Source organism: Streptomyces sp. NPDC056835, from assembly GCF_042789485.1.
Taxonomy (GTDB): Bacteria; Actinomycetota; Actinomycetes; order Streptomycetales; family Streptomycetaceae; genus Streptomyces.
Window position 1 is genome coordinate 243,102 of sequence record NZ_JBHUBB010000006.1, and the last position, 54,707, is coordinate 297,808.

A 54,707-nucleotide genomic window follows, 5' to 3' on the forward strand; every position below is an offset into this window, starting at 1 on the left:
ACAGGCTGGGCGCGGCCACGGGGCTGCGCCTGCCCGCGACGTTGGTCTTCGACTATCCGACCCCCGCGGCGCTCGCCGCGTTCGTCGGCGCCGAGTTCGCGGGCGCGCCCGTCGTCGCGGCGACCACCGGCACGGCCGTGGCCGTGACCGACGAACCGATCGCGATCGTCGGCATGAGCTGTCGCTACCCCGGTGACGTCCGCTCGCCGGAGGACCTGTGGCAGTTGGTCGCCGACGGTGCCGAGGGCATCACGCTGTTCCCGACCGAGCGCGGTTGGGACACGGACGCGCTCTACGACCCGTCGGGCGAGCGGGTCGGCAGCTCCTACACCCGCGAGGGTGGCTTCCTGCACGACGCCGACCTGTTCGACCCGGCGTTCTTCGGTATCTCGCCGCGCGAGGCGCTGGCGATGGACCCGCAGCACCGGCTGCTCCTGGAGACGTCCTGGGTGGCGTTCGAGCGGGCCGGCATCGACCCCAGGTCGTTGCGGGGGAGCGCGACCGGTGTGTTCGCGGGTGTGATGTACCACGACTACGCCTCCCAGTTGCACGGTGTGCCGAAGAGCGTCGAGGGCTATCTCGGTACGGGCAACGCGGGAAGTGTCGCGTCCGGCCGCGTGTCCTACACGTTCGGTCTTGAAGGCCCCGCGATGACCGTGGACACGGCGTGCTCGTCGTCGCTCGTCGCGCTGCACCTGGCGGCGCAGGCGCTGCGGTCGGGTGAGTGCTCGCTCGCGCTCGCGGGTGGCACCACGGTCATGTCGACGCCCTCCGCGTTCATCGACTTCAGCCGCCAGCAGGGCCTGTCGCCGGACGGTCGGTGCCGCTCGTTCTCGGACGACGCCAACGGGACCGGCTGGGGCGAGGGTGTCGGGATGCTCGTACTGGAACGGCTGTCGGACGCCCGGAGCAACGGACACCCGGTGCTCGCGGTGATCCGCGGTTCGGCGGTGAACCAGGACGGCGCGTCCAATGGCCTGACGGCTCCGAACGGTCCGTCGCAGCAGCGGGTCATCCGCCAGGCTCTGGCGAGCGCTGGTCTGGCACCGTCCGAGGTGGACGCGGTGGAGGCGCACGGCACCGGTACGACCCTGGGTGACCCGATCGAGGCTCAGGCGCTGCTCGCCACCTACGGGCGGGACCGGGCGGGCGAGCCGCTGTGGCTGGGCTCGTTGAAGTCCAACATCGGCCACACCCAGGCCGCCGCGGGTGTGGGTGGCGTCATCAAGATGGTGATGGCGATGCGGCACGGTGTGCTGCCGAAGACGCTGCACGTCGGCGAGCGCTCCCGGAACGTCGACTGGTCCGCGGGCGCCGTGGAACTGCTGACCGAGGCACGGCCGTGGCCTCTGACGGACCGGCCCCGGCGGGCGGGCGTGTCGTCCTTCGGCTTCAGCGGTACCAACGCGCACGTCATCATCGAGTCCACGTCGGACGTCGACGCGCCGCGGGCTCCCGAGGCCGCGGCGCCGCTCGGTCCGTGGCTGGTGTCCGGCCGTACCGAGAGCGCCTTGCGCGACCAGGCGGTGCGGCTGCGTGACCACCTGACCGCGCGGCCCGACCTCGACGCGGCGGACGTCGCCCGCGCGCTCGCGACTTCGCGGGCCGGCTTCGAGCACCGGCTCGCCGTCGTCGGCCGGGACTTGGCCGACCTGGTGGCCGGGCTCACCGACACCGTCGAGGGGCGGCTGTCCGGCGGGTGCGTACGAGGTGTCGCCGACGAGCACCGGGTGGGTTTCCTGTTCTCGGGTCAGGGTTCGCAGCGGCTCGGTATGGGTCGTGAACTGTCCGAGCGGTTCCCGGTGTTCGCCGAGGCGTTGGACGAGGTGCTGGGTGAGTTCGAGCCGGTGGTGCGCGAGGTGCTGTTCGGTGACGATGCCGAGGCGCTGAACCAGACCGGGGTGACGCAACCCGCGCTGTTCGCGGTCGAGGTCGCGCTGTTCCGGCTGTTGGAGGCGTGGGGTGTCCGGCCGGATGTGCTCGCCGGGCATTCGATCGGTGAGCTGGCCGCGGCCCATGTCACGGGTGTGTGGTCGTTGGCTGATGCCGCCAAGGTGGTGTCGGCGCGTGCCGGGTTGATGCAGGCGCTGCCCGAGGGCGGTGCGATGGTGGCGATCCAGGCGACCGAGTCCGAGGTCGCGTCTGAGCTTCCTGACACCGTGGGCATCGCGGCGGTCAACGGCCCGAACTCCGTGGTCATCTCCGGGGCCGCTGCCGATGTGGAGGCGGTCGCCGAGCGTTGGCGTGAGGCGGGGCGGAAGGCGACCGGGCTCCGCGTCAGCCACGCGTTCCACTCGCCGTTGATGGACCCGATGCTGGACGAGTTCCGCCGGGTGCTGGAAGGCGTGTCGTTCGAGGCGCCCACGATTCCGATCGTGTCGACGCTGACCGGTGCGCAGGCGACGGCGGGCGAGTTGGGTTCGCCGGAGTACTGGGTGCGGCATGTGCGGGAGTCGGTGCGGTTCGCCGACGCCGTGGTCGCCACGGGAGCGGACGTCCTCGTCGAGATCGGACCCGGTGGCGTGCTGTCGGCGCTGGGACAGGAGTCCCTGCCGGACGCGGCGTTCGTACCGGTGCTCCGTGGCGACCGGGCGGAGGACGGCGCCCTCATGACCGCGCTCGCCGAGTTGCACGTGCGGGGCGTACGCGTCGACTGGGCCGCCTACTTCGCTGGCGGCGGCGCACGGCGGGTGGACCTGCCGACGTACGCCTTCCAGTACCAGCGGTTCTGGCCCGACACGAGCGTGCGGCCCGCCACCGACGCGTCCGGGCTCGGGCTCGGTTCCGCCGACCACCCGCTGCTGGGCGCCGCGGTCACCCCGGCCGACGAGGACACCGTCCTGTTCACGGGCCGGCTGTCGCAGCGGACGCATCCGTGGCTGGCCGATCACGCGATCCAGGGATCGGTGCTGCTGCCCGGCACGGCGTTCCTTGAGCTGGCGGTACGTGCGGGTGACCAGGTCGGCTGTGACCTGGTGGAGGAGCTGACGTTGGAGGCGCCGCTCGTCCTGGCCGAGACCGGCGCGGTGCGGGTGCAGGTGCGGGTCGGTGTGCCGGACGAGTCCGGGCGGCGGCCGGTGACGGTGCACGCGCGGGACGATGACGGCGAGCTGTGGGTCCGGCACGCGAGCGGTGTGCTCGTGGACGGCGCCGAGAAGCCGTCGGCCGACATCGGCGTATGGCCGCCCGCCGGGGCGGAGGCGGTGGACCTGGATGGGCTCTACGACCGTATGGCAGACGGCGGTTTCGGTTACGGGCCGGTGTTCCAGGGGCTGCGGGCCGCGTGGCGTAGCGGGGACGAGGTGTTCGCCGAGGTCGCGCTGCCGGAGGACGTGCGGGCTGACGGCTTCGGTCTGCACCCGGCGTTGCTGGACGCGGCGCTGCACGCCATCGGTCTGATGGGCGACGCGGACGCTCCCGGCAGGCTGCCGTTCTCGTGGTCGGGTGCGCGGCTGCATGCTTCGGGTGCGACGGTGCTTCGGGTGCGATTGTCGCCTGCGGGGTCGGACGGCGTGTCGTTGATGGTGGCGGACGGGGCTGGTGCTCCGGTGGCCACGGTCGACTCGTTGGTGCTGCGCCCGGTGTCGGCGGGTTCGCTGGGGTCGGCGCGCAGGCATGAGTCGCTGTTCCGGCTGGACTGGGTGACCGCTTCGGCGTCGGTGACGGCGTCGGCCGGGAGTGCCGGGTCGGTGGCGGAGTTCGCGGGCTGGGCCGCGGTGCGGTCGGCGTTGGACGCGGGTGAGTCGCTGCCGGAGAACGTTGTGGTGCGGTGTGCCGGGTCGCTGGATGTGGCCGGGGTGCGCCAGGAGGTGCTGGCCGTTCTGGGGCTGGTGCAGGGCTGGCTGGCTGACGAGCGCTGTGCGGCGTCGCGGCTGGTGCTGGTGAGCCGTGGTGCCGTGGCGGTCGGTCATGAGGACGACGTGTCGGATCTGGCGGCGGCCGCGGTGTGGGGTCTGGTGCGGACGGCGCAGTCGGAGAACCCGGACCGCTTCGTCCTGGTCGACATCGATGACGAGGACGGTTGGAAGTCGGCCCTCGCGAACTCGGAACCGGAGCTGGCAGTGCGGGCCGGTGAATCGTTTGTGCCGAGGCTTGTGCGTGCGCGTCCTGTGGAGTCGGAGGGTCCGGGCTTCGGTGAGGGTCCGGTGCTGGTGACCGGTGCGAGCGGGATGCTCGGTGGGTTGGTGGCGCGGCATCTGGTGGTGCGGCACGGGGTGCGGCGCCTGGTGCTGGCGAGCAGGCGCGGCCAAGTCGGAGCGCTGTACGACGAGTTGGCCGGTCTCGGTGCGGAGGTCACGACCGTTGCCTGTGATGTGGCGAACCGGGACGCGGTGGCGGCGCTCCTGGCCGAGCACCCCGTGACCGCGGTCGTACACACCGCCGGTGTGCTGGACGACGGCACGATCGGCTCGCTGACCCCGGATCAGGTCGACACCGTGTTCCGGCCGAAGGTCGACGCGGCGTGGAACCTGCATGAGCTGACCCGCGACCTGGACCTGACGGCGTTCGTGCTGTTCTCCTCAGCCGCGGGCACGTTCGGCAATCCCGGCCAGGCCAACTACGCGGCGGCCAACGCGTATCTCGACGCGCTCGCCCAGCACCGGCGCGCCGCCGGCCTGCCCGCGACATCGCTGGCATGGGGCCTGTGGGTCGGGGACGACGGCATGGGCGCCCATATGGCCGGGACCGGTGCCGCCGGCCTGTCCGCGGAAGAGGGCCTGGAGCTGTTCGACGCGGTGGCTGTCGGGGCGGACCCGGTCGTCGTGCCGATGCGGCTCGACCTGCGGGCCATACGGGAACTCCCGGTGGTGCCGCCGGTGTTCAGCGGCCTGGTGCGGACGACGACCCGCAGGGCGGCGGAGACCGGGATCGACCCCGCCGCCGCGCTGCGGGAGCGGCTGGCGGCGCTGCCGAAGACCGAGCGGACGTCCGCCCTGGTGGACCTGGTGTGCACGCAGGTCGCCGCCGTGCTGGCGTTCCCCGGTCCCGAGGCGGTCGACGACCGGCGCGCGTTCACCGAGTTGGGCTTCGATTCGCTGACCGCCGTCGACCTGCGCAACCGGCTCAACACGGCCACCGGGCTGCGCCTGCCCGCCACCCTGATATTCGACTACCCGACCCCGCTCGATCTGGTCGGCCTCCTCGCGGAAGGGCTCGTCATCGACGAGCCCGGCGGGGTGGCGCCGCTGCTCGCCGAGCTGAGCCGTATCGAGGCGAGTCTCGCCTCGGTCGAGATCGGTGACGACGAGGACGACCGGATCGGCGCCCGCCTCTCGGCGTTGCTGACCGTATGGCGCGACAGTCGTGCCGACGCCGCCGCGCAGGCGTCCGACGATCTCGATGACGCGACGGACGACCAGGTGTTCGAACTGCTCGGCAAAGAGTTCGGCATCTCCTGACCCGCCCGACCACCCCACTTGCTCGACGTTCCCTGGAGTAGAGACGGCATGGACAACGAGGACAAGCTCCGTTACTTCCTGAAGCGGGTCACTGCTGACCTGCGCGAGACACGTCGGCGGTTGCGCGAGGTCGAGGACGGTGAGCAGGAGCCGATCGCGATCATCGGCATGAGCTGCCGCTACCCCGGCGGCGTGACCTCCCCCGAGGACCTGTGGGAGCTGGTCGCGAACGGCCGTGACGGCGTGACGGCCTTCCCCACCGACCGGGGCTGGGGCGCCGTCGAGCTGTCCGACCCCGAGGACCCCGACCGGGTGTTCCTCACCGAGGGCGGATTCCTGCACGACGCGGCCGAGTTCGACCCCGGTGTGTTCGGGATCTCGCCGCGCGAGGCGCTGGCGATGGACCCGCAGCAGCGGTTGCTGCTGGAGACGTCGTGGGAGGCGTTCGAGCGGGCCGGGATCGACGCGTCGTCGCTGCGCGGCAGCAGAACGGGCGTGTTCGCGGGTGTGATGTACCACGACTACGTGTCGCGGCTGCGGTCGGTGCCGGAGGGGCTGGACGGGTTCCTCGGCACCGGCAGCTTCGGCAGCGTCGCCTCCGGCCGCGTGTCGTACACGTTCGCGTTGGAGGGGCCCGCCGTCACGGTGGACACCGCCTGCTCGTCCTCCCTGGTCACGCTGCATCTGGCGGCCCAGGCGCTGCGGTCGGGCGAGTGCTCGCTAGCCCTCGCGGGCGGTGTCACCGTCATGGCGACCCCGAACACGTTCATCGGCTTCAGCAAGCAGCGCGGCCTCGCCGCGGACGGCCGGTGCAAGTCGTTCTCCGACAGCGCCGACGGCACCGGCTGGGGCGAGGGCGTCGGGATGGTGCTGCTGGAGCGGCTGTCCGACGCCCGGCGCAACGGCCACCGGGTGCTGGCGGTCGTACGCGGTTCGGCGGTCAACCAGGACGGGGCGTCGAACGGCCTCACCGCGCCCAACGGTCCGTCGCAGCAGCGCGTGATCCGGCAGGCGCTGGACAGTGCGGGACTGACCGCGGCCCAGGTCGACGCGGTCGAGGCACACGGCACCGGCACCACGCTCGGTGACCCGATCGAGGCTCAGGCACTGCTGGCCACCTACGGACAGGACCGCACCGGTGAGCCGCTGTGGCTCGGGTCGCTGAAGTCCAACATCGGCCACACCCAGGCCGCTTCGGGGGTCGCCGGAGTGATCAAGATGGTCATGGCGATGCGGCACGGTGTGCTGCCGCGGACCCTGCACGTCGGTGAGCGCTCCCGGCACGTCGACTGGTCGGCGAACGCCGTGGAACTGCTGACCGAGGCGCGGCCGTGGCCGGAGACAGGCCGGCCGCACAGGGCGGCGGTGTCGTCGTTCGGTATCAGCGGCACCAACGCCCACGTCGTCCTCGAACAGGCTCCGGCCGAGGACCCCGACGATGAGCTGGGCGAGCCCGTCGACCCCGTCCTGGCCGACGTGGTGCCGTGGGTGCTGTCCGGCAACGACCCCGCCGCGCTGCGCGAGCGCGCCGCCGCCCTCCTGTCCCACCTGGACGGTCGGGACGTTTCGGCGGCGGACATCGGCTACTCGCTCGCCGTGAGCAGGACCGCGCTGGAGCACAGGGCCGCTGTCGTCGGCGCCGACCGCGCGGAACTGCTGCGCGGGCTGGAGGCCCTGGCAGCCGGCGGCGAGGCGGCGAACCTGGTGCGCGGCACGCTGGGCACCCGCGGCAAGCTCGCGTTCCTGTTCAGCGGACAGGGCAGCCAGCGGGTGGGCATGGGCCGCGAACTGTACGGGGAGTTCCCCGTGTTCGCGCACGCGCTGGACGAGGTCTGCGCCGGCCTGGACCCGCATCTGGACCGGCCGCTGCGGGACGTGGTCTTCGCCGAGCCCGGCACCGAGGCCGCCGCCCTGCTCGACCTGACCACGTACACGCAGCCCGCGCTGTTCGCGATCGAGGTGGCGCTGTTCCGCCTCGTCACGGCATGGGGCCTCGCCCCGCAGTTCCTCGCGGGCCACTCCATCGGGGAGCTGGCGGCCGCGCACGTGTCGGGCGTGTTCTCCCTCGCCGACGCGTGCACGCTGGTCGCCGCCCGCGGCAGACTGATGGGCGCGCTGCCCGAGGGCGGGGTGATGCTGTCGCTGCGCGCGGACGAGGACACCGTCCGCCGCCTGGTCGCCGAGCACGGCGGCGCGGTGGACATCGCGGCGGTCAACGGCCCCGAGTCCACGGTGGTCGCGGGCGACGCCGACGCGGTGGCCGTGATCGACAGCGCGTGGCGCGAGCGCGGCGGGAAGACCCGGTACCTGCGGGTCAGTCACGCGTTCCACTCGCCGCACGTGGACGCCGTGCTGGAGGACTTCCGCGCCGTCGCCCGGACCATCACCTACGGGACGCCGGCGATCCCGATCGTGTCCACCCTGACCGGCGCCGTGCTGGCCCCGGCGCAGGCACGCGACCCGGAGCACTGGGTGCGCCACGTCCGCGAGGCGGTGCGGTTCCTCGACGGCGTACGGTGCCTGCGCGATCAGGGCGTCACGAACTTCCTGGAGCTGGGCCCCGACGCGGTGCTGACCGCGATGGGCCGCGACTGCGCCGACGAGGGCGCGCTGCTGGTGGCCGGGGCGCGTGCGAACCGTCCCGAGGGCGCCACGCTCACCTCGGCGGTCTCCGCACTGCATGTGCGGGGCGTCGCCCTCGACTGGCAGGCGGTGTTCGCGGGACGCGGCGCCCGGCGGACCGATCTGCCCACGTACCCCTTCCAGCGCACCAGCTTCTGGCTGGACGCGGGCGCGCACGCGTGGGATGTGGCCTCGGTGGGCCTGCGGCCCGCCGACCACCCACTGCTGGGCGCCGCCGTCACACTGGCCGACGAGGAGGGCGCCCTGCTCACCGGCAGGCTCTCCCTGCCCACCCACCCGTGGCTGGCCGACCACACCGTGGGGGGCGTGGTCCTCGTACCGGGCGCCGCGTTCGTGGAGCTGGCGATCAGAGCGGGCGATCAGGTCGGGCTCGACCATGTCGAGGAGCTGACGCTGGCCGCGCCGCTGGTCCTGCCGGAGGACGGCGCGGTGCGGCTCCAGGTGTCCATCGGGGCGCCGGACGAGTCGGGGCGCCGCGCGCTGAACGCCTACTCGCGGGCCGACGACGCACCCGACGATCAGCCGTGGACGCGGCACGCCTTCGGCACGCTCGCGGCGGGTGAGGCGGTCCCGGCCACCGATGGGGGCGCCTGGCCGCCCGCGGGGGCCGAACCGATCGACATCGAGGGCCGTTACGACGACCTCGCCGCGTCGGGACTCGGCTACGGGCCCGCGTTCCGCGGCCTGCGCGCGGCGTGGCGGCGGGGTGACGAGGTGTTCGTCCAGGTGGAACTGCCCGACGGGGACACCGCGGGCTCCTTCGGGCTGCACCCCGCGCTGCTCGACTCCGCGCTGCACGCCATCGGACTCGGCGGCTTCGTCGCCGACGCGGAGCGGCTGCACCTCCCGTACTCCTGGCGCGGGGTGCGGCTGCACAGCAGCGGCGCGTCCGCGCTGCGGGGGCGGCTGTCCCCGGCGGGCGCCTCGGGCGTCGCGATCGCGCTGACCGACGGCACGGGCGCCCCCGTCGCCTCGGTCGAGGCACTGTCACTGCGGCCCCTGTCGGCGGACGGACTGGGCGGCGACCGGCTGGACTCGCTGTTCCGGGTCGACTGGATGCCCGTACGGCCCGCCGCCTCGGCCTCGGCCCGCTGGGCGGTCCTGGGGGCCGGGCTCGGTCGGACGGAGACCTCCGAGCCGGCCCGCGCGTACCCGGACCTGGCCGCGCTGGCGGAGGATGAGGTGCCGGACCTCGTGTTCGCCCCCGTACCCTCGGCCGACGGCCCCGCCGAAGCCACGCACCGGGCGCTGGCGCTGGTGCGGACCTGGCTCTCCGACGACCGGTTGGACTCCGCGCGGCTGGTGTTCGTCACCACCGGCGCGGTCGCGGCGGGCCCCGACGAGGACGTCCCCGACCTGGCCGACGCGCCGGTGTGGGGCCTCGTGCGCGCGGCGCAGGCCGAGCACCCCGGCCGGTTCGTGCTCGCCGACGTCGACGGGTCGGCGGCCTCGCTCCGCGCGCTGCCGAGCGCCGTCGCGACCGGCGAGCCCCAACTGGCCGTGCGGGCCGGTGAATCGTTTGTGCCGAGGCTTGTGCGTGCGCGTCCTGTGGAGTCGGAGGGGCCGGGCTTCGGTGAGGGTCCGGTGTTGGTGACCGGTGCGAGCGGGATGCTCGGTGGGTTGGTGGCGCGGCATCTGGTGGTGCGGCACGGGGTGCGGCGGCTGGTGCTGGCGAGCAGGCGCGGCCAAGTCGGCGCGCTGTACGACGAGTTGAGTGGTCTCGGTGCCGAGGTTACCGCCGTCGCCTGTGATGTGGCGGAGCGGGACGCGGTGGTGGCGCTGCTGGCCGAGCACCCCGTAACGGCCGTCGTACACGCGGCGGGTGTGCTGGACGACGGTGTGATCGAATCGCTCACCCCGGAGCGGATCGACACCGTGTTCCGGCCGAAGGTCGACGCGGCGTGGAACCTGCATGAGCTGACCCGCGACCTGGACCTGACGGCGTTCGTGCTGTTCTCCTCAGCCGCGGGCACGTTCGGCAATCCCGGCCAGGCCAACTACGCGGCGGCCAACGCGTATCTCGACGCGCTCGCCCAGCACCGCCGCGCCGCCGGCCTGCCCGCGACATCGCTGGCATGGGGCCTGTGGGCGGACGCGAGCGGCATGACCGACGAACTGGCCGCGACCGACCGCGGCCGCCTCTCGCGCGCCGGTGTCGCCGCGCTGTCCGCCGAGGAGGGGCTGCGGCTGTTCGACGCCGCCATCGCGCTGCCGTCGGCCGTGGCCGTGCCCATGCGGCTGGACCTGGCGCCGCTGCGGGCGCGCCCCGAGGCCGTCCCCGCACTGCTGCGCGCGCTGGTGCGCACGGCGCGCCCCGAGGCCGCCAAGGCCGACGGCAGCCTGGCCGCGCGAATATCGGCGCTCCCGGAGGACGAGCGCCTGCCGCTGCTGCTCGACCTCGTGCGCACATGCGTCGCCGCCGTGCTCGGCCACGCGTCCGCCGCCGAGGTGGAACCGGAGCGGGCGTTCGGCGAACTCGGATTCGACTCGCTCACGGCGGTCGAGCTGCGCAACCGGCTCGACGCGGCCACCGGCCTGCGCCTGCCCGCGACGCTGGTCTTCGACTACCCGACGCCCCTGGTGCTCGCGGGCCATCTGCGCTCCACGCTGCTCGGCGGCGACGAGGCGCGGACGGCCACCGCCCGCACGACCGTCGCCGAGGACGAGCCGATCGCGATCGTCGGCATGAGCTGTCGCTACCCCGGTGGGGTGAGCTCGCCGGAGGACCTGTGGCGGCTGGTCGCCGAGGGCCGTGACGCGGTGTCCGACTTCCCGGACGACCGGGGCTGGGACGTGGAGACGCTTTACGACCCGGACCCCGAGCACACCGGCACCAGCAGCGTCCGACGGGGCGGCTTCCTCTACGACGCCGCCGAGTTCGACCCGGCGTTCTTCGGCATGTCGCCGCGCGAGGCACTGGCGGTCGACCCGCAGCAGCGGCTGCTGCTGGAGACGTCGTGGGAGGCGCTGGAACGGGCCGGGATCGAGCCGAAGTCGTTGCGGGGCAGCGCGACCGGTGTGTTCGCGGGAGTGATGTACAACGACTACGCCGCCCGGCTCCGGCGTGCTCCGGAGGGTTTCGAGGGCCAGCTCGGATTCGGCAGCTCGGGTAGTGTCGCGTCCGGCCGGGTGTCCTACGTGCTCGGTCTCGAAGGCCCCGCGATGACCGTGGACACGGCGTGCTCGTCGTCGCTCGTCGCGCTGCACCTGGCGGCTCAGGCGCTGCGCTCCGGTGAGTGCTCGCTGGCGCTCGCGGGTGGTGTGACGGTGATGTCCAGCCCGGCGGCCTTCGTGGAGTTCAGCAGGCAGCGTGGCCTGGCCCCGGACGGCCGCTGCAAGGCGTTCTCCGCCGACGCGGACGGCACCGGCTGGGGTGAGGGCGTCGGCATGCTGGTGGTGGAGCGGCTGTCGGACGCGCGCCGCAACGGGCACCAGGTGCTTGCGGTGGTGCGGGGTTCGGCGATCAACCAGGACGGCGCGTCGAACGGTCTCACCGCGCCGAACGGGCCTTCCCAGCAGCGGGTCATCCGCCAGGCGTTGGCGAGCGCGGGCCTGGCACCGTCCGAGGTGGACGCGGTGGAGGCGCACGGTACCGGTACGACGCTGGGTGACCCGATCGAGGCGCAGGCGCTGCTGGCCACCTACGGGCAGGACCGCAACGGCGAGCCGCTGTGGCTCGGGTCGCTGAAGTCGAACGTCGGCCACACCCAGGCCGCGGCCGGTGTCGCGGGTGTGATCAAGATGGTGATGGCGATGCGGCACGGCGTGCTGCCGCGGACGCTGCACGTCTCCGAACGCTCCCCGCATGTGGACTGGTCAGCGGGCGCGGTCGACGTGCTGACGGAGGCCCGGCCCTGGACGGTGATGGGCCGGCCGCGTCGGGCGGGCGTGTCGTCGTTCGGTGTGAGCGGGACGAACGCGCACACCATCATCGAGCAGGCGCCGGAAGCCGAAGAGTCCGCTCCCGCCGTGGCGTCCGCGCCGGTCGACGGCGTCGTGCCGTGGGTGCTGTCCGCGCGGAGTGCGGAGGCGTTACGGGATCAGGCGATCCGGCTGCGGGCGCACGTCGCGGGTGAGCCGGGGGCCGGAATGGTGGATGTCGGCCACTCGTTGGCGACGACGCGGTCGTCATTCGACCACCGGGCCGTTGTCATCGGCGACGATCGCGACGCACTGCTGGGCGGGCTCACCGCTCTGGCCGAGGGGCGGCCCTTCTCCGGCCTGGTCACAGGGTCCGTCGCCGTGGGTGGTGTGGGTTTCCTGTTCTCGGGTCAGGGTTCGCAGCGGCTCGGTATGGGCCGTGAACTGGCCTCCCGATTCGCGGTGTTCGCCGAGGCGTTGGACGAGGTGCTGGGTGAGTTCGACCCGGCGGTACGCGAGGTGCTGTTCGGTGACGATGCCGATGCCCTGAACGAGACCGGGGTGACGCAGCCGGCGTTGTTCGCGGTCGAGGTCGCGCTGTTCCGGCTGCTGGAGTCGTGGGGTGTCTGGCCCGACATGCTGGCGGGGCACTCCATCGGTGAGCTGGCCGCGGCCTACGTCACGGGCGTGTGGTCATTGGCTGATGCCGCCAAGGTGGTGTCGGCGCGTGCAGGGCTGATGCAGGCGCTGCCCGAGGGCGGTGCGATGGTCGCGATCCAGGCGTCCGAGGCCGAGGTCGTGCCAGGCTTGCCCGACACCGTAGGAATTGCCGCGGTCAACGGCCCGAACTCGGTGGTCGTCTCCGGTGTTGCCGCCGACGTGGAGGTGTTGGCGGAGCTGTGGCGTGAGGGCGGGCGGAAGGTGACCGGGCTCCGCGTCAGCCACGCGTTCCACTCGCCGTTGATGGAGCCGATGCTTGACGAGTTCCGCCGGGTGCTGGAGGGCGTGTCGTTCGAGGCGCCCACGATTCCGATCGTGTCGACGCTGACCGGTGCGCGGGCGAGTGCCGAGGAGTTGGGTTCGCCGGAGTACTGGGTGCGGCATGTGCGGGAGTCGGTACGGTTCGCCGACGCCGTCGCAGCGCTGGTGGCCGAGGGTGTGGCGACGTTCGTGGAGGTCGGGCCGGGCGGGACGCTGTCCGCGCTCGGCCAGGAGTCGGCGCCCGACGCGACGTTCGTACCGGCGCTGCGCGGCGATCGTCCGGAGGAGTCCGCGCTGATCTCCGCTGTGGCGCGGCTGGGCACGCGGGGCGTGCGGGTGGACTGGACGACGCTGCTCCCCGGCGGGCGCTCGGTCCCACTCCCCACGTACGCGTTCCAGCGCAAGCGCTACTGGCTGGACGCACCTCGTGACCAGCACTTCGACGAAGCGGCCGGTGGTCTCGGCCTGGCAGGCGCGGACCACCCGCTGCTCGGCGCCGCCGTGGACCTCGCCGATGGACAGGGTCTCGTGTGCACCGGCAGATTGGGCATGGACACCCACCCATGGCTCGCCGACCACGCCGTCTCGCGGGTGACCCTCCTGCCAGGCACGGCCTTCGCGGAACTCGCGCTCGCCGCGGGCGGCAGGCTCGGCCTGGACGAGGTGGAGGAGCTGACGCTGGCCGCGCCGCTGGCGCTGCCCGAACGCGGCGGGGTGCGACTGCGGGTGACGGTCGGTGGCGACGACGGCTCCGGCCGCCGGGCGTTGAGTATCGACTCCTGCCCGGACGACCCCGGGTCGTCCGGGAGCGCCGACACCGACTGGACCCGGCACGCCACCGGCTTCCTGACCACCGGAGCCCCCGCCCACCCGGCCGCGACCACTGAGTGGCCGCCCGCCGGAGCCGAACCCGTCGACATCGACGGCCTCTACGACGGGCTGGCGGGGGCCGGGTTCGGATACGGGCCCGCCTTCCAGGGCCTCCGGGCGGCGTGGCGCGGCGAGGGCGCCGTGTACGCCGAGATCGAGTTGGACGAGGCCCAGCGCCGGGACGCCGCGTCGTTCGGGGTCCACCCGGCGCTGCTCGACGCCGCGCTGCACGCCTGCACGCTCGGCGGCCTCGTCGAGGACGCCGGCCGTCCCCGGCTGCCGTTCTCCTGGAGCGGCGTCCGGTGGCACACGACCGGTGCGACAGCGGCGCGGGTACGGCTCACGCCGGCCGGGCCCGACGCCGTCTCCCTAGAGCTGACCGACGCACAGGGACACCCCCTGGCGACGGTCGCATCCCTGGTCCTGCGGCCGATCGCCGCGGACCAATGGGGTGCGCGCCACCGCGATTCACTGTTCCGGTTGGAGTGGGTGGCCGCACAGACCCGTGCGGCCACTCCCGCTCCCTCCCGCGGTTGCGCTGTTATTGGCCCGGACGACCTGAAGGTCGGCGCGGGCCTCGCCGTGTCCGGCATGGCCGTAGAGGAATACGCCGACCTCGCGGCCCTCGCCGAGGCCGGGGTGCCGGGGCTGGTCGTCGTCCCGTGCGTCGAGGACGACTCGGGGCCGGTCTCCGCCGCCCGCACCGCCGCCCTTCGCGCGCTGCGGATGGCCCAGGGGTGGCTGGCCGACGACCGGTTCCTCGACTCCCGCCTCGTCTTCGTGACCCGCTGGGCCGTCGCTACCGGGCCGGACGAGGACGTGCCCAATGTCGCCAACGCGGCGGTGTGGGGCCTGATCCGGTCGGCGCAGTCCGAGAACCCCGACCGGTTCGCGTTGGTCGACGTGGACGTGCACGACGCGTCCTGGGCGGTGCTGCCCGCCGTCCTCGCCGGTTCCGAGCCACAGGTGGCGGTGCGCGCCGGTGACCCGCTGGTGCCGCGCATCGCACCGTCCCGGCCGTCCGCGGCGGAGCACCCGGTCGAGTTCGCACCCGGCGGCACGGTCCTGGTGACCGGCGCCACCGGCACGATAGGCGGCCTCGTCGCCCGGCACCTCGTGACCGGCCATGGCGTCCGGCACCTGCTGCTGGCCAGCCGCAGCGGCGCCGCCGCGCCCGGCGCCGACGACCTCCGCGCGGAACTCGCCGACCTCGGTGCGCACGTCACGCTCGCCGCCTGCGATGTCACCGACCCCGGTGCGCTGGCGGAACTGCTGGCCACGGTGGACTCGGACCACCCGCTGACCGGCGTGGTGCACTCGGCGGGAGTGCTGGACGACGGTGTGATCGGCTCGCTGACGCCTGAACGGATCGACCGGGTGTTCCGGCCGAAGGTCGACGCGGCCTGGCACCTGCACGAGCTGACCCGTGACCTGAAGCTGTCGGCGTTCGTGCTGTTCTCCTCGGTGGCGGGCATCCTCGGTGGCCCCGGCCAGGGCAACTACGCGGCGGCCAACACGTTCCTCGACGCGCTCGCCCACCACCGCAGGGCAGCCGGTCTGCCCGCCACGTCACTGGCGTGGGGCCTGTGGGAGACGACCGGCGCGATGACCGACGGACTGGCGGGGACCGACGTGGCGCGGATGTCCCGCGCCGGTGTCACCGGCTTGACCGAGGAGCAGGGTCTCGCGCTGTTCGACCTCGGGTGCGCGGCGGGTGACGCGGTCGTGGTGCCGATGCGGCTCGACGTCGGCGCCTTGCGCGGCGCGCCCGATGAGGTGCCCGCGCTGCTGCGCGGCCTCGTGCGCCCGCGGGCCACCAGGGCGGCGGGCGTGGCCGGCGCGGGCGGGGAGCGGTTGGCACAGCGGCTGGCCGGGCTGACGGAGGAGGAGCAGGAGCGGGAGCTGCTGCGGGTCGTACGGGACCAGGCGGCGGCCGTGCTCGGTTACGCGTCGGACGACCTCGACGTCTCCGGCTCCCTGACCCAGCTCGGCTTGGACTCCCTGACCGCGCTGGAACTGCGCAACCGGCTCGCGACCGCGACCGGGCTGCGGCTGCCCACCACCGTCGTCTTCGACCAGCCGACCGGCCCGGCGCTCGCCGGGTACCTGCGGCGCGAACTCGCTTCGGGGACCGTGGGCGCTCCTGCCGCGCCCACCGCCCTGGCGGCCGAGGACACGTTCACCGGCCTGTTCCGGCAGTCATGTGACCTCGGGCTGTACGAGGAGGGGTGGCATATGGTGACCGCGGCCGCGCGGGTGCGGCCGGTGTTCGAGTCACCGGACGAGGTGCCCGCACTGCCGTCGATCACGCTGGCGACCGGGCCGGGAACCCCGCTGCTGTGCTTCCCGCCGACGATGGCTCCCTCCGGCCCGCACTACTTCGCCCGGTTCGCCCCCGTGTTCGCGGGCGAACGGGACGTGACCGTGCTGCCTCACCCCGGGTTCGCGGCGGGGGAGGCGCTGCCCGCTACCAGGGACGCGGTCGTACGCTTCCAGGCCGAGGCCGTCAGGAGGCAGGCGGGCGACCGGCCGTTCGCGCTCCTCGGCTACTCGTCGGGCGGCTGGCTGGCCAACGCCGTCGCCGCGCTGCTCGAACAGGAGGGCCGCGCACCGGCGGCGGTGGTGCTGCTGGACACCCACATCGCGACGACCTCGTTCGAGGACCGGCTGGAGGCGGCGCTGAGGGAGCGTCTGTCCACCAGCAAGGCGTTCGAGCTGATGAACGGCGCTCAGCTGACCGGGCAGGGCGGCTACGTGCCCGTGTTCAGCGACTGGGAGCCCGAACCGGTCGAGGCGCCGACTCTGTACGTGCACGCCACCTTCCCGCCGGGGATGTCGGCCGCACTGGAGACCGAGGACGACTGGCGGCCCAAGTGGCCGCTCCCGCACGAGGACGCCGACGTCCCCGGTGACCACTTCACGATCATGGAAGACCACTCCGAGTCGACGGCGCTCGCCGTGCGGGCCTGGCTGGGCGACGGCCGGGGCGACACCACCCTCTGACCCCCTCTGAGCACGACAACGACAGCAGAACGGACGAAGAACATGACAGTTGCCGATGGCAGCGACCTCTGGCTCCGCGGATTCCACCCCGCACCGGCCGCCCCGGTCCGGCTGGTGTGCTTCCCGCACGCGGGCGGATCGGCGAGCTTCTACTTCCCCGTCTCGGCCGCGCTCGCGAACGACAGCGACGTGGTGGCCCTCCAGTACCCCGGCCGCCAGGACAGGCGGACCGAGCCGGGAGTGGACGACATCGGCGTACTGGCCGACCGGATCGCGCCCGTGGTGGCGCCGCTGTTCGACCGGCCCGTGGTGTTCTTCGGACACAGCATGGGCGCGGTCGTCGCGTTCGAGGTCGCGCGCAGACTCGCCGGTCGCGGCCACACACCCGCGATGCTGTTCGCCTCCGGCAGGCGCGCACCGTCGACGCGGCGCGTGGAGACCGTCCACCAGCGGGACGACGACGGGCTGGTGGCCGAGATGAAGGCCCTGAGCGGCACCGACGCCCAGGTACTCGGTGACGAGGAACTGCTGCGGATGGTGCTGCCCGCCATCCGCAGCGACTACCGGGCCATCGAGACGTACGGTCCCGTGGAGGCGACCGTCGACTGCCCGATCACCGCGCTGGTGGGCGACAAGGACCCGAAGGCGACGGTCGCGGAAGCCGACGTGTGGCGCGCCCACACGACAGCCGCGTTCCACCTCCAGGTGTTCCGCGGGGGCCACTTCTACCTCAGCCCGCGTGCGGCGGAGGTGATCGCGGTGGTGCGCGAGGCGCTGAGCGGCGCTGTAGCCGTCGGATAGGCAGTGGGCTGAGCGGCGCTGTAGCCGTCGGATAGGCAGTGGTGAGGGGAGGGCTGGACGCGGAGGCCGTCCAGCCCTCTCGCCGGCGCGAGCGGCGACCTCGATGAGCTGAGCGGAGGGCTGGACGAGGGATCCACGCACGCCGGGTTCCTGCTCGCTCGACGCGGGGCCGCGTCCGGCGACCTGTGCGAGCTGCGACGGATCCGACGCCGGGTACGACGCGGCAGGCAACGAGCTGGACCGGCTGCTGAACGCACCGGCCGACAGACGTCGGGACCGACCGACAGGCGGCGGGACTGAGCATCGCAGGACAGCCCAGGTGGCGGGGGGGGCGGGGCTTCAGTGGTGTGGTGTCCGGCTGCTCGCCGGGACCGAGTCCGTGCCCCAGCTGGCGAGGAGGCGCAGAGCCTCCGCCGACGCGGAGCCCGGCTCCGCGTGGTACACGCACAGGTACTGTTCGTGGTCGTCCGGGAGATGCATCGTCTCGTAGGCGAGGGTGAGGTCACCGACCAGCGGATGTCGCATCCGCTTCACGCCGTGGCCCTTCTCCTTCACGTCGTGCGTGGCCCACAGCCGCCTGAACTCCTCGCTCTTGACGGAGAGTTCACCCACGAGCGCCGACAGCTCCGGGTCCTGCGGGTGCTGGCCCGCGTACAGCCGCAGATAGCTGACCATGTCGGCCGCTTTGGAGTCCCAGTCGAGGAACAGCTCGCGGTAGTCGGGGGAGAGGAAGACCAGCCGCGCCCAGTTGCGCTCGGCGGGCGGCAGCTTGCCCCAGTCGCCGAACAACGCCGCCGCCATTCGGTTCCAGGCAAGGATCTCCGAGCGCGCCCCGCCGATGTACGCGGGCACGCCCTCCATCGACTCAAGCAGCTGCCGCAGCGCCACCCGCACCTGCTGCCGCTTGGGCGGCCGGTACTTCCTGCGCTGCTGCGTCGGCTTGGCGAGGTGGGTGAGGTGCGCGTGCTCGGTGTCGGTCAGGCGCAGGGCGCGCGCGATCGAGTCGAGCACTTCCGCCGACACATTGCGCCCGTTGCCCTGCTCCAGGCGTGTGTAGTACGCCACCGAGACCCCGGCCAGCTGGGCCAGCTCCTCGCGCCGCAGTCCCGGCACCCGCCTGTGCCGCCCGTGCGAGGGGATCTCGACGTCCTCCGGCTTGAGCCGAGCTCGCCGGGTACGCAGGAATTCGCTGAGCTCGGCCCGGCGGTCGAGGCTGTCGGGGAGGGCTGCCTGTCCGTTGTCCGCAGCGGGGGTGTCGTCCATGCCTCCCAGTATTCCCGGTCGTACGACCGGGAGCCTGCCCCTGCCAGTAGTAGGACCACTGAACGTACGCAAAGCGGTGACCTGGGTGAATACGCTGTGACGAGGCAGCCTGGAGCCATGACCACGACTGTTGCCGCATACGCCGCCCCCAGCGCCAAGGCCCCGCTGGAGCGCACCACCATCGAGCGCCGTACGGTCGGCGAGTTCGACGTTCTCATCGACATCAAATTCGCCGGTATCTGCCACTCCGACATCCACCAGGCCCGCGAGGGCTGGGGCGAGGCCATCTTCCCGATGGTGCCCGGTCACGAGATCGCCGGCGTCGTCGCCGAGGCCGGCTCCGGTGTGACGAAGTTCAAGGTCGGCGACCGGGTCGGCGTCGGCTGCATGGTCGACTCCTGCCGCGAGTGCGAGAACTGCGTGGCCGGGCAGGAGCAGCACTGCGTGCGCGGGAACGTCGGCACGTACAACGCCATCGGCCACGACGGCGAGCCCACCTACGGTGGCTACTCACAGAAGGTCGTCGTCGACGAGAACTTCACCGTCCGCATCCCGGACGGGCTGTCACTGGACGTGGCCGCGCCGCTGCTCTGCGCCGGCATCACCACGTACTCCCCGCTCAAGCACTGGGGCGCGGCCCCCGGCAAGAAGGTCGCCGTGGTCGGCCTGGGCGGCCTCGGGCACATGGCCGTCAAGATCGCGCACGCCCTTGGTGCCGAGGTCACGGTCCTCTCCCAGTCGCTGCGCAAGAAGGACGACGGCCTGAAGCTGGGCGCCGACCACTACTACGCGACCAGCGACCCGGCCACCTTCGAGAACCTGACCGGCACCTTCGACATCATCGTCTCCACGGTGTCGGCACCTCTGGACTTCGGCGCGTACCTGAGCCTGCTGAAGACGGGCGGCGCCCTGGTGAACGTGGGCGCCCCCGAGGAGCCCGTCGCCCTGAACCTGTTCGCCTTGATCGGCGGCAACAAGACCCTCGCCGGTTCGATGATCGGCGGCATCGCCGAGACCCAGGAGATGCTTGACTTCTGTGCCGAGAACGACCTCGGTGCCGAGATCGAGCTGATCGAGGCGAGCCGGATCAACGAGGCGTACGAGCGTGTACTCGACTCGGACGTGCGCTACCGCTTCGTGATCGACACGGCGACGATCTGAGCCGCGTGGCTTTACCGAGCGGGTAATCGACGCCCTCCCCGGGCTCCGGACGGGATCATCCCTATCCACCGGATCCCGAGGAGGGCTCGCCCATGACCGGCTACGTCGCAGCCGTCGCGCGTCCCACCGGGGAGTACGGGACAGCCCTTTGGCGTGAGCAGCGGGTAACTACCCTGGTTTCCTTACGGCGTGATGCCCCAGCACTCTTGGCGCGACACCATCCCTATACGCTGTCGCAGCCGAGTTTCAACGACCGAGAGGCCTGCTCATGTCTCAGCCACCGCCTGCTCAAGGCCCCCCGCCGACAGGTGTGTTCGGTCCGCCGGAGTATCCCCCCACATTTGGGAACCCTTACGGTGGTGGGTCTTCACCTGTCGGTCCACCACCACAGCATTCACCGGCAGCGCCGCCTCCGGGAAGCGGCCGGAAAAACCGGCGCCCGCTCATCATCGGGTCCGTACTTGTCGCGCTCGCCGTCATCGTCGGGGCTACCGTGCTGCTGTATCAGGGCGGAGACACACAGGACGAAGCCCAGCCCCCGTCCGGCGACAAGCCGACGGCTTCTTCGGCGCCGGGAACTGTCCAAGCGACGGAAATGTTCCGGGTGCCACCGCCCACCGTGGACGAGGGCGACATGGTGTCCGCGAAGGGGAGTTGGCTGACCGATGACCACTACGTGTCAGGTGCCCCCGACGCGCTGAAGGCCTATCACGCCGATACCGGAAAGCCCGCCTGGACAGTCCCCCTCTCAGGAAATATCTGCCAAGCCTCACGTGACGTCACCCATGACGGAAAGGTCGCTGTCGTCTTCGCGGCGGCAAAAGCGCCGCGAAGCCTGTGCACGCAGATCGCGGTTGTCGACATCACCGAGGGCAGGAAGCTGTGGCAGCGCCCCCTTCCCCAGGATGCCTACCTCGGGCTGGGACTCAGCGTCGCCATCTCGGAGGACATAGCCGCCGCCGGGTGGCCGGGCGGGTCTGCCGGCTACCGGATCAGCACCGCGAAGCGCCTGTGGGACGCGCCGCCGCGAGGCTGTGGGGGAGAGGAGCACCTTGGACGCCGGCAGCTCCTCACCATGATCGGGTGCAGCACGGCGAGCGGTCCTCAATTCCGTGTGGAACGACGCAGTCCGGAAACAGGGGAGGCGACGTGGAAGTACACACTCCCCGGAGGCATTGTCTCAGCGTGGATTGTCTCGGCGGACCCGCTCGTCTTCGCCGTGCGGACGAACGAAGAAGCCCTGGACGCCGACCGGCTCCTGACGGTTTCGTCCGACGGCACGGTGCAGGCGACGATAGACATCGGCGATGATTACGTGTCCGGCTGCGACGCGGACAACGGCGTGTGCGGTGCCATCACGACAACCGCCGATACGATCTATATCGCGAGTGACCCCCACAGCTTCTACAAGGGCAACGCGATTTCCGCCTTCGATATCCGGACGGGGAAGCGTAAGTGGACATCCGCTGCCCCGGACAAGCGCACCGTGATTCCGATCCACGCGGAAGGCGAGAGTGCTATCGCCTACATGAAGTCCAGAGGCTCGAAGGGCAGTACGGTGCTACGTCTCGATCCTGAGACCGGAAAGCAGACCACGCTCATGCAGATGCCGTTCGGCTTCGACAGGGCGGACGCGGAGTCCTCGCTGGTGAGCGATGACATGAAGAATCCGGCTCACTACCGGGACGGACTGGTGTTCTTCCATGACGGCGGGAATCATTTCAAGGACCTCGTGGGCAGCGTCATGACCCTCGGCTACCGGAGAGAGTAAGCAAGCAGCCGGCGAAAAGGGGCAGTTGACCGGTGCCATGGACTGGTCGGTCTTCGGCCGAAGGACCCGGCGTCCTGGCGAATCGAGCAGCTGTCCCACGCCGGGACGCGGTGGGCGTGAAAAGGGTATCGGTCAGGCGACCAGCAGGGCCATGTCCCAGTCGGTCGTGGTGCGGCCGTCCGCGTAGGCGTCGAGGGCGAGGGCGGTGCCGGCGGCGCCTTCCAGGAACGCGGGGACGTCGGTGCCCTGGGGGGCGCTGGTGAGGGTGGCCCGGAACCCGAACCGGTACTCGGGGCGGAAGTGGGCGAGAGTGCGGGCCGCCATGTCGTCGACGAGGTCGGTCAGACGCTTGTCGCCGATGGTCTCGTTCAGGACGGCGAGCAGGTGCATCATCCCGCCCCACCCGTGGCACACGTTGGGGTTGTCGATGCTCCAACTGTCCGGATCGGTGGTCAGGAACGGCAGCAGGGAGCGGTGGGCCAGTCCGCGCCACCCGGCGTGGTCGAGTGCGAGCCCCGCGAGCTGTACCGCGCGGGAGATCCCCGGGGCGCCGTAGCACCAGGAGGGGCGCTGGCGCGGCGGCGGGATGTCCGGCCCGGCCGCCCAGCGTTCGAGGGTCAGATGCGGAGGCCAGAGCGGCCCGCCCTCGCTCTCGTACGTCCAGTACTGGAGGAGGCCGACCAGTCGCTCGATGGCCTCGCGCTGCCCGTCGACGACCGCGCCCTGCTGCCAGGCCAGCGAGAGCAGGGCGAGCGGCCCCGCCACTCCGTGCGAGAGCCCGAGGTTCAGGTGCCCGTCGGGCATCTCGACCTCCTGCCCCAGCTTGGGCGCTGCCCATGTCCACCAGCGGGGCACTTGATGGCCCCGGTGGGTGATCTCGCCGTGCGCCATCTGTGTCAGGTAGGTGAGGACGAGCCGCAGCTCCTCCTCGCACTGCTCCCGGCGCGCCAGCAGGTAGCGGCCGATGCCGCTCATGCCGCGGACCACCTCGAACTCGCCGTTGGTCGGCGACGGGGTGTCACGGACTTCGGGAAGCGCACGGCGGACCAGGCCGCGCTGATGGTCGTCGAGCCGGCCGAGAGCGGAACGGTAGCCGCCGGTGGCGCGGTGGGCGATGAGGACGGCGAAGGCGACGGCGCCCGGGCCGGTGTAGATGCCGCCCGGGACGTGGGCGGTGGCGGCCGTGGCCCGCATCGCCCGGACGAGGTAGGCGTGCGCTCGCGCGGCGTCATCGGGGCCGGGCGTGCCGCGGCCGGTGAACGCCAGGGACACTCCCGGATAGCCACTGGAGAGGGCCAGGTCCTGCCAGAGGGGTTCGCGCAGGCTGATGTGCGAGGCGTCGCCCGGAATACGGGTGTCGGCGGCGGTGGCCTCCGGGTCGGCGAGCCGGTCGAAGACCTGCGCGGCGACGTCCCGGGCCTCGTCCGCGTAACGCGGGGCGGTCATCCGGTCTCCTCCCTGTCCTGGGCGTGGGCCAGACGGCCCAGGTGGTCGCGGGCCACACCGCGCAGTACGGCGTAGCCGGTGTCCTCGCCGGTCCTGTCGATACCGAGAAGGCGGTTGTGCTGCATGTGCAGCAGCGCCATAACGGCTTCGGCGTGCTGTTCGGTGCCGGGCGCCCGTCCCCCGTCGGACAGCAGCAGCGCACCGTATTTCCCGGTCTCCGGAGTGCTGCTCCACAGGGCCGCGAGGGGGGCGCCCAGTACGGGGGCCGCGCTCTGGGCGGTACGTCCGGGCACGATCAGCGACGTGGCCCGCTCCTGGTACTTCCGGTAGGCCGTATGGGCGGGCCCCTTGGGCAGAGCGCGGCTGATCCAGGCCGGCCAGTCCCAGTCGCCGAGTGATTCCAGCAACAGCGCGTGGTTGACGGCCGCGAGGACGGGGGCGGGCAGGGCCAGAGCGCCCCGCGCCCGCATTCCGAGCTGGGCCAGTGCCGACTGGCTGTCGACGCAGAACATCCGCTCCGCGTGGGCGAGCGCGTCGGGCCCGCCGTAGCGGTCGGTTTCGGGCCGGTAGGTGTCGAGGACCATGCCCTTGATCAGCCCTGTCTCCTGCCAGTGCCGGCTCACCGCGGCGAGCCGGGGCAAGGCCGTGGTCCGCAGGGCTTCGGCCTCGCCGTGCAGACGAAGGCGGATGTGGGGCTCGGGATCGCGGTAGCGGATGTAGTGCCAGCTGCGCAGGTTGTCCGCGACCTCGCGCACGAGCGTGGGGAGGCCGGCGTGCAGCAACTCCTCGTGCGTGTCCTGAGCCCCGTAGAACTTGGCGTAGAGCCATTCCTCACCCGGCAGGTGCTGAACGGTGTGGTTCGTGGGCCGGTGTGTGAGCACCGGGCGGCGCGGTCGGCGGGCGGTCTCGCCCTCGGTCGACCGGCGCCGGCCCGGCGGGGTGGACCGGGCGAGCGGAATGACGACTTCGGCGCCGTGTCCGCCGGACCAGCCCAGTTCGCGTCCGCCGTCCGTGAGATCCTCCATGATCGCCAGGGAGCCGCCGCCGCGGACTTCCTGGCGGAACACCTCCCGGCGCCAGGGGTCCGTGAGGTCCACCCGGTACATCCGGTCCCACCTGGCGAGGTTCACCTCGTCGGGTACGCGGTAGCGCGCCCGCCACGCCGCGACCGCCTCCTCCCACCCGGACGTGCCGTCCGCCGCCTCGCGCAGGTGCCGGTCGGGCACCCAGCGCCGGGGGAAGATCGTGACGCGGCCGTACGTCACACGGGGGAGGTAGGGCAGTCCCTCCAGCCCGCACCAGTTCCAGCCCGTCCATGTCCTGGCTCTGCCGGAGACGAGTTCCACCAGCAGCCGGGCGACCGGCGGCGCCTCCCGGTCGAGAGCGAGCATGTGCGGCACGACGGGCAGGACCTCACGCCCGTCGTCCGGCAGTGTCAGCCGTAGTCCGAAAGGACCCGGTGTGACGAGGAGCTGCCGCCAGTCCAGGGTGCCGGGCGCGCTCCGGTCGGCGTACACGCCCACCGGTATCCGGTGCGGCAGCAGGCGCGGGACCTGGGCCATGTTGAGCCCGCGCACCGTGTTCGGCCGGTACACCACCTGGGCCGGGACCGTCCCGGCGTCGCCAAGACCGGCCAGGAGCGAGGCCAGTTCGTCTTCCATCCCGACGAGTTCGGCGAACCGTCCGACGGTCGCCCCGGCGACCCAGGAACCCGGGTACGGCGGGGACAGGAGCCGGAAGTCGCCGCGGTCGATGGCCTGTTCGCTCTCGGCCAGCAGGTGGAAACACAGCTCCAGCGACCTGGGCGGAGGGAGGGTCGCGTCGGTCGTCCGGCCGGCGGCCAGCCGGTCGACGAGGCTTGGGGTGAGACGGACCTCGTCGTCACCGCTCAGCAGCGCCTCCTGCACCAGGTCGTGTGTGAGCAGACGGCGTTCCTTGGGCAGCTGCTCCGGTTCCTGGTGCCCCGTGGACTCTCCGTCGGCGCGCTCGCCGTAGCCGGGCGGGAAGCCGATGCCCCGGTGCCGGTCGACGAGTTGGCCCAGCGGGACCACGCCGCCGGTGCCGTACGCCTCCAGGAACCGGTCCCGGTACGTACGCATGTGAGTGTGGGTCTGCCAGTCCCCGGAGAGCTCCCACATGGCGGAGGCGTAGCGGGCGGCCTCTTCGGTCACCACCCGCGAGATCCGCAGGTCGGCGTCCATGCGCAGATCGACGTGGACGGGCGGCCTGGCAGCGGTGCCCTCGGGGTCGGTCAGCCGCATGAGCCCGCGCCACGCCGCGCGGCCCTCGCCGGGCTTCGCCGCGGCGTAGGCGGCCAGCGCCGCACGGATGGAACGGAGTTCCGCCCCCGCGCCTGGCACGGGGGCGATCGCCGCCGCGATGCGGTCGTACAGCGCTTCGTCCAGGTCCTGTGGGGTGATGGAGGTCAGCAGGAAGCCGTGCCGTACGAGTTGGGACAGCGCGGCGTCGACCCGGCCGGGGGTGAGGCGGGGGAACGACGCGGACGCCTGCTCCAGGAGCTCGGTGTAGCCGACGGGCCGGGTCGTCCGCTCGCACACCCAGGTCACCAGGGCCGTATCGCGGACGGAGGCTTCGCTTCCGTTGCCGGGGACGACGCGCCGCTCGCCCCGCGTTCGGCACAGGTCGTTCAGCACCACATCGACGCCGCGGCGTACCTCGGGCAGTTCGAGCCATTCGGTGACGCGCCGCGTCAGCCAGGCTGCGTCCGGCCGTACCGTCTTCTCGCCGGGGCCGGACAGTGTCACCCGCGTGGTGTCCGCCGCCCGGGCGGGTGCGACACCGGCGAAGAGCCCGAAGGGCGTCGGCCTGGTCTCGGCTCGCAGTGCGTACCGGGAGAGGGCGAGCGCTGTACGGCGCAGCCGCTTGGCCCCGAGGTCGGCCCCCGCGTCGAGCCGGTCGAGATAGCCGGCGAGGCTGCCGCTGGCGACATGCAACGCCTCGCGCAACAGCGGGTCGGCGGCGGCTTCGCGTATCCGCGCGGCCGAGTCGCCGAGGGGAGGTCCACCCGGTCGGGTCCGGGGCATCGCCGTGATCCGTACGAACAGACAGTCCTGCGGTGTGTAGTGATCATCGCGCACGTGTTCCGGCTCCCCCTTGGATCCCCTCGATCCCCTCGATCCCGAGAACTGGCACGGCCCGCGTGGGGCGGGGTACTGGCCCCGCCCCACGCGGGCGCGATGGATCGCTTACCAGCAACAGAGGTTGCAGGGCGACCCGAACGTGCTTGGCGAGGTGGCGCCACCGGATGCGAACGCGGGGCCCTCGCCCTCGGTCTCCGAAATCTGGATGTCGAGGTCCAGCTCGGCGAGGTCGGTGGTGTCTTCCAGCAGAAGGTTGGTGCTCATGAGACTCCTCCCGTTCATTGACTCGCCGACGTCGGTCGGACGCCGGCGAAACGTGCGGTCCTGTTCGAACCAGTCAGGAGCATATGCATGGCGAATGCCAAACACCACGTGCGGGCTGGCAAGTTGACCGAAACGGGCGTTCCCTCACGCCGGAACGGAGACGCTTCCCATGGCTCCACTCCCTGTGCGATGAACGGGCATCCCCGCGTGAAGGAAGTGCTTCCCGAGGTTCCGTCCCCACGGCGACTTCACGCCATGATCACAAAGGCCACAGCGCGGACCGGACATTGCGGTGTCACCTTCCCCCACCCTCACGGAACCTCACACCCGCGGCGCGACGACACACCTCCCGTGCTCACACCGAACGCGGCGAAAGCGACGAAAATCCCCTCATGGACACCACGCAGAAGGTCGCCGTCGTCACGGGAGCCTACGGCTCCTTCAACGTAACGCGCAGCGTGATCGGCGCGATGCTCTCCCGCGACGGCGGCGGGCACATCGTGAACATCTCCACCAGCCTGGTGGACAACGCGGATGCCCGGGTGACCGGGGCGCTCGCGTCCCTGACCAGGGACGCCCACGAACCTCATCAGGTCGCCGCCCACTCAGTGTGTTGGTGAAGCGCCTGGCGGGCGGCTGGTACATCGCCCACTACCAGGTCTCCCTGCTGCCCTGACCCCACAGCCGGACTCCGAAGAATCCCGAACCGCGCCTGCGCTGAACCGACATACGCCGACCACACGACCGGCGGTCAGCCTGTGCGACACGGTCACGCGAGGATCCGCAGCAGCCGCTTCGCCAACACCGCGGCGGAAGCGGGATTCTGCCCGGTGATGAGGTTTCCGTCCTCCACCAGGTACGGTTTCCAGGTCTCGCCGCGGCTGTACTCGACGCCGACCTTGTCCTTCAGTTCGTCCTCCAGCAGCCACGTCGCCCTGGAGGCCAACCCCACACCCTCCTCCTCCTCGTTGGCGAAGCCCGTGACTTTGCGGCCCTTGAAAGGCGACTCACCGTGAATTCTGGTGGCCAGCATCGCGGCGGGGGCGTGACATACGATCGCGAGCGGCTTGCCCGAGGCGAGCTGCGCCGTCAGCAGTCGGCCCGCGTCGGCATCGAACGCCAGGTCCGCCATCGGACCGTGCCCGCCCGGCAGATAGACCGCGTCGTAGTCTTCGAGGCGGACGTCCGACAGCTTGAGCGGCCGCCGCATCACCTCCGCGTCACGGATGATGGCCTCCAGTTCAAGGGCTCCCTGTTCTCCGCCTGCCATTGACGGGCGGAGACTCATCATGTCGACGTTCGGGGTCACGCCGCCGGGTGTCGCGACCACGACGTCATGGCCGGCGTCCGTGATCGCCTTGTACGGGTTCGCGAACTCCTCAGCCCAGTAACCTGTCGCGTATCTGGTTCCGTCTTTGAGCACCCAGTACGTCGCTCCGCTCACTATGAAAAGCACCTTCGCCATCGCACATCTCCCCACGGCGAATTCGAGGAAATCGCCTCATTCCACCCTAGGCACACGTTCGACCAGGCGCATGCGGACGGCCGCCCGACCGCTGGCCCGCCGCCCGGCTCCGTACCCTGCCGACCCGCCGACCTGTCGGCTGGTCCTCAACGCGGACGATTTCATCTCATGGTCCCGGGTCCCCGCGAGCACGTTGAAGAGCTTCGCGAGCCGGTGAGTACCGTTCCGGCAGCGATGTGTCGCTCCTGTGGCGCAGAAGGCGGAAGTCTGCCGGGAACAGGACGGGGCAAACGCTGCCGGACGTCAACTCCCGTTCTCGGGCGGCTCCTTGTGTCCGCGGTGACGGGGTCAGCTGAGCCAGTCGTGGTCGCGTGCGTATCGTGCGGCTTCGTGGCGGGTGCGGGTCTGGGTTTTTTGCATCGCGTGGGAGAGGTAGTTGCGGACGGTGCCTTCTGCGAGGTGGAGCTGAGTGGCGATCTCGGCGGCCGAGTAGCCTTCGCTGGTTGCTCGTAGGACGTCGATCTCACGGTCGGTGAGGGGGCAGTCGTCGACGACTGCGAGGGCGGAGACGTCGGGGTCGATCCATCGTTTGCCTTGGTGCAGGGTTTTGATGACCGATGTGATGTGGGCGGGTTCGGCGGATTTGCTGACGAAGCCCTGGACTCCGAGTTTGAGGGCTTTGCGGAGTACTCCGGGCCGGGCGTGGCGGGTCAGCATGAGGATGGTCTGGTGTGGCAGGGCGCGGCGGATCGCGGTGACGGCGTCGAGTCCGTCCATATGAGGCATTTCGAGGTCGATGACGAGGACATCGGGTTTGTGGTGCAGTGTGGCCTGTACGGCTGCTTCCCCATCGGCGGCTTCGGCGAGCACGGTGATTTCGCCTTCGAGGGGGAGCAGTGATGCCAGTGCTTTGCGCAGGAGAGCTTCGTCGTCGGCCAGCACGACAGTGGTCATCGGTGGTCCTTCCGCGTTTTCGGGGGAGCGTCGGGACGCGGGTGGGGCAGTGTCGCGGCTGTCAGGAAACGGCCGTGTTTCTGTTCCACTGTGAGCTCGCCTCCGCCGTCGGCTACTCGTTCCCTGAGGGTGGCGAGTCCGCTGAGCTGGGGAAGGGGGCCTTCCTGCGCGCCGTCGTTGACGATGGTGATGCCCGTTTTCGAGAGAGTGATCCGTACTTGCTCGGCCTGTGCGTGCCGCAGGATGTTGGTCGTGGTCTCGCGGAGGACCTGGCCGAGGAGCTCGCCCGCGTGGGTGTCGACGTCGGCTTCTCGGTCGACGCGTACGTGGATGCCCGCGGCTTCGAAGAGGTTCTTCGCGTTCTCCAGCTCCGCGGAGAGGTTGAGCCGTCGCTGTGCGTAAGCGAGTTCCTTGGTCTGGGTAATGGTGTCGGAGACCAGGGCGTGAATCTCGCGCAGCTCTTCCTCGGCTCGCTGGGTGTCGCTGTGCACCAGTTTCTGGGCCAGGGCCGTCTTCAGCTTCACCACATGGAGCGTGTGGCCCTGGATGTCGTGCAGATCACTGGCGAACCGTATCCGTTCACGGATGACGGCCAGTTCCGCTTCGCGATCTCGTGACTCCTCCAGCTCGGTGACGAGATCGTAGAAGCGCTTGTTGGGGAACATGAGTCCGGTCAGCACCGCTGTGAGGCCCGCGGGAACAATGACATAGCCGATCAGAACGCCGGAGACACTTTCCTGTGTTACCAGCAGTCTTGCCGCTCCCGTCGCGGCGACGAAGGCGGTCAGCGCCAGGGCTGCCGCGCCTCGGTGGCGCGGCAGCCGGGATACGGCGAGGGGGCCCACGAGGCCGATGCCGAAGAACGCCGACCTGCTGTCGGCCACCAGTGCTCCGAAAGGCCACACCGCCGCGGTGATGACCAGACAAGGCAGTGCGACGCGGGAGATGTCGCCGGCCGCCCACCGTACGAAGGCTACGAGGGCCGCCACCACACCCAGACTCAGAACGGCGACGTCCCACCAGGTCCGGGATTGGGTCGCCACCACCATCACGCCGCCGAGAGCGATCGGCGGGAGCAGCATGGTGAGGTTCAGTCTGCGCAGCCGTGCCTGTGTCGGCTCGGTGTCCTCGGGCATCGTGTGTGCCGCTGTCCGGGCCGGCCTCACCGGTCCGGACCGGGCAGCCGGGCCGTCCGGCCGGGCAGTGGGACGGCCGGAGCGCTCGCCGTGGTGCCGTCCGCGGCCGTCCGCGTCAGCCACTGGCTGCTCTCTCCCGGGGACTCCATGCCGTCGGCGGGAGGAACGGGGGGCTGGTGTCCATGTGCGGCTCTCCGGGATCGAACAGCAGAGTCTGGCCCCAGTATTCTTCCGGCTCCGCGCCACCGCCAGTGACACCATGTCATGGCTTCACGCGAAGAATGTCATGGTGAGGTCATGACATGGTCGCACTGCCCGGCGGGTGTGGCGGCTGCTGAGATCAATGCCATGTCCTCGACACCAATCATCGACGTTGAACGTCTGAGCGTCACCTACGGCGACTTCCCCGCCGTGAAGGACCTCTCTTTTCAGGTGGAGCGGGGGGAGTTCTACGCGCTGCTCGGCACGAACGGGGCAGGGAAGACCTCGACCCTGGAGATCATCGGAGGTCACCGTCCGCCCACTTCGGGCACCGTGCGGGTCTTCGGACAGAGCCCGCGCGACCGGCGCGCCGTGCGGCCCAGGATGGGCATCATGTTGCAGGAGAGCGGGTTCTCCCCGGATCTGACCGTGAAGGAATCGGTCCGGCTGATCGGGAAACTCACCCAGCGTACGGACCGGGTCGAACGCGTTCTCGGCATCGTCGGCCTCACGCACAAGGCCCGCACCAAGGTGTCCCAGCTCTCCGGTGGCGAGAAACGACGTCTGGACTTCGCCACCGCCGTGTACGGAGCGCCGGAGCTGATCTTCCTGGACGAGCCCACCACCGGCCTGGACATCCAGGCCCGGGACGATCTGTGGGACGCCGTGGACAAGCTGCGTGAAGACGGATCCACCATCGTGCTCACCACGCACTACCTGGAAGAGGCGCAGCAGCGTGCCGACCGCATCGGGATCATGCACAGGGGCACCTTCCACCGGGAAGGGACCGTCTCCGAACTGACGCGGACCCTGCCGGCCACTGTCCACTTCTCCCTGTCGGCCGGCGCACCGGAGCTACCGCTGCCGGCCACGCGCGAGAGTGACGGGACGTTCCTCATCGAGACCTTCAGCCTGCAGAAGGACCTGTCCACCTTGCTCCGCTGGGCGGAGAGTCACGCGGTGCAGCTGCGAGAACTCCAGGCGGGACCGACCCGGCTCGACGACGTCTTCCGCTCCATCGGCAGCGACTGAGGGCTGTCTCGTAGCCCGCTCCCGTAGCTCAATTCCGTAGCCACTTCCGGAACTTTCCCAGAACAAGGACCTCCGCCATGCTCTCGATCGCTCTCAGCGAGCTGATCCAAATCTTCAGGAACAGGCTGGTGCTGGTCACCAGTTTCATTATGCCCGTGGCAGTCTGCGCGGTCTTCATCCGCCAGCACGAAGTCTTCGCGGCCGTGGGCAGCCTCGGATACATCGCGGCGGTAGTGGTGTTCACCGTGGGGGCGTTCGGGCTCTACACCACCACGGTGACCACCCTGGCCTCCCGTCGGCAGAACCTCTTCCTCAAGCGGCTGCGTTCCACCGCGGCCAGTGACACCGGCATTCTCTCCGGGCTGCTGCTCCCGGTCACCGTCATCTCGCTGGTCCAGGTGGCCGTGATCCTGGCCGTGCTGGGCACGGTCACGGGCGAGCCGGCCAGCATCGTCCTCCTGGCGGCGGCGGTCCTCTCGACGGTGATCATGATGCTCGGGCTGGGTCTGGCCACCGCGGGACTGACGAACTCTCCCGAGCACGCCCAGGTGACCACGCTGCCCGTCAGTATCGGCACCATCGCCGTGGCCAGCTGGGTGGGGATCTCCGGCACCGAGGAGCTCACCCTGCTCAAACGGCTGCTTCCCGGCGGCTCGGCCACCGAACTCGTCGTCAACGCCTGGAACGGCGGCGTTGCCGTCACGGACTCCCTGATGCTGCTCGCCCCCACGCTGAGCTGGGTCGTCGTCGCCGTCGCGCTGGCCTCCCGGCTCTTCCGCTGGGAACCGCGCCGGTGACGACACTCGAACGGGTCACCTCCAGGCGCAGGTGATGTGGCCGCCACATGGCAGGCCACAGCCGTTTGAGTGCGCCGTGGCGGCACGGTTTCTCGTGTGTGCTCAGCTTGACGTTTGATGTCCGGCCGTTTCTACGCCGGATTCCAGCGATGCGCGCATCGCGTGGATCCCTCGCCGGCAGACGTCAACGGTGATCGGTTCCGGGTTGTTGGGGGCTGTAGCTGTGCTGACCGGCGTGGAGGCTGACACAAACGGGCGTGGCGATGATTTCCGCGCGGGCCGCCGGTCGTTGTGGGGGAGAGGAAAGGAGATCCGCCATGTCAACACAGGGACCCGCGAAGCGGCCCACGACCGAGCTCGACGCCCGCTATAGCTCCGCGCTCAATCCACGCCCGGGTGCCGCGGACGTCACCGCCACCGAGTGGGCCGAGGCCCAGCGGCAGTTGGAGGCGGCCGAGATCTTCTGGGTGTCCACGGTGCGATCCGACGGCCGGCTGCACGTCACTCCCGTGATCGTCACCTGGCACGACGGGGTGCTGTACTTCTCCACCGGCGCGGGGGAGCAGAAGGCGAGGAACCTCGCCCATGATGGGCACTGCGCGCTGACCACCGGGGGAAACTCGCTGACCGAAGGGCTCGACCTCGTGGTTGAGGGCAAGGCGGAGCCTGTTGCGGATCCGGCGGTGCTGGAAGAGGTGATCGCGGCGTACGAGGCGAAGTACGGGTCGCACATCACCTCGCCCGAGGGCACCTTCCACGGGATCGGGGATGCGTTCCGGAAGGGGGACGTGGTGGTGTTCGCGGTGGCCCCGGCCACCGCGTACGGTTTCGGTCGGGACGCCGGGGTTTACACCCATACGCGGTGGACGTTTTGAGTAACAGGACCCAGGCCAAGAGTGGCCCGTCTATGCGTGAGGAGACCAAGGTCTCCTCGCCCACGTCAGTCTTCGTCCGCACTGGACAGAGCTTCGGTGATCAAACGGGTGGCGAAGTCGGGGTCGTCGGTGACGCGGTTGATGTAGTCCGCGAGCAGGAAGGCGGTGACTTCCAGGGGAGTCATCTCGTCCTTGGTCCAGTCCCCATACTGTTTGCGCCACAGGCTGGGGCTCAGATCGGTGCCCGCGGCGACGAGTAGGCCGGCCATGGTGGGGATAGCCTCGGGGCGGACACTCTTGGGCATCATGCGCATCGTGGCCACGAGGTTGGGCACCACGTACTCGATGACGTCCTTGTCGTGATCCTCGTGGGCCATCCGCAGCCACTTCATGAACATGAAGATGAGCGTGCACGCGCCGTCCAGCACGGCATTCGCTCCCTCGGGGCCCAGAGACGCGGTGAACTGGTCGATCAGCGCCTGCTGTTCGGGGTCGGTCTTGGTCTTGCCGTCGTAGACGCCTTTGAGCCGAGAGTCGATCATCAAGAGTGCTGCGCCCACATCGCCGGCGGGAGCGTGCTGGGGGTCGCAGGGCGATGACACAGAAATTCCTCCTCAGGCGACCGCGGCGGGTAGCGCGGTGTGTCCGTAGGGTAGTCCGCCGACGAGACGGGGATCTGACGAATCCCTGTGAAGGGGCAGGCACTCGGAACGGCCGCAGCCACCGGTTTTCGAACGCGGCGACGCCCCTTCAGAGGGTGGCGGTCTTCCCGTGCCGGGCAGGCGGCAGGTTGACGTTGGTCAGCTGCCGGTAGGTGTCGTAGTCGTCGCGCCGTCTGAGTGGCAGCGTGCGCCACCGCGCAACGGACAACCGCCTCCTGGCTGTCCGCGCCCTTCCATCGCAGGGGCGCGGCGAGGATGCGCGGGGTCGCGGCTCCGAGTGGTCCCGGTAACCGTTGGCGGGGTCGGGGCCGGCCGGGCTCAGATCCGTTTCACGATCATCTTGCCGGTGTTTCCGCCGCGCAGCATGGACAGGAACGCCTCCACGATCCGCCCGAAGTCCTCCACGACCGTCTCGTCCGGGGCCAGCCGTCCGCTGCGCAGATGTGGCACGGCGAACTCGTACAACTCCTCCTGCAGATTGCGGTGGTTGCTCACCAGAAAGCCCTCCATCCGGATGCTCTTCTCCACGATGTCAGCGTGGTTGAACCGCACGGGCGGCGCGTCCGGGGTGTTGTACTGGCCGACGGTGCCGACCCGTACCACCCGGCCGCGCTCGCGCAGCGCGCCGATCGCGGCGCCCAGGTGTTCGCCTCCGACGTTGTCGACGTACACGTCGATTCCGGACGGTGCTGCCTTCGCCAGGAGGCCGGCCACAGGTCCCGCGTGGTAGTCGAACGCATCGTCGTAGCCGACCCGTTCCTTCAGATACGTCACCTTCGCCGGGGTGCCCGCGCTGCCGACGAGTCGGCCGGCGCCCATCAGCCGGGCGAGCCGCCCGGTGGCCGTACCGACGCCACCGGCCGCCGCCGAGACGAACAGGTCTTCGCCCTCGCGCAGTTGAGCGATTCTGGTGAGTGCGACGTACGCGGTGAGGCCGGTGCCGCCGAGGATACTCAGGTACGCGGAGAGGGGCACACCCTCGTGGTGCGGGAGGCGTCTCGCCTCGTCGGGGCGTACGACGGAGTGGGTGCGCCAGCCGTGCCGGTGGAAGACGATCTCCCCCTCCGGGAGCGCCGAGTCGCGGGAGTCGATCACACGGCCGAGGGTGCGCCCCTCCAGCGGGGTGTTCAGCTCGAAGTCGCCGTCCATCATCTCGCGGTGGTAGGGGTCGACGGACCAGTAAAGGTTCTCCACGAGGGCCGTGCCGGGGGCGGGCTCGGGGATGGTCGACTCGACGAAGCGGAAGTGGTGTGGGGCGGGGAAGCCGGTCGGACGGGCGATCTGGTGCACGGTGAGCGCGGCAGTGGCGGTGGATGCGTCCATGGACGTGACCGTAGGCGGGAATGCGACGGCCGGGCAGAAGGTTGCGTTCATGGAACGACCGCATCCATGAAGCGTCCTCATACACGCAGGCAGGAGCCCCCCCCCGTGACAACGACCGCGCCGCACCGCGCGAGCGTGACCGTGCCGAGGTCCGCGCCCGCTGGGGACCTCTCGCCACAGGAACTGCGGACTCTTGTGGCCGTCGCCGCCGAGGGCGGCTTCTCGGCGGCGGCCGGCACGCTCGGCATGACGCAGTCCGCGGTCTCCCACTCGGTGCGCGGCATCGAACGCAAGCTGGGCGTCGTGCTCTTCGACCGCGGCCGGCACGGGGCGCGTCCCACGGCTGCGGGCACCCGGGCTGTGGCGCACGCGCGGCGGGTGCTGCGGATGCTGGACACGCTCGCCGCGGAGGCGCGCGGGGTCGGAGCGGGCACGAACGGTGGCGACACCGTCGCCGGGCCGCTGCGTATCGCCGCCTTCCGCGGCGCGGCCCTGCATCTGCTGCCGCTCGCGCTGGAACGGCTGGCCGCGCGGCACCCCGGAATCGAACCGACGGTAAGGGTGGTGAGGGAAGTCGGCCCCGGCACGGCGGGGGAGGTGGCCGAGGGGCGTGCGGACGTGGGGATCGCAACCATTGGCACGAGCTCGCCGGTGCCGCCGGGGCTGATCGGGGACGTACTCCTGGAGGAGCCGTACGCCCTGGTGCACCCGGCCGGCCATCCGGACCCGCGCTCGCTGCCGCTGGTCGACTGGGCCGAGAACTGCTCGTCGTACACCCGGACCTGGTGGGCTGACCAGGACTGGATCCCATGTGCGACGGTCCGGGCCGAGGACGATGGCGCGGTGCTCTCGATCGTGAGCAGTGGACTCGGCATGGCGATCATGCCCGCGCTTTCGCTGACGAGCGCACCGCTCACCATCGAGACCACCGATCTCGGCCCTGACCGGCCCACCCGCTCCGTCGGCTACGTCACCACGCCCGAGTTGGCGACCACGCTCGCGGTCCGCGCACTGATCAGGGAGCTGCGGGCGGTGCGTTCGCGGACGAGCTGAGCCTGCCGTGTGTCCGCCGGTGTCGAAACATGACTCGGACTTGGTCCTTCACCTGGGCGCTCGCCGGACGCGCGGGGGCGGGCGCGGCCTGATCATGTGATCCGGGGGCGTTCCGGACGAGTCGGGGGAGAAGGACTCGGATCTGTCGCGGGGCATGGCGTCCGCGCCGCTCGCGACGTTCTCCAGTGGCGTTCCAGAGACCTTCCCCACCCGACAACCATCACGCCGCGGCGAGATACCAAAGACGCGACGGGTCGGTATCGCAGTTGTAGATGACGGTGGGCGTGTTGTTCAGGACACCTCCGCCCGCCGGGCTGAGGCACTTGCCGCTGTTGTAGTTCACGAGGTGGTACCGGTAATTACCCTTATCGACGAAGTACCAGAGCCGCGACGGATCGTTGTCGCAGTTGTAGATGACGGTCTGGGCGTTGTTGTCCGAACGGCCGCCCTCGGGTGTAAGGCACTTGCCGCTGTTGAGGTTCAGGATCTGGTAGATGTTGTTGCCCTTGTTCACCAGGTACCAGACGCGTGACGGGTCGGTGTCGCAGTTGAAGATGACATTGACGGCGTTGTTGTCCGAACGGCCGCCCTCCGGAGTAAGGCACTTGCCGCTCTTGTTGTTCACGAGAAAGAGGTCGCCCAATGCCGCGGCCGCTCGTGACGATGCCGTCGTTGAGGGCGACACCTGCGCCCCCGCCGGCGCCGGGCTCGATGCCGAGGCGCCCGGTGCCGAGAGGACGCTGCCGCCGATCGCGGCCAGAGTTGCCGCGACCAGCCCCGCTGCCTTGAAGTGAATTTTCGCCATTGTCTGCTTTCCTTTCCGATTGCGGATAATTGAATGCAGGCGGGCATCCTTGATCGTCGGGGCCGTGTACCCGGCGAAGCGCGACAGGTCGACATCCTGTCGGCGCGTGCCTGGATATCGGTCCGGAATCGATTCTCGGGTGCCGCGCAAGGCGCTGTGGAACTTACCGTTGAGGCAGAGTCATGTCGTGAGTAGCCTGGTACTCAGACCCTCCGTATGATGTCGGACCTGGTGTGCGGGGCCGATCCGTGCAGAAGGGCTGTCGATGAATGGCCGAAATGACCGTCCGGCTTCGTCGGAACATTTGGGACATGAGGCAGGTTCATCTCCTCGCTCCTGGCCGCTGACAGGTCGGGACGAAATATTGAGCGAGTTGATATCGCGGCTGGAGCACTCCGACCGGCCCTGCCTGCTGATCACGGGTCCGGCGGGTGTGGGCAAGACGCGGCTGGCGCGCGAACTGCTCTCCAGGACAGACGCCTTCCAGGGGCAGGTGACGGCGGCACCGGCTACCGAGAGCACCGCACAGATTCCGTTCGGGGCCCTGGCACACCTGCTCCCCGCAACGTGGCCCAGCGTCAACGGTCGCCCCAACCTGCTGCGGGTCCTTGCCGACGCGCTGCTCGCCGATGCTGATGGTGGACAGCGAATCCTGCTGGTCGACGACGCGCATCTACTCGACGAAGGCTCGGCCGCCCTGCTGCTGCACCTGGCCGTACGCGGCGGCACCCAGATCGTTCTCACCGCACGCTCCGGAGTGGCGATGCCCGATGCGATCGAGGCTTTGGTACGCGGAGACTACGCCGTCAGAGTCGATCTTCGGCCACTCGATCCCGATTCCGTCAGGCACCTGTTGGAACGGACGCTGCGCGGTCAGGTGCAGAGCACGACCGTGCGTCGGCTCTGGGAGTGCAGCAGCGGCAATGTGCTCTGGTTGCAGCAACTCGTCGATGCCGGACTCGCCTTCGGGGCACTGGCGGTCGTCGAGGAGGTGTGGTGCTGGCAAGGACCGTTCCAACTCAGTACGCGACTGGTCGATGTGGTGGGTCAGCGCATGGGACAGCTCCCCGCGGCGGTGCAACGTGCCGTCGGATTACTTGCCTTCGGGGAGCCGCTGGGCGTGCCGGTCCTCGAAGGACTCACCAGCGCGGCCGTGATGGACGAACTCGACCGTCGCAACCTCGTCGTCAGCGAGGGGGACGGCCGGCGCGTACACCTCCGGCTGGCTCATCCTCTCTACGGTGAGGTCCTGCGCGGGCAAACGCCGCCCCACCGGCGCCGGCGGTACTGCCAGGAGCTCGCAGCGGCGGTCCAGCGGACAGGCCTGCGGCGGCGTGAGGACCTTGCCCGCGTCGGCGGCTGGCTGCTGGAAGCCGGTGATCTCAGCGATCCGCGGTTGCTCCTCTCCGCGGCCGATCACGCCGTCCTGACGATGGACTTCACCCTGGCGGCGCGATTGGCCCAGGCAGCCTGCGACGCCGGTGGTGGAGCGCCGGCCCGGCGGACACTGGCCGACACGCTCGGCTACGCCGGGCACGGTGTGCGAGCGGAGCAGGTCCACAGCGACCTGCCGCAGACCCTCACGTCCAGCCGCGGTCATCTGCAGTCGGTGCAACTGCGCGCCGCCAATATGTACCTGTCCCTCGACCGGCCCGCTGACGCACTGGAATTGCTGCGCCGTACCGAACAGGCGATGACCGATGACGCCGCACGAGCGGAGCTGGCCGCGCTGCAGGCCATCCTGCTCGCGGTGCACGCCGACTGGCCGGCGTACGCACAGGCCGTCACCCGCGCCCGGGGTTGTGCGCCGTCGAGCCCCCGGACAGCGCTCCGGATACGATACGCGGAGTGCGTTGACCACTTCTGTCACGGACGGACCGTTGCGGCACGGCAGTTGATCGAATCCGAGTTATCGGCGACCTCCGGCGATGACGACATACCGATGGTGCGTGCCGGCCTCATGGGCTGGCTGTGCATCATCCAGGCATTCTCAGGGCGATTGGGCGAAGCCGAAGCAACCGCCGTTGACCAGTGCCGGCAGGCTCAGGACTCCGGTTGGATCGGTCAGCTGGGTGCCTGGCAGTTCTTCCTGGGCAGAGTCGCCGCCCGCCAGGGGCGTCTGAAATCCGCTCAACGATACATGCGGGAAGCGGCTTCCACGCTGCGCGACGACAGCACCTGGGGTCAGCAGGCGTTGGTCCTCGGGGAGTGGGCCACCATCGAGGCGCTGATCGGCAACGCCGACAGGGCGAAGTCACTGCTCGACCAGGCGCATCTGGCCCGCGTGGAGTCCTACCGCGTATTCCACATTCCGGCCTTCCAGATGGCCCAGCCGTGGATCCTGGCGACCCAGGGCCGGGGCCGTGACGCCGCGCGGCAGGCGATACGCGCGGCGGACGACGCCCGGCAGCAGCAGTCCCCGCTCTGGGAGGCGGAGCTGTTGCACCTTCCGATACGCCTCGGCCGGCCCGCAGCCGTATCCGGCCGACTCGCCGAACTCGCCGCCGCCTCGGACGCCCCGCATATCAGCGTCTACGCCGAGCACGCCGCCGCGATCGCCGCCCGCGACGCCTCCGGTGTGGAGCGGGTCAGTACCGCGTTCGAGGCCGCCGGTATGCACCTGCACGCCGCGGAGGCGGCGGCTCACGCTGCGCTCCTGTGGTCGCGCGGTTCAAACGGGACGCGCGCCCAGCAGGTCGCCGACCGCTGCCATCAACTCGCGCAGCGCTGCGAGGGCGTCACAACACCGGCCGTCCTCGCCTGCTGGACCCCCGAACTGACCGATCGCGAACGCGACATCGCACGCCTCGCCGCCATCGGCCACAGCAGCCAACGCATCGCCGGGCAACTCGGCATCACCGTACGCACCGTTGACAACCACCTGTACCGGGTCTACCGCAAGACCGGTGTGAGTGGCAGGAGTGAACTGCGGAAGGTTCTCTCCATCGGTCTTCCGGACTCTCCCAAGGAGCTCTGACTCTCCACCGCCGCAGGTGCGCTCTGTTGGGGTCGACGAGAGGGGTGAGTCTCCTCGTCGGTCGACAGCGGCACCGTGTCCCGCGGCGGATGGCGTACCCGGCCTCCGGGGGCCGGCGCGGCCCGGCCAATGCTGTGACCGACCCGACCGCATAGGTTCATCGGGTTGTCCGCGCGGTTGGATGCGCGGTGACGTCCGTACCAACCGCCGGTGCGCGCGGGCACCCTACTGTGTGACGGCACCGTCCTCCATCCGACCGCGAAACCGACCGGATTACCGTGTGGAAGGCACCCTGGATTCCGGTTGTCATCTTCGGCCCGGCTGACCGTTCCACCGCCGCGCCGGTACGGGCCGGCGGTCAGGCAGCGTTGCCACCACGGGCCCCGTCGCGGTACTCGGTGGGGCGGACGCCGAGGGTGCGTTTGAAGGCGACGCTCAGGGCGTACGAGCTGGAATAGCCGACCTGACGTGCCACGGCTGCAACGGTGGCGTCGGTGCTCGCCAACAGGTCCGCGGCCCGGCAGATGCGCCACTCCGCCAGATAGGCCATCGGCGGGCGGTCGACGAGACGGGTGAAGCGCTGCGCGAAGGCGGCCCGTGACACCCCGGCGCGCGCGGCCAGCCGGGCCACCGTCCACGGGCGCGCCGGAGCCTCGTGGATGGCCCGGAGGGCCCGGCCGACCACTGGGTCACTGTGCGCCCGGTACCACGCGGGGGCGTCGGTCGTAGGGAGCTTGAACCACTCGCGCAGGCTGGAGACGACCAGGAGATCGAGCAGCCGGTCGAGGATGACGTCGCGTCCGGGGGCGTCCTCGCCGATCTCGGCGGAGATCATGTCCAGGGTGGGGCAACGGCCGGGCAGTGCGGGAATCCGGGCGACCCGCGGCAGTGAGTCGAGCACCCGCTGTCCGAGCCGGCCATGGACCTGGTAGGCGACCTTGAGCAGCACTGTGGATTCGCCGGGGTGACCAGCGGGGCGGCACATGGGCAGCTCCCCGTCGATCGGGTCCCCGTCGGGCGCCGTACAGGAACCGGACGCACCGAGCACGGCCATGGGCGCCGTGTGCGGCGCGTCGGCGACGGTGAAGGGATCGGGGCCGATCACGAGGACCACATCCCCCGTGCGCAACGGGACGGCATCACCGTGCTCCGGCACCGCCCATGCCTCGCCGCTGAGCATGGTCAACAGGGTCAGTGGCACGGCCTCCGTGAATCGCAGCGACCACGGAGCGCTGACGACCGTCTGGTCGAACAGCGCTCCGGAGGGGCGAATGTCCTGCAACAGGCTCGACAAGGTGTCTCCCATGCCAGCAGCTTAAAGGCTCTCCGACGGATCAGGCATGGACGCACGAACATCGAATCCAGACACTCGACCATCGCCCGTCCAGCCGTCCGGCGGTTGACTGGCCAACATGTCTACGTCACACACGACTTCAGATTCAGTTTCAGACTCAGTTTCAGTTTCAGTTTCAGAGAGTCATGCCGCATCGAGTTCGGCGTCACCGATCCTGGTCACCGGCGGCACAGGCAAAACGGGTCGCCGTGTGGCCGCCCTGCTGGAACGGCATGGCCTGCCCGTGCGGATCGCCTCCCGCTCGGGTCCGGTGCGGTTCGACTGGGCGGACGAGTCGACCTGGAGGCCCGCCCTGACGGGCGTTCGCGGTGTCTACCTGGTCGACTCGCAGACCGATCGCGCCGCCGCCGAGGTGCGCGCCTTCACCATGGTCGCCGCCGAACTCGGTGTGGAACGCATCGTCCTGCTGTCGGCCCGGGTCTGGGCCGAGGCGGGCGACCCGACCGGGCTCGCCACCGAGGCCGCGGTGCGGGAGGCCGCCGCGGACTGGACGATCCTGCGGCCCTCCTGGTTCGCGCAGAACTTCGCCGAGGAACCGCTCATCGCCGATGCGATCGGCCGGGGGAACCTACGTCTTCCGACCGGCGAGGGACGCGAACCGTTCGTCGACGCCGAGGACATCGCGGAAGTGGCGGTCGCCGCGCTGACCGGCGACGGCCACGCGGGGGAGACCTATGAGCTGTCAGGACCGCGGGCGCTGACGTGGGGCGAGGCCACCGCGGAGATCGCCCGCGCGACCGGCCGCACCATCCGCTTCACACCGGTCGACGACGAGCGGTATCGCGCCGAACTCGCGGCGTCCGGCAGCCCGGACGACTACGCCGAGGTCACCTCGGCCCTGTATGCCCATATTCGACACGGGCGCGGTGCGGCGCTGTCCGACGGAGTGCGCCGCGCTCTCGGCCGCGAACCGTCCGACTTCTCCGACTACGCCCAGCGCCTCGCCCCCGGCTTCGCCCGGCACCTCGCGGAGTCGGCCGATGCCTAGCCGTATCCGCGTCCGCCGCCCCTGGCTCAGCCTGGCCGTACTCCTGCTGCCGACCCTGCTCATGACCGTCGATCTGGGGGTGCTGTGGCTGGCGACGCCCCCGCTGGCCGCCGATCTCGGGGCGTCCAGCACCGAACTGCTGTGGATCAACGACGCGTACGGCTTCGCCATCGCCTCCTCGCTGGTCCTGGCGGGCAACCTCGGTGACCGCTACGGACACCGCCGGCTCCTGCTGCTCGGCATCGTGGTCTTCACACTCGCCTCGCTGCTGGCCGCCTACGCCCCCGACCCGGGCGTACTGATCGCGGCCCGGGCGATCCTCGGCGCGGCGGGCGCGGCCATCCTCCCGGCGACCCTGTCGCTCATCAGTCAGATGTTCACCGACCCGATGCGACGGGGGCGAGCCATCGCCCTGTGGGTCACGGCCCTGTCGAGCGGCATCGCCATCGGGCCTGTGGTCAGCGGAGTCATGCTGGAGCACTTCTGGTGGGGCTCGGTGTTCCTGGTCGCCGTGCCCGTCATGCTGGCCGTACTGGTCGCCGTGTCGCTGCTGGTGCCCGGACACGCCAACTCCGGGGCAGCACAACTCGATTGGGTCGCCGCACCGCTGCTCCTGCTGACGCTGCTCCCGATCGTCTACGGGATCAAGAGCCTGGGCGAGCACGGTCTCACCCCGACGGCCTTCGCGGCGTCGGCTGTCGGACTGGCCTTCGGAGTGCTCTTCTTCCGCCGTCAACGCAGCGTCAGGGCACCCCTGTTGGACGTGCGGCTGTTCGCCGACCGCACCTTCACCTCCGCCTTGGTGCTGATGTTCCTCGGCCTGGCCGCGATGAACGGCGTGGAGTACCTGATGCCGCAGTACCTCCAACTCGTCACCGGCCTGTCCCCGATCCAGGTCGGACTGCTCATGGTGCTCCCCGCCGTCGGCCTGGCCACCGGATCCCAGTTGACCCCCGCGCTGGTCCGTCGGGTGCGGCCCGCCTACGTGATCGCCGCGGGCGCGGCACTGGCTGCCGTGGCCTTTGCCGTGCTGGCCACGCTCCCCGCAGACGATTCCGGGGCGGCCCGGGCGGCCGGCGCGGCGACCGTCATGATGCTGGGCCTGGCCCCGATCACCGTGCTGGGCACCGGCATCGCCGCCTCGGCCGCCCCGCCGGGCAGGACCGGCCAAGCCACCTCGGCCGGGCAGACCGCCTACGAACTCGGCCTCGCCTTCGGTATCGCCGCCACCGGCAGCGTGACGGCCACGGTGTACCGGGACCAGGTGCATGCCGATGCCCCGGCGGGTGTGCCCGCCGACGTGGTGGCCCACTCGGCCGACAGCGTCGCTGGTGGTCTGGCCGTAGCCGAACGACTCCCCGGCACGCTGGGCGAGTCGATGGCCGCGGCGGTGCACGCCGCGTTCACGTCCGGGCTGCACGCCGCCGCGATCGCCGGCGGCGCCCTGTCCGTCGTCCTGCTCGCGCTCGCGCTGCTGCTCCTGCGGCGCATCGCGCGCACCGACGACCGGGTGCCGGAAACAGAACGACAGCGGCCGACTGTCCGCAGCGAGACCGCGACCAAGGCCTGATCCACCGGACAGGCTCAGGGCCCGGGCGTAATGCCCTGCGGTGGTGGTGACTTGCTTGGCATTGGCCTTGGTGGCAGTGTCCGTTCCGATGCTTGATGTGACAGCCGGGACTGGTTCGGAGGAGTGACGCGAACATAGCGGAGGGGATTCCCAAGCCGATGGCGGTCACACCGGCTGGAGTGGCGCGAGCTCGGGTCGAGACCGCGCTGAGCTTCCCAGCTCCGCTGGTGGCGCTGTGGAAGATGAGGGACGGCCTGCTCACCGAACCCGGTGTAGCCGTGTACTCGGCTGAGTGCATCGGCGAACGCAACACCACCTACGAAGTCGCGCAGTACGCACCGGGGTTCGTCCTCATCGGCGACGACAGCGGTGGCCGCGGGTTCCTCCTGCGTACCGACGATCCTGGCTCCGCCGTATTCTCCTCGGATCTGGGCGATCTGGATCCTGCGGACTTCGAGGTCGAGTCCGTGGACTTCGCGTCCTGGATCGAATCGCTCTCCGACCCCTTCGATTGACGAAGGACGCCTTCGGGTTCGCGAGCACCCACGAGCCGGACGCCCTGGCCAAGAAGCTCCCCCAACGGGCCTGGCAGAAGCTGTCCGCCGGAGCCGGAGCCGGAGCCGGAGCCGGAGGGCAACGCCTCTCGACTGGGCCCACATCGCCCTGCCCGACACCGCCTCCGGCCACCGCCCCCCGCTCATCCGCCGCAACCGCACCACCGGCGAACCTGCCTACTACCACCGCCACTCACCCCAGCCGCTGCCGGTCGGTGTGGCACGCTGACGTACGAACATCTCTACCCGCACTGACCGGGAGGTCCTGACATGACCAGCAAGTTCACCGAGCTTGCGATCGACTGTGCCGATCCCCACGGTCTTGCCCGGTTCTGGTGCTCGGTCCTGGACTACGAAGTGCAGGACGAAGGCGACGGAATTGTCACCATTGGCTCCCCCGTGGTGCCTGAAGGCAAGAATCGCCTTGGCCCAGTGCCACCGACGTTGACCTTTGCACCCGTCCCCGAGGGCAAGACCGCCAAAAACAGGTTCCACATCGACGTCAACCCAACCGACAGGGAGCAGGACGAAGAGGTCCGTCGCCTGCTCGACCTGGGTGCCCGATACGCCGACGTCGGCCAAGGCGATGTGAGCTGGGTCGTACTCGCCGACCCAGAGGGGAACGAGTTCTGCGTCCTTGCGGGCCGCCGCCCCTGATCGGTGGCCGTACACCGCGCCAGACCTACTTCCGGTCGCCTACCCACACTCACGCGAACACAACGAGGAGCCCTTCCGAAGATGGAGAATCCCGCCCCGAGCAAGATCGGACTCTCCCAACCGCTCGACTCATGACAGCGTCGCGAACCGGCACTGCCTGACCAGGTGAGGGAGCCACGAGTGGGGCACCCGAACCGCCCTCGAATTCGTGCCGCGTACCGGGATCGCCTGGGAACACCTGCCGCGAGAGCTCGGCAGAAGCGGCAGTAAACAGACGGTCACCGATGGCAACCGCAACGATGTCACCCAGCTCATCCGGCTGCTGCAGGCCGTGCCGCCGGTGCGGGGCAAGCGCGGTCGGCCACGGAGCCGCCCGGACGTGGTGCTGGGCGACCGCGGCTATGACCACGACAAGTACCGCCGCCTGGTCTGGGACCTCGGCGTGAAGCCACTGATCGCCCGCCGCGGCACCGAGCACGGCTCTGGCCTGGGTACCCAGCGCTGGGTCGTAGAGCGCGCCTTCGCCCACCCGCACTGGTTCGGCCGTCTGCGCATCCGCTGGGAGATACGCGACGACATTCACGAAGCCTTCCTCACCCTCGGATGCGCACTCATCTGTTCGCGACGTCTGAAGTCGTTGCGGCAGTAGTCTTCACCGCATGTGAGAGCAGTCGGAATCAGGGTCCTGCGTGAGGGTGATGACGTCGTCGAGCCGGTCGCGCACAGCGAGCAGGTCGGTGATCCGCTGGTCGATGCGGACACGCTCGGCCGCCAGCTGGTCCAGGAGTGCCAAGGGCGCTTGAGCTGCACCCGAGTCCACGCACGGCAGCACCTCGCGGACCACTCTGCTCGGGAGGCCCGCGGCATACAGCTGTTGGATCAGCCGGACTCGGCCGACGGCGGTGTCGGGGTAATGCCGCTGGCCGCCGGGGCTGCGCCACGCCTGAAGCAGACCCTGCTCCTCGTAGTAGCGCATCGCCCGGACGCTCACTCCCGCCTTGCCGGCGACCTCACCGATGCGCACCGGTCCTCCTCTGTTCGGGCGGCCCGCCCGACTTGCACCTGACACTGACGTCAGCTTTTAGCGTAGTGGGCGTCGGCGCCGGCCGGGCAATCACCCCACTGATCTCACGAACGGCCGGTTCAGGCCGTATGGAAAGGCAGAACGTTATGCGCGCAGTCCGTTATCACGAGTACGGCGGTGTGGAGGCCCTGGTGGTCGAGCAGGCGCCGGACCCGCATCCCGGGCCCGGCGAGATCCGCGTCCGCGTCGCGGCGGCCGGTGTCAACCCCGTCGACTGGAAGGTGCGTTCCGGTGCGGTGCAAGAGGTGCTTCCCGTGGACCTGCCCGCGATTCCTGGGCGTGATGCCGTCGGCGTGGTCGACGAGATCGGTGAGGGGGTGCAGGGGGTGAGCATCGGCGACCGTGTCTTCGGGCTGGGCGGCGTCACCGGCGCGACAGCGGAGCTGGCCGTGCTCTCGGCCTGGGCCCACGCCCCCACCACGTGGACCGACGAGGAGGCCGCCGGCGCCGGTCTGGCATCTGTGACCGCGATGGGCGGGCTGAAGGCGCTCGGTCCCCTGCGGGGGCGCACCCTTCTCATCGAGGGCGCCGCCGGAGGCGTAGGCAGTGCCGCGGTGGAGATCGCGGTGGCTCAGGGTGCAACCGTGATCGGGACGGCCAGCGAGCGAAACCACGAGTTCCTTACCTCTCTCGGAGCCGTTCCCACCACCTACGGCACCGGCCTCGCGGAGCGCCTCGCCACCCTGGCTCCGGACGGTGTCGACATCGTGCTCGACACTGCGGCCTCCGGGTCCCTGGCCGATCTCATCGCGCTCGTGGGCGATCCTGCTCGCGTGTCGACGATCGCCGACTACACCAACGCGCATCGCCTGGGTGTGCGTCTGGCCAACGCGGAGAACGACTCCACACTCCTCGCCGAAGCGGGCGAACTCGGCCGGCAAGGCCGCTACACACCGCGCATCGAGCGGACCTACCCGCTCGAACGGATCGCGGAAGCGCACGCATACGCCGAGCGCGGACACACGCGGGGGAAGATTGTGGTCTGCATCTGAGCTTGTCCCACCGCTCGGGGCTTCCCGTGGCTTCGGCCGCGGGAAGCCCGCACCTCCGGATCACCGGTCCTGGAGTGATCCAACCACCTCAGAGGTCATTTCGTTAGGAGCTCTCAGGGCTTCAGGGCTGTGACCGTGAAGGTTCACCGTGTTGAGGTCGCACCAACGGCCGGTGGGCCCGTGGTTGCGGTTACGAGGAGCGAATCGTGGGTGGGTTGAGGACGTACTCGCCCGGTGCGCTGTTGGCCAGCGCGGCCACGATGTCGGCGTTGGACCGCACTTCGTCCCAGCGGCGCTGGAAGGTGCAGTAGGCGATGGCATCGAGGCCGATATGGATGAGATAGGCGTGGAGGCGCTCGCGCAGGTGGGTGGGGAGCGGACCGGTGGCGCGCCAGTGGGCCAGCAACGCGGCGTAGATATCGACATCGCGCCACTGCGGGTACCACGGCCACCAGTAGATGAGCCAGGCCGCGTCGTAGAGGCTGTCGCCGTACAGGGCGTTGCCCCAGTCCAGTACGGCGGTGACGGTGCCGTCGGCAGCGAGGACGTTGTGACTGAGCAGGTCGCCGTGGATCATGTCGCGCTCGTCGGGCAGGTATGGCGTGAGCGCGGCGAGTGCGGTCAGCCCGGCTTCCACCGGTCCGAGCCCGATCTCGGAGTCGGCCAGCGCTGCTCGCCAGCCGGGAACCCGGGCCGTCTCGGTACTGATGGCCAGCAACGCGTCCGGCCAGGAGTCATACGGGGCTTGCCCGTCCGGGGTCCAGATGCCGTAGCCGGCGGTGCCGGAAAGGTCGATTTCGCCGATGGCGTCGAGTGTGGTCAGCAGGCTCGGCAGCGTCAGCGTCACGTCGGCGGCGGAGAGGTCGTCGAACCCGATCCCGTGCGCGCGGGCCGAGATCGCGTAATGCCAGGTGTCGATCACACCCCGGGCCAGCACCGGTGGCACGGGCAGACCGGGCCTTGCGAAACCGGCGACGAGTTCGTCTTTGGCGAAGTCCGTACCATGCGCCCCGACGCGCAGGACCGCCTCCGCGCCATCGATGGTCAGCTCGAACGCCTGCGACCAGGCGCCTGCCGCCAGCGGCATCGGTTCGGTCGCGCGCGCCCCGAAGGACGTGCGCACCAGCCGCCGGGCCAGGTCCGACAGCGTGGCGGGTGCAGGTTCGTTGGGCATCCGAGCATCTTAGTGCTCTGGCTGTATCGCCGGTTTGGTTCAAATCGTGGCGGCGAGTGGTTGTCCGCCCCCGCGGATGCCTTTCTCGCTGCGGATGCGGGCGCGCTCTTCGCGCTGTGTGGCCAGGACGTCGGGGTGGCGGGCGTTGGCGTTGCGCCGGCGCGGGTAGGTGTGCGGGGCCCGGGTCTGGACGGTGTGGTTGGGGTGGTGGGAGTTGGCGAGGGTGAACTGCCGCAGCGGTCCCAAGTGCGCCTCGATGGGGTCGGCCCAGGATGAGCTGGTCGGGGTGAAGCACGGCTCAACCTTGTACTTCTTCGCCCAGGCACGGATCTTGGTGCCCTTGTGCGCGGAGAGGTTGTCCAGGATCACGTAGATGGGGGCGCCGCCCGGGCGGGCGGTGGCCGTCGCCACGACGAAGTCCTCGTCGTCAGCGCTGAGTTGGCGGGGACGGCCGCCCGCCCACTGAGGGTCCAGGCAGGCCCTGATCGGTAAGCCTGCACACACGAACGGGCTCGGCCGCCGCACCTCCATTGCCGGATCGGATGTTCGCGCCTTAACCACCGGCCTGGCCAACGCGGGCGTGCGCCGCCTGGTGGTGGCCGACGATCTCCCGGCACCGCACCCCTTCATCCACGTGGGGGAGAAATGCCGTGCCGCTGTGCAAGCAGGCCTCGACCTGGCCTACAGCAACGGAGCCACCGAAGACGTCAACAACAAGACAAACCCGCTCAAAGGCCCGGGCGTGCGCCTTTCTGCTATCGGGGCGTCAGATTGCCCGAATCCACTGAATGCCCAGGATTAATGGTCATGACCGGGGTGGTGCGCTGGGCGTGGACCGTGCGGCCCGGCATACGTGGCAGTCCGAGGTGTGGTGCTGGTCGAGACGTCTGCCCACGTTGCGGCCTCGGGACCCGACGCTCCCGAGGCCGCCGACCGCCCCGTCGCGAAGGCGCCGGAGACCAGCGCGACCAGGACCGCGGCGAGGACGACGACTGACGTGGCCGACTCCTGGAGCAGGGTTGCGCCGACCGCGGCGCCGCCGAGCATCGCAGCGACCGAACCGAGCCGGCGGTGGGCCTTCGCCCCGGACCCCCCGCCGAGGGCACTGTCGGCGGTCAGCCCGGTGAGGGTCAACGTCAGCACGGACGTGTTGAGGTCGCGTACTCCGAGGTGGCGGACCGTGCTGTTCTGGAGCCCGGCCGCCAGAGCGAGCAAGGCGATGGATACATACGCGCCGCGCCCGCCGGGTGTGGCCTGCCCACCACCGGCGAGCAGTGCGACGAGGGCGAGTATGACCGCTTCGGCGGCCAGGGCCACGACCAGCCAGCGGCGCGGCCGGCGGGACAGGTGGGCGGCGATACGACCGCCGGTGAGCGATCCCAGGACGAACCCGGCGAGGGCGGTGGCCGAGGCGGCCACCGCCGGATGGGCGCCCGGTCGCAGGCCGGCGCCGAGAAAGATGACGTTGCCGGTCATATAGGCAACGAAGACGTGTCCGAGTTGGAGATAGCTGAAGGTGTCGATGAGTCCGGTCACCGCGGTCAGCACCAGCATCGCGGCCACCGTCGGGCGGCTGTTGAGGGGGGAGGAGACGGCCATGGCGGCTTTCTTTTCGACGGGCCGGGGGCGGAGGGGCGGGGCAGCGGTCGGGGCCGGGGCGAGGCGGCGGACCCCGGAACCCGGCGGGGCGGCCAGGTCCAGGGGTCCCACCGCACGCGGCGGGCCACCTGCTCCGCCTACGCCCCGCCGGATGGCGTCTCAAGCGTCCGCCACGCCTCCTCATCATGTCCAACGATCACAAATGCTGGGCCCAATCGATTTTATCGATGACGCACCCTAGACTCCGGCTATGGAGATCCGCGACCTTGAGTACTTCCTCGCCTGCTGCGAGACCGGGAGCTTCACCGCCGCGGCCCGCAAGGCGCACATTGTGCAGTCCGCGATGTCCAGCGCGATCGCCCGGCTGGAGCGGGACTTGGGCGTACCGCTGTTCGACCGCTCGGTCACGCCTGTTGCCCTGACCGAGCACGGGGACGCCCTCCGTACCGCCGCCCAGCGCGTGCTGAACGCCGTACGGAGCGCGCGGGACGAAGTCCACGCCGCCTCGGGCCGGGTACGGGGGACGGTCGTGCTCGGCAGTACGTTCAGCACAGGACCGCTCGACCTCGCCACGGTGCTTACCGACCTACGGACCCGCCATCCGGAGGTCGTTGTCCAGCTCCGCCAGTCATCGGCCGGCTCCACGGGCAACCTGCGGGCGATCCTTGACGGTTCGCTGGACGTCGCGCTGACGGCGAGCGGCGAGCGGCAGCCCGACGGGATCATGTTCAGGCCGCTGATCGAGGAACCGTTGGTGTTCGCCTGCCGCGCGGACCACCCGCTGGCCGGACGTGCCACGATCACACTGTCCGACCTGTCGGCCGAGCCGATCCTGCGCTTCCCACCGGGCTGGGGAGTGCGGCACACTGTGGACCGGGTGCTCGGCCCGGCGCTGTCAGCAACCGAAGTCGCTGACTACGGGCTGATGAACAAGCTCGTCGGCGCCGGCTTCGGCACGGCTCTGCTGCCCGCCTCGGCGGCCACCGGCGGCGACGGCCAGCTCGTGATCCCTCTCGACGCACCGGGTCTGACATGGCAACTGTCCGTGGCCGTCAGCGCTCGCCGCCGTCCCACGGCGGCCACCGAAGCTGTCCTCGACGCCCTCACCGCCACGGCGAACAATGCCGATCGCTCCCGTACCTAGACCTGGCACGAGAAGCAAGACCGCAACCGCAACCGCAATCACCAACACCGCTACCAGGACAACCTCATACCCACAGCCTGAACAACGGCACCCTCAAAGGACCTGAGCCCAATCCCTCCTCCTTTGCCCAGGTGATGCGGCCCATCTGGCTGTCGCTGGGGTGTCGTCGTCGACCGCCGCGCCGCCGCTTCCGGGGCGGCGGCCAGCCCTGGCAGCCTTATGACCTGTGCCGCGGCTGGTGTACCTACGCCACCGTCACCTGCTGCCCATCGCGGAGGTTCGCCAAGGTAAACAGGGGGGAACCTTGACAACCTGATTCCACATAATCGCCAGGGAGACGGTCTACGGCTACTTCGCCAAGTGGCAGAAGGAAGGCGTCTCTCGCCGGCTCAACAGCTCGCTCCGGGCTTGGTGCGGCAGAGTGAGGGGCGGAACGCGGGTGTGATGACGCTCGTCCCCCCGTACCAGTACACCTCCTCGGAAGTCCCTGGTGGGACGTCCTCCACCCAGGCTGTTCCGGCGGACATGCTGAATGGGCCGTCCCTAACGGCGCACCGCCCAACCAGAGAGCATGACCGTGACCTACTTCATGTACGACACCATGGGCGAAGGATTCGACGAGCCCGACGAGGCGCGAATCCGTGAAATCCTTGCCGAACTGACCGGCGCGGACGAGGAACACCCGGATGTCTCACTGCAACACGAGTCCGGATGGTCGCTGAGCGTCTTCCCGGACAGGTTCGTACGGTGGCAGAACGTCGAATCCGACCGGCCGGAACCGGTGGACGCAACTCTCTCCTCCTGGGACGACATCGTCGGACTGCTCCTCAAGACCGCCCGAGGTGAAACCGAAGAAGTCACCTCCGCCTTGGCAGGACCGTCAGGAGGCTGACGCTGTGGCCTGCCGCCGGCAACGCCACCGACCGCATCAGTCGGGCACGACGGAAAACCGCTGTTTCGAGGCTCGGCCGTGGCAGCGGCAGGCGGGCGTCTCGTACAAGGTCGCGGTCACCGGGCGGCGCCTTCCACACGGGCGTGTCCTAGACGCAGCAGCCTGGCCACCGCATCGGCGGAGCACAAAACGCCCGGCCTCCGTCTTGGGCACGGACCAGTACATGCTGATCGGGCTCGGCGCCGTGTGGTCCGCGCGGGGTACCCCGAGCCACGCGCCGATACCGCGCACGACCGCCTACTCCGAGCGCCGGACCTCCGCCGTCCCTGGGGGCACGAGCACGTCCGCACCGCACCGCACCGCAGCGCCCGCCTTGGCTCTGTCTCTTTGACTGGCCGTTGACGGGTCTTATTGGTTTGCCGCCGGCCAGCCCGGTCGGATAGGAAGCTTGCATGCTAAAGGGCAGCAAGGTGGGGCTCAGGGCCCGGCACGAGGACGACATCCCGATCCTGCGGGCCGAGCTCTACGACGACGTGGTCAACGCCTCGCGGGCCGACGGCCGGCCGTGGCGGCCGATCACGCCCGGCTCGAAGGACTCGCGGCTCGTCGTGGACGACAAGGAGCAGGGGCACGTCCCGTTCTCCGTGGTTGAGCTGGACGGCGGCGCCCTGGTCGGCACCGCGGTGCTGTGGAACATCGACAACCACAACCGGTCCGCGCACATCGGGCTTGGGCTGCTGCCGTCCTCTCGCGGCAAGGGCTACGGCACCGACGTGGTCGCGGTGCTGTGCCACTACGGTTTCGTCGTGCGCGGCCTGCAGCGGCTGCAGATCGAGACGCTGTCGGACAACGCGGCGATGCTGCGCTCCGCCGAGCGTAACGGCTTCGTACGCGAGGGCGTGCTGCGCTCTTCGGCCTGGGTGATGGGCGAGTTTCTGGACGAGGTGCTGCTCGGGCTCCTCGTCCAGGACTGGAAGCCGGCCCCGGGGGTCTAAGAGGCCGAAGTCCCGTCTGCCCGGGGGCGTCTTGCACGCACGCTCGCTCGCCGCGTTGCCGGAATGTCCTCGTAGCTCCGCTACGAGGACAGGCGGTGTTCGACCTGATCGGCGGGTTGCGGAATGACGGCACGGATTACGCCGGTGTCGCAGGTGTCCGCGGATCGCGCGGGAGGAGTAGGCGCGATCCGCGAGGACGGCGTCGGGGCGGTCCTCGGCCTGCCGAGGCCGGTTCGCGGGATCCTGATTCCGGCCATGACCGCCTCGAAGGCCGGCGCGTCGCCGGCCTGACCGGCGGTGACATGCAGAGCAAGCGGCCGTGCCCGACCGTCGCCGACGGAGCGTACCTTCGTGCTCAGGCCGCCAGGTGAGCGTACAAGCGGGTAGCGATGGCCCGGGAGTTTTCAATGGTGCTTATCCGCGGTGCTGCTAACTGTGGGTGACCTCGGAGGAGTGTTGGACCGGTCGTGTGGTCAGTCACGAGCGTTCCATGTGAGGGTATGTGTGACAGTGGACAGACCACCCAATGGTCAGGCTGCTGGTGTGCTGATTGCACAGTGGAGTGCGGTGATCTCTAATCACTCCGGCAGGTCGGGGACGTAGTCTGCGATGCTTCCGGCGGCGGGGCCCAGCGCATACGCCCATCCGGGCTCGACTCCACGCCTCACTAATTGTCCGATCTTGACCCGCGGCTGTCCTCACGCTGAGTCGCTGAGTCGCTGCGTTGGGCGGTCTACGCTGTCACTGTTGCCCATTGCGCTCAACGGCCCCGCGTCCTGGGAGGGAGCCTCGAAGCGTTCCCAGGTCCCCGGATCGTTCCGGCCGTCTGCAGAAGGGACAATGTGATGGATGCTGATATCCGCACCAGGGCCGCGATCGAGGAACACTGGCGGGCATCGGAACGTGGGGATACCGAAGCCGAGCACGCCATCTACGCCGCGGACGCGATCCTCGACTACCCCCAGTCGGGTGAACGATTCCGGGGCCGCGCGACGATCGCGGCGCAACGTGGGGGGCACCCTGCCAGTCGGCACTTCACCGTCCACCGGATCGTCGGCGGCGGGGATCTGTGGGTGAGCGAGTGTGTCATCACGTACGACGGCGTGCCCACCTACTCAGTGAGCATTATGGAATTCGCCCACGGGCACGTGGTGCACGAGACGCAGTACTTCGCCGACCCGTTCGGCGCGCCTGAATGGCGGACAGCACTCGCGGAGCCGATGCCGGGCAGGGATATCGCCAGGGCCTGATCCAGGGCCGGCCTCGGATGTTCATGAGCCTGTGTCAGCTTGCTGACGCGGGCTCTGAACTTCGGTGGATGGGCGTGTTCTGTCTTGTGGGTCGGAGGTGACCGGCCCGAACACTCCGGGCTCGGCCCGAAGCACGGCGATATCGGCGAGGCAGTCGCCGCCGAGCACGCTCAGAGGGCGCCGGGACAAGGAAGTCGCCGGGGCCCACGAGATGGACCACGTGGCGGGGCGATCCGGCTGGACCGCCTTGGCCGGGACGGTGATCCGCTGGATGCTCTGGTGCTGGTCGGTGAGCGGACCTTTCCACGGGCGTGAGCTGTGGGAGCACGTCGGCGCCCCGGCCGGTACGTCCCCGCTGCTGCCGTTGCCGCATTTCAACGTCGTCAACGCCGGTGCGCACGCCGTCAATAAACAGGCAGCCTGATCCACGAGACGTACCATCCTGTGCACCATGCGGAGAGGTACGACATGACAGCGCCCGCGCCGGCCCGCCTCGTTGTCCTGCGGCATGCCAAGTCCGCGTGGCCGCCGGCCTGTGGCGGCGACATCGGTGGCGTCCGGAGCGAAAGTTCGCTGAGGTAACCACCATTCACCAGGTGTAAAATACGCC

The 54,707-nt window shown here is 70.2% G+C and carries 36 protein-coding genes and 3 pseudogenes (1 of these 39 only partly in view); 22 read left to right on the forward strand and 17 right to left on the reverse strand.

Going from position 1 to position 54,707, the window contains the following annotated elements; translation table 11 throughout:
- The 3 genes in view from ACFRMN_RS09290 to ACFRMN_RS09300 are tightly spaced (at most 42 nt apart) and all read left to right on the forward strand, a layout consistent with a single transcriptional unit that may run on beyond the window.
- Positions 1-5,399, forward strand: the 3' portion of a protein-coding gene (locus ACFRMN_RS09290; protein WP_383015688.1) for an SDR family NAD(P)-dependent oxidoreductase. It extends 15,322 nt beyond the left edge of the window; the window shows 5,399 of its 20,721 coding nt (coding positions 15,323-20,721); its start codon lies off the left edge, out of view; its stop codon occupies positions 5,397-5,399.
- 18 nt (positions 5,400-5,417) lie between these two features.
- Positions 5,418-16,757, forward strand: coding sequence for a type I polyketide synthase (locus ACFRMN_RS09295; protein ID WP_383015691.1), 11,340 nt, complete (start codon positions 5,418-5,420; stop codon positions 16,755-16,757).
- Between the two features lie 42 nt (positions 16,758-16,799).
- Complete coding sequence (locus ACFRMN_RS09300; protein WP_383015694.1) at positions 16,800-17,558, forward strand: thioesterase II family protein; 759 nt, start codon at positions 16,800-16,802, stop codon at positions 17,556-17,558.
- A gap of 339 nt (positions 17,559-17,897) precedes the next feature.
- On the opposite strand, the gene ACFRMN_RS09305 is transcribed toward ACFRMN_RS09300, so the two are convergent.
- A complete protein-coding gene (locus ACFRMN_RS09305) occupies positions 17,898-18,821 on the reverse strand; it encodes a helix-turn-helix domain-containing protein (protein ID WP_383015697.1) in 924 nt (307 codons plus the stop codon).
- Positions 18,822-18,938: 117 nt separating this feature from the next.
- On the opposite strand from ACFRMN_RS09305, the gene ACFRMN_RS09310 reads away from it, so the two are divergent.
- On the forward strand, positions 18,939-19,982 hold the full coding sequence (locus ACFRMN_RS09310; protein WP_383015700.1) for an NAD(P)-dependent alcohol dehydrogenase: 1,044 nt from the start codon (positions 18,939-18,941) through the stop codon (positions 19,980-19,982).
- 493 nt (positions 19,983-20,475) lie between these two features.
- Positions 20,476-21,753 (forward strand): PQQ-binding-like beta-propeller repeat protein, encoded by a 1,278-nt coding sequence (locus ACFRMN_RS09315; protein WP_383015703.1) that lies wholly within the window; start codon positions 20,476-20,478, stop codon positions 21,751-21,753.
- A 132-nt stretch (positions 21,754-21,885) separates the two neighbouring features.
- Here ACFRMN_RS09315 and ACFRMN_RS09320 read toward each other — a convergent pair whose 3' ends face one another.
- The 3 genes from ACFRMN_RS09320 to ACFRMN_RS09330 all read right to left on the reverse strand — a co-directional run bounded on the left by ACFRMN_RS09320 (position 21,886) and on the right by ACFRMN_RS09330 (position 26,564).
- Complete coding sequence (locus ACFRMN_RS09320) at positions 21,886-23,199, reverse strand: lanthionine synthetase C family protein (RefSeq protein WP_383015706.1); 1,314 nt, start codon at positions 23,197-23,199, stop codon at positions 21,886-21,888.
- On the reverse strand, positions 23,196-26,297 hold the full coding sequence (locus ACFRMN_RS09325; protein WP_383015709.1) for a lantibiotic dehydratase: 3,102 nt from the start codon (positions 26,295-26,297) through the stop codon (positions 23,196-23,198). Before ACFRMN_RS09325 ends, ACFRMN_RS09320 begins: the two co-directional genes overlap by 4 nt.
- A 108-nt stretch (positions 26,298-26,405) precedes the next feature.
- Entirely contained in the window at positions 26,406-26,564 is a 159-nt protein-coding gene (locus tag ACFRMN_RS09330) for a hypothetical protein (protein WP_383015712.1), read from the reverse strand.
- 392 nt (positions 26,565-26,956) lie between these two features.
- On the opposite strand from ACFRMN_RS09330, the gene ACFRMN_RS09335 reads away from it, so the two are divergent.
- Entirely contained in the window at positions 26,957-27,184 is a 228-nt protein-coding gene (locus ACFRMN_RS09335) for a hypothetical protein (RefSeq protein WP_383015715.1), read from the forward strand.
- Between the two features lie 149 nt (positions 27,185-27,333).
- On the opposite strand, the gene ACFRMN_RS09340 is transcribed toward ACFRMN_RS09335, so the two are convergent.
- From ACFRMN_RS09340 to ACFRMN_RS09355, 4 genes are all read right to left on the reverse strand, one after another.
- Positions 27,334-28,029, reverse strand: a complete 696-nt coding sequence (locus ACFRMN_RS09340; RefSeq protein ID WP_383015718.1) for a type 1 glutamine amidotransferase domain-containing protein — start codon at positions 28,027-28,029, stop codon at positions 27,334-27,336.
- A 348-nt stretch (positions 28,030-28,377) separates the two neighbouring features.
- Positions 28,378-28,983 (reverse strand): DNA-binding response regulator, encoded by a 606-nt coding sequence (locus ACFRMN_RS09345; protein ID WP_383015721.1) that lies wholly within the window; start codon positions 28,981-28,983, stop codon positions 28,378-28,380.
- Positions 28,980-30,119, reverse strand: a complete 1,140-nt coding sequence (locus tag ACFRMN_RS09350; protein ID WP_383015724.1) for a histidine kinase — start codon at positions 30,117-30,119, stop codon at positions 28,980-28,982. The genes ACFRMN_RS09345 and ACFRMN_RS09350 overlap by 4 nt, the downstream gene beginning before the upstream one ends.
- Positions 30,120-30,145: 26 nt before the next feature.
- Positions 30,146-30,268: a hypothetical protein gene (locus ACFRMN_RS09355; protein WP_383015727.1), complete on the reverse strand. Its 123-nt coding sequence runs from the start codon at positions 30,266-30,268 to the stop codon at positions 30,146-30,148.
- A gap of 199 nt (positions 30,269-30,467) precedes the next feature.
- Here ACFRMN_RS09355 and ACFRMN_RS09360 point away from each other — a divergent pair, with 199 nt between their 5' ends.
- The 3 genes from ACFRMN_RS09360 (at position 30,468) to ACFRMN_RS09370 (ending at position 33,024) form a co-directional block, all read left to right on the forward strand.
- On the forward strand, positions 30,468-31,352 hold the full coding sequence (locus ACFRMN_RS09360) for an ABC transporter ATP-binding protein (RefSeq protein ID WP_383015730.1): 885 nt from the start codon (positions 30,468-30,470) through the stop codon (positions 31,350-31,352).
- Between the two features lie 77 nt (positions 31,353-31,429).
- Positions 31,430-32,149: an ABC transporter permease gene (locus ACFRMN_RS09365; protein ID WP_383015733.1), complete on the forward strand. Its 720-nt coding sequence runs from the start codon at positions 31,430-31,432 to the stop codon at positions 32,147-32,149.
- A gap of 317 nt (positions 32,150-32,466) precedes the next feature.
- Complete coding sequence (locus ACFRMN_RS09370; RefSeq protein ID WP_383015736.1) at positions 32,467-33,024, forward strand: pyridoxamine 5'-phosphate oxidase family protein; 558 nt, start codon at positions 32,467-32,469, stop codon at positions 33,022-33,024.
- A gap of 65 nt (positions 33,025-33,089) precedes the next feature.
- Here the strand turns inward: ACFRMN_RS09370 and ACFRMN_RS09375 are convergent, their stop codons facing one another.
- Positions 33,090-33,626 carry a hypothetical protein gene (locus ACFRMN_RS09375; RefSeq protein WP_383015739.1) on the reverse strand — a complete coding sequence of 179 codons (537 nt, stop codon included), beginning with the start codon at positions 33,624-33,626 and terminating at the stop codon, positions 33,090-33,092.
- A 378-nt stretch (positions 33,627-34,004) separates the two neighbouring features.
- Positions 34,005-35,009, reverse strand: coding sequence for an NADP-dependent oxidoreductase (locus ACFRMN_RS09380; RefSeq protein ID WP_383015742.1), 1,005 nt, complete (start codon positions 35,007-35,009; stop codon positions 34,005-34,007).
- A gap of 105 nt (positions 35,010-35,114) precedes the next feature.
- On the opposite strand from ACFRMN_RS09380, the gene ACFRMN_RS09385 reads away from it, so the two are divergent.
- On the forward strand, positions 35,115-36,062 hold the full coding sequence (locus tag ACFRMN_RS09385) for a LysR family transcriptional regulator (protein ID WP_383015745.1): 948 nt from the start codon (positions 35,115-35,117) through the stop codon (positions 36,060-36,062).
- A 220-nt stretch (positions 36,063-36,282) separates the two neighbouring features.
- On the opposite strand, the gene ACFRMN_RS09390 is transcribed toward ACFRMN_RS09385, so the two are convergent.
- The gene (locus ACFRMN_RS09390) at positions 36,283-37,017 is read right to left on the reverse strand and encodes an RICIN domain-containing protein (protein ID WP_383015747.1); all 735 of its coding nucleotides are present in this window, start codon (positions 37,015-37,017) and stop codon (positions 36,283-36,285) included.
- Between the two features lie 115 nt (positions 37,018-37,132).
- On the opposite strand from ACFRMN_RS09390, the gene ACFRMN_RS09395 reads away from it, so the two are divergent.
- Complete coding sequence (locus ACFRMN_RS09395; RefSeq protein ID WP_383015750.1) at positions 37,133-39,844, forward strand: AAA family ATPase; 2,712 nt, start codon at positions 37,133-37,135, stop codon at positions 39,842-39,844.
- Positions 39,845-40,202: 358 nt separating this feature from the next.
- Here ACFRMN_RS09395 and ACFRMN_RS09400 read toward each other — a convergent pair whose 3' ends face one another.
- The gene (locus tag ACFRMN_RS09400) at positions 40,203-41,150 is read right to left on the reverse strand and encodes an AraC family transcriptional regulator (RefSeq protein WP_383015753.1); all 948 of its coding nucleotides are present in this window, start codon (positions 41,148-41,150) and stop codon (positions 40,203-40,205) included.
- Between the two features lie 106 nt (positions 41,151-41,256).
- Between ACFRMN_RS09400 and ACFRMN_RS09405 the strand changes: the two genes are divergently transcribed.
- From ACFRMN_RS09405 to ACFRMN_RS09425, 5 genes and pseudogenes are all read left to right on the forward strand, one after another.
- Entirely contained in the window at positions 41,257-42,186 is a 930-nt protein-coding gene (locus ACFRMN_RS09405; protein ID WP_383015754.1) for an NAD(P)H-binding protein, read from the forward strand.
- Positions 42,179-43,756: an MFS transporter gene (locus ACFRMN_RS09410; RefSeq protein WP_383015757.1), complete on the forward strand. Its 1,578-nt coding sequence runs from the start codon at positions 42,179-42,181 to the stop codon at positions 43,754-43,756. The genes ACFRMN_RS09405 and ACFRMN_RS09410 overlap by 8 nt, the downstream gene beginning before the upstream one ends.
- Before the next feature lie 179 nt (positions 43,757-43,935).
- A complete protein-coding gene (locus ACFRMN_RS09415; protein WP_383015760.1) occupies positions 43,936-44,271 on the forward strand; it encodes a hypothetical protein in 336 nt (111 codons plus the stop codon).
- A 309-nt stretch (positions 44,272-44,580) separates the two neighbouring features.
- On the forward strand, positions 44,581-44,967 hold the full coding sequence (locus ACFRMN_RS09420) for a VOC family protein (protein WP_383015763.1): 387 nt from the start codon (positions 44,581-44,583) through the stop codon (positions 44,965-44,967).
- Between the two features lie 241 nt (positions 44,968-45,208).
- Positions 45,209-45,616: pseudogene (locus ACFRMN_RS09425) on the forward strand (transposase); the annotation flags it as partial.
- A gap of 3 nt (positions 45,617-45,619) precedes the next feature.
- On the opposite strand, the gene ACFRMN_RS09430 reads toward ACFRMN_RS09425, so the two are convergent.
- On the reverse strand, positions 45,620-45,991 hold the full coding sequence (locus ACFRMN_RS09430) for a MerR family transcriptional regulator (RefSeq protein WP_383015766.1): 372 nt from the start codon (positions 45,989-45,991) through the stop codon (positions 45,620-45,622).
- Positions 45,992-46,137: 146 nt separating this feature from the next.
- On the opposite strand from ACFRMN_RS09430, the gene ACFRMN_RS09435 reads away from it, so the two are divergent.
- Positions 46,138-47,043 carry an NADP-dependent oxidoreductase gene (locus ACFRMN_RS09435; RefSeq protein WP_383015769.1) on the forward strand — a complete coding sequence of 302 codons (906 nt, stop codon included), beginning with the start codon at positions 46,138-46,140 and terminating at the stop codon, positions 47,041-47,043.
- Positions 47,044-47,233: 190 nt separating this feature from the next.
- On the opposite strand, the gene ACFRMN_RS09440 is transcribed toward ACFRMN_RS09435, so the two are convergent.
- The 3 genes and pseudogenes from ACFRMN_RS09440 to ACFRMN_RS09450 all read right to left on the reverse strand — a co-directional run bounded on the left by ACFRMN_RS09440 (position 47,234) and on the right by ACFRMN_RS09450 (position 49,816).
- Positions 47,234-48,217: a phosphotransferase family protein gene (locus ACFRMN_RS09440; protein WP_383015772.1), complete on the reverse strand. Its 984-nt coding sequence runs from the start codon at positions 48,215-48,217 to the stop codon at positions 47,234-47,236.
- Positions 48,218-48,256: 39 nt separating this feature from the next.
- Positions 48,257-48,688, reverse strand: a pseudogene (locus ACFRMN_RS09445) (transposase); the annotation flags it as partial.
- 327 nt (positions 48,689-49,015) lie between these two features.
- On the reverse strand, positions 49,016-49,816 hold the full coding sequence (locus ACFRMN_RS09450; protein ID WP_383015775.1) for a YoaK family protein: 801 nt from the start codon (positions 49,814-49,816) through the stop codon (positions 49,016-49,018).
- A gap of 250 nt (positions 49,817-50,066) precedes the next feature.
- Here ACFRMN_RS09450 and ACFRMN_RS09455 point away from each other — a divergent pair, with 250 nt between their 5' ends.
- From ACFRMN_RS09455 to ACFRMN_RS09465, 3 genes are all read left to right on the forward strand, one after another.
- Complete coding sequence (locus tag ACFRMN_RS09455; protein WP_383015778.1) at positions 50,067-50,960, forward strand: LysR family transcriptional regulator; 894 nt, start codon at positions 50,067-50,069, stop codon at positions 50,958-50,960.
- A 571-nt stretch (positions 50,961-51,531) separates the two neighbouring features.
- Positions 51,532-51,852 carry a hypothetical protein gene (locus ACFRMN_RS09460; RefSeq protein ID WP_383015781.1) on the forward strand — a complete coding sequence of 107 codons (321 nt, stop codon included), beginning with the start codon at positions 51,532-51,534 and terminating at the stop codon, positions 51,850-51,852.
- Between the two features lie 452 nt (positions 51,853-52,304).
- Entirely contained in the window at positions 52,305-52,847 is a 543-nt protein-coding gene (locus ACFRMN_RS09465) for a GNAT family N-acetyltransferase (protein WP_383015784.1), read from the forward strand.
- 89 nt (positions 52,848-52,936) lie between these two features.
- Here ACFRMN_RS09465 and ACFRMN_RS09470 read toward each other — a convergent pair.
- Positions 52,937-53,233 (reverse strand): annotated as a pseudogene (locus tag ACFRMN_RS09470) (transposase); the annotation flags it as partial.
- A 459-nt stretch (positions 53,234-53,692) separates the two neighbouring features.
- Between ACFRMN_RS09470 and ACFRMN_RS09475 the strand changes: the two are divergent.
- Both ACFRMN_RS09475 and ACFRMN_RS09480 read left to right on the forward strand, forming a co-directional pair.
- On the forward strand, positions 53,693-54,097 hold the full coding sequence (locus ACFRMN_RS09475; protein ID WP_383015787.1) for a nuclear transport factor 2 family protein: 405 nt from the start codon (positions 53,693-53,695) through the stop codon (positions 54,095-54,097).
- A gap of 220 nt (positions 54,098-54,317) precedes the next feature.
- Entirely contained in the window at positions 54,318-54,521 is a 204-nt protein-coding gene (locus ACFRMN_RS09480) for a hypothetical protein (RefSeq protein WP_383015790.1), read from the forward strand.
- Positions 54,522-54,707: the final 186 nt, after the last annotated feature.

Coding starts and splice junctions, on each gene's coding strand:
- ACFRMN_RS09300 (WP_383015694.1), top strand. CDS start 16,800: ATGACAGTTGCCGATGGCAGCGACCTCTGGCTCCGCGGATTCCACCCC.
- ACFRMN_RS09305 (WP_383015697.1), bottom strand. CDS start 18,821: ATGGACGACACCCCCGCTGCGGACAACGGACAGGCAGCCCTCCCCGAC.
- ACFRMN_RS09310 (WP_383015700.1), top strand. CDS start 18,939: ATGACCACGACTGTTGCCGCATACGCCGCCCCCAGCGCCAAGGCCCCG.
- ACFRMN_RS09320 (WP_383015706.1), bottom strand. CDS start 23,199: ATGACCGCCCCGCGTTACGCGGACGAGGCCCGGGACGTCGCCGCGCAG.
- ACFRMN_RS09330 (WP_383015712.1), bottom strand. CDS start 26,564: ATGAGCACCAACCTTCTGCTGGAAGACACCACCGACCTCGCCGAGCTG.
- ACFRMN_RS09335 (WP_383015715.1), top strand. CDS start 26,957: ATGGACACCACGCAGAAGGTCGCCGTCGTCACGGGAGCCTACGGCTCC.
- ACFRMN_RS09340 (WP_383015718.1), bottom strand. CDS start 28,029: ATGGCGAAGGTGCTTTTCATAGTGAGCGGAGCGACGTACTGGGTGCTC.
- ACFRMN_RS09345 (WP_383015721.1), bottom strand. CDS start 28,983: ATGACCACTGTCGTGCTGGCCGACGACGAAGCTCTCCTGCGCAAAGCA.
- ACFRMN_RS09350 (WP_383015724.1), bottom strand. CDS start 30,119: ATGCCCGAGGACACCGAGCCGACACAGGCACGGCTGCGCAGACTGAAC.
- ACFRMN_RS09355 (WP_383015727.1), bottom strand. CDS start 30,268: ATGGAGTCCCCGGGAGAGAGCAGCCAGTGGCTGACGCGGACGGCCGCG.
- ACFRMN_RS09360 (WP_383015730.1), top strand. CDS start 30,468: ATGTCCTCGACACCAATCATCGACGTTGAACGTCTGAGCGTCACCTAC.
- ACFRMN_RS09365 (WP_383015733.1), top strand. CDS start 31,430: ATGCTCTCGATCGCTCTCAGCGAGCTGATCCAAATCTTCAGGAACAGG.
- ACFRMN_RS09370 (WP_383015736.1), top strand. CDS start 32,467: ATGTCAACACAGGGACCCGCGAAGCGGCCCACGACCGAGCTCGACGCC.
- ACFRMN_RS09380 (WP_383015742.1), bottom strand. CDS start 35,009: ATGGACGCATCCACCGCCACTGCCGCGCTCACCGTGCACCAGATCGCC.
- ACFRMN_RS09395 (WP_383015750.1), top strand. CDS start 37,133: ATGAATGGCCGAAATGACCGTCCGGCTTCGTCGGAACATTTGGGACAT.
- ACFRMN_RS09400 (WP_383015753.1), bottom strand. CDS start 41,150: ATGGGAGACACCTTGTCGAGCCTGTTGCAGGACATTCGCCCCTCCGGA.
- ACFRMN_RS09405 (WP_383015754.1), top strand. CDS start 41,257: ATGTCTACGTCACACACGACTTCAGATTCAGTTTCAGACTCAGTTTCA.
- ACFRMN_RS09410 (WP_383015757.1), top strand. CDS start 42,179: ATGCCTAGCCGTATCCGCGTCCGCCGCCCCTGGCTCAGCCTGGCCGTA.
- ACFRMN_RS09420 (WP_383015763.1), top strand. CDS start 44,581: ATGACCAGCAAGTTCACCGAGCTTGCGATCGACTGTGCCGATCCCCAC.
- ACFRMN_RS09435 (WP_383015769.1), top strand. CDS start 46,138: ATGCGCGCAGTCCGTTATCACGAGTACGGCGGTGTGGAGGCCCTGGTG.
- ACFRMN_RS09440 (WP_383015772.1), bottom strand. CDS start 48,217: ATGCCCAACGAACCTGCACCCGCCACGCTGTCGGACCTGGCCCGGCGG.
- ACFRMN_RS09450 (WP_383015775.1), bottom strand. CDS start 49,816: ATGGCCGTCTCCTCCCCCCTCAACAGCCGCCCGACGGTGGCCGCGATG.
- ACFRMN_RS09455 (WP_383015778.1), top strand. CDS start 50,067: ATGGAGATCCGCGACCTTGAGTACTTCCTCGCCTGCTGCGAGACCGGG.
- ACFRMN_RS09460 (WP_383015781.1), top strand. CDS start 51,532: ATGACCGTGACCTACTTCATGTACGACACCATGGGCGAAGGATTCGAC.
- ACFRMN_RS09465 (WP_383015784.1), top strand. CDS start 52,305: ATGCTAAAGGGCAGCAAGGTGGGGCTCAGGGCCCGGCACGAGGACGAC.
- ACFRMN_RS09475 (WP_383015787.1), top strand. CDS start 53,693: ATGGATGCTGATATCCGCACCAGGGCCGCGATCGAGGAACACTGGCGG.